The sequence below is a fragment of the Arthrobacter sp. J156 genome, from assembly GCF_056172865.1.
On record NZ_CM149650.1, the window covers coordinates 1,987,410 to 2,042,492 of the forward strand.

Genomic DNA, 55,083 nt, shown 5'->3' on the forward strand with positions numbered 1-55,083 from the left:
GTCCCCGGCGACGTCATCACGGACGGCTTCAACATCCGGCAGAACTGGGAGAAGAAGAACTTCCTGGTCACGATCGACCCCTCGCTGCGCGGCCGCTCGGGCCCGGTGTCCTACCAGATCGTCGCCAAGCCGGACGTGTTCGTCCGCGACCTGGTGCGCATGGACCTGCCGGTGAAGGACTCGTGGCGCGAGTGGACGGCGCGCATGCGCGGCGAGCAGGAGGCGTTCGCGGCGCTGCCCCCGGCGGCCCCGCAGGGCGGGCAGGCGAAGATGGCGACGCTCATGGCCAACCTCGTACCGACCCTGCCGCGGGACGCAATGGTGACCTTCGGGGCCGGAGAGCACACGAACTGGGCGCACCGCTACTTCCCCACCAACGGCTACGCGACGATGATCAGCGCGCGCAACGGCTCCATGGGCTACTCGATCCCCTCGGCGATCGCGGCCTCGCTGGCCTCCCCGGGCCGCCGCGTGGTCACGATCGCCGGCGACGGCGAGTTCCTCATGAACGGCCAGGAGCTGGCGACGGCCGCGCAGTACGGGGCGACGCCGCTCGTGGTGGTCATGGACAACCAGGAGTACGGGACCATCCGCACGCACCAGGAGCGCGACTACCCCGAGCGCGTGTCCGGCACGCAGCTGAGGAACCCGGACTTCGCGAAGATGGCGGAGGCGTTCGGTGGCTTCGGCATCCGCGTGGAGGCGGACGACGACGTCCCGGCGGCCGTCGAGGCGGCGCTGAAGGCGATCGACGAGGACGGCGTGTTCGCGCTCGTCCACCTCATCGTGGAGCAGCGGGTCAAGGCCTACTAGCGCGCCGCCCTCCGGGGAGGAGGACGGACGACGGCGGGGCGGCACCTGGGGTGCCGCCCCGCCGTCGTTCCCGGGCCCTTCCGGGCCGGCCTTCCGGGCTACTTCGCCCAGTCCGCGTAGGTCGTGTCTTCCTTCTCGACGAGCGTGAGCACGTCGTAGGTGGCCACGATCTCGCCGTCCTGGTTGTTGATGACGGCGTCCCAGCGGACCTCGCCGTACTCGTCGGTGACGCGCGGGGTGATCTGCTTGGCCGTCAGGGTGACGCGGATGGAGTCCCCGGCCGGGACCGGGGTGATGAAGCGCAGGTTCTCGAGCCCGTAGTTCGCCAGCACGGGTCCCGGCGCCGGCTCGACGAAGAGCCCCGCGGCCCAGGAGACGAGCAGGTAGCCGTGGGCGACGATGCCCGGGAAGAACGGGTTCGCCTCGGCCGCGGCATCGTCTGTGTGCGCGTAGAAAGTGTCGCCGGTCTCCTGTGCGAAAGCCGTGATGTCCTCGAGCGTCACCTCGCGCAGGCCCGACGCGAAGGCGTCGCCGATCCGCAGCTCGGCGAGGGACTTGCGGAACGGGTGGGTGTTCGAGGCCTCGGCGCCGAACTCCTCCGCCCCGGCCACGATGCGGTCGGCGCCGGCGTGCCACACGCCCGTGAGCGCGGTGAGCATGTTGGGCGAACCCTGCACGGCGGTGCGCTGCATGTGGTGCTTGACGGAGCGGATGCCGCCGAGCTCCTCGCCACCGCCGGCGCGTCCCGGGCCGCCGTGGACCAGGTGCGGCACCGGGGAGCCGTGGCCCGTGGAGGAGCGGGCGGTCTCGCGGTTGAGCACGTGGACGCGGCCGTGGTGGCCGGCGATCCCGACCGTCAGGGCGCGCGCGGCCTCCGGGTCGTTCGTGCAGACGGTCGCCACGAGGGAACCCGCGCCCTTGGCCGCGAGCCGGACGGCGTCGTCCAGGTCGGCGTAGCCGATCACGGAGGTCACCGGGCCGAAGGCCTCGCGGCTGTGCACGGACTCGTTCTCGACGTCGTCCCAGGTCAGGACCAGCGGAGACATAAACGCGCCAGCGTCGACGACCTCTTCCGCTCCGGCGGCCGTGCGGACCACGGGGGCGTCGAGCGTGCCGTAGGCGAGCTCGCCGCCGGCCGCGAGCATCGCCTCGACGGCGCCGCGCACGTCGCGCAACTGCTCGAGCGAGGCCAGCGCGCCCATCGTGACGCCCTCGGCCCGCGGATCGCCGACGACGACGCGCTGACTGATGCGCGCGCCGATCGCGTCGACGACGGCCTGCTCGAGTCCCGCGGGGACGATCGTGCGGCGGATGGCGGTGCACTTCTGGCCGGCCTTGACCGTCATCTCGGTGACGACCGACTTGATGAAGGCGTCGAACTCCGGCGTGCCCTCGACGGCGTCCGGGCCGAGGATCGCCGCGTTGAGCGAGTCCGTCTCGGCGGTGAAGCGGACGCCGCCGTCGATGACGTTGGGGTGGGACTTGAGCGAATTCGCCGTCGAGGCCGAACCGGTGAAGGAGAGCAGGTCGCGGTAGTCGAGCACGTCCAGCAGCGTGCGGGCGGAGCCGGAGATGAGCTGCAGCGATCCGGCCGGCAGCAGGCCGGATTCGACCATGAGCCGCACGACGGCCTCGGTCAGGTAGCCCGTCGGGGTCGCGGGCTTGACGATCGTCGGCACGCCCGCGACGAAGGCCGGGGCGAACTTCTCCAGCATGCCCCAGACGGGGAAGTTGAAGGCGTTGATCTGCGCCGCGACGCCGGGGATGCGGGTGTAGATGTGCCCGCCGAGGAACGACCCGTCGCGGGAGAGCGGCTCCGCGGCGCCGTCGACGATGACGTTCGAGTTGGGCAGCTCGCGGCGGCCCTTGGAGGAGAAGGTGAACAGCACGCCGATGCCGCCGTCGACGTCGATCATCGAGTCGATCTTGGTGGCGCCGGTCTTGTAGGAGATCTCGTAGAGCTCCTCGCGGCGGCCGTTGAGGTACTGGGCGAGCTCCTTGAGGCGCAGGGCGCGCTCGTGCAGGGTGAGGGCCCCGAGCTCGCGCTGGCCGACCGTGCGCGCGTGGTGGACCATGGCGCCGAGGTCGAGTCCGTCGGCGCTCACGGCGGCGAGCCGTTCGCCGGTGTTGGCGTCCAGCACCAGCGCGGCGCCGTCGCCGCTGGCGGGGGTCCACCACGCGTCCTGGACGTAGCTGGGGACAAGTGCTGCGGGCTGCTCGGTCTGGGTGGTCATCGTCGACGCGTCCTCCTGAACGATCGGTCAGTAATCCCGCACAACACTAGCAGGCGCACGCCCGGGCGGACAGCCCCCCCGGGCACTCATTGACCAATCCCAATCGCTCGTGGTTCACTGGGACGACACCCGTTGGACCCGAACAGAGGAGGACACGATGAGCGTCTTTGCCGTGCACCACGCCCGCACCGTCCTTCCCCTCACCCGGAGTTCAACCACCCATGAAGATCCCCGCTGACTTCCAGCACCCCGATTCCTTCGAATCCACCCTCCGCACCACCGACAGGACCGCGGACGACGACGGGGCCGCGCCCCGGCATCGTACCCGCCCGCCCCGGCCCGACCGGAGCGCCGAATGGAACGTCCTCGACGACGCCCTGGGCCCCGACCAGCGCTGGTCCACCTGGCCCGGACTCGAGAAGCTCATGCGCGGCCCCGCGCCCTACCCGGAGTTCGTCCTCGAGGACGCCGCCGCGATCGACACCGAGCTCGGCGTCCTGAAGACCGGCAAGGAGGCGGACGTGTTCCTGATCGAGCGCGCCACCGCCGAACGCCGCGCCATCCTGGCCGCCAAGCGCTACCGGACCCCGGAACAGCGGCTCTTCCACCGCTCCTCCGCCTACAACGAGGGCCGCTCGGTCAGGCGCTCCCGCGACGCGCGCGCCCTGAAGACCGGCAGCAGCTACGGCCGCCTCGTGGAGGCCGGGCGCTGGGCCTCCTCCGAGTGGAACTACCTGCGGATGGCGTTCGAGGCCGGCGCGCCCGTGCCCTATCCCGTGCAGATCTGCGGCACCGAGATCCTCATGGAGTTCATCGAGGATCCGGAGGTCCCGGGGGCAGCGGCCCCGCGCCTGCAGCAGACCACCCCGGACGCCGCCCGTCTGGCCGGGTACTGGGAGCAGCTGCTCGAGGCCATGCGCGCGTTCGCGCGGCTCGGGTTCGCCCACGGCGACCTCTCCCCCTACAACGTCCTGGCCGCCGGCGACCGGCTCGTGGTGATCGACCTGCCGCAGTTCGTGGACCTGGCCGGGAACACGCAGGGCATGGAGCTGCTCGCCCGGGACTGCCGCACGATGTGCGGCTGGTTCGCCGCGCGCGGACTGGAGCACGATCCCGAGGAGCTGTTCGGCGAGCTCGTCGCCTCCGCCTGGTAGCCGGCTGCGGGCGCGGCACTCCTCGCCGGCACGGCCTGCCCGGCGCTCCCGCCTACAGGGTGCGCCGGGCGGCCTCGGCCAAGCGGTTCATGAGCCGATGCAACGAGGCCAGCTCCTCGACGGACATGCCGAGGCGGCGCATCATCTCCACCGGAACGCGCTCGGCGTCGCGGCGCAGCGCGATTCCCGCAGCCGTGGGGACCACCGCGAGGGCGCGCCCGTCCTCGGGGCGGCGCTTGCGCTCCACGTATCCGGAGGCCTCCAACCGCTTGAGCAGCGGGGACAACGTTCCCGGATCAAGCTGGAGGCGCTCGCCCAGCTCCCTCAACGTGAGCGGGGACTCCCCCCACAGCGCGAGCATCACCAGGTATTGCGGATGCGTCAGTCCCAGCGGATCCAAAACCGGCCGATAGGCGGCCACGACGTTCCTCGACGCCACGGACAGCGCGAAACACAACTGGCGTTCCAGCGCCAGGTCGTCCACGCGTTCCTCTTCCACCGTCATTCCGCCTCCCGTCGAGCGCACGTTCCCATCGTCCCATCGATTGGCCCTCCGGATGTCGTCGAGCTATTTACTTTGCGCACAAATGATTTGTGTACAATCTATTGTTGGAGGAGCGCCTGATGCGCCCCTCGAGCCGACTCTCCAGCGAGGAACCGATGACCCCCAACCCGGACACCCCCCTGCCCATCGTCACGGACACGACGGGGCTCACCCGCGGCTACCGGGTCCGCTGGCGGCTGCAGTACCTGGGCTTCTCGATCTTCGGACCGGCAGACCAGCGCATCGAGAACAGCCCCAAGGAGCGCCTGAAGCTGGAGCGGGCGCGCAAGGTCCTCCGCGCCTACGAAGAGCTCGGGCAGCCAGCGCCGGACGAGGTGGTGGAGACGGCCCGGAGGTTCTAGCCTCCGCGCGGTCGGGACGTCGCCGCCGGGTCACCCCTCCTCCGCGGCGTGCGGCGCGAGCTCCCAGCGCCGCAGCGGCCCGAGCCGTTCCAGGAACGCGTCGTCGTGGCTCACCACCACAAGCGCCCCGGCGTAGGCGCCCAGCGCGGAGACGAGCTGGTCCACGGAGACCGGGTCCAGGTTGTTGCAGGGCTCGTCGAGCAGGAGCAGTTGCGGCGACGGGTCCGCGAGAAGGATCCGGGCCAGGGCCACCCTGAACCGCTCCCCTCCGGAGAGCTGTCCGGACGGCTGCTCCACACGGGCGCCGCGGAAGTGGAAGCGGGCGAGCTGCTCGCGCACGGCCCCGGGCGGCGCACCGGGTGCCGCCGCGCGGACGGTGTCCAGCACGCTCGCCTCGTCGTCGAGCCCCGCCCACTCCGCGCCTGCACCGCGCACGGCCCCGCCAGCGTCTGGGACGACGGCGTCGATCCGCTGCCGCAGGTACCCGAACGGGACGGCGGCCGCGCCGGCGAGCGCGGCCAGCAGCGTCGTCTTCCCGCTCCCGTTCCGGCCGGTCAGGGCCACCCGCTCCGGTCCGCGCAGCACCAGGCGGGCGCCGGGCGGAAGGGGAGCCCCGTCGTCGTACACCACCGCCGACGGCAGTGGCGTCACGGCGGCGTCGAGGACGGTCCGCCCGACCGGCACCCGGGTTCCCGGCAGCTCGATCCGGATCGCGGCGTCCTCCGGCACCGCGTCGCGAGCCTCCTGCAGCCCGCGCGCGGCGTCCGCCTCGCGGGAGCCCTGGAGGCCGCGCATCTTCCCGGCGCTCTCCTCGGCCCGCTTGCGCAGCTCGTTCGCCAGGATCTTCGGCAGCGACTCGCCGGCCTGGCGGCCCTGCCGGGCCCGCCGGGCGATCTTGGTCTCCGCCTCGATCCGCTGCCGCTTCTCGGCGGCCAGGGCCGCGGCGGCGTCGCGGACGCGGTGTTCCGCGAGGTCCCGCTCGGCCTCCCGGACCGCGAGGTAGTGGTCCCAGTCGCCGCCGTGGTGGACGAGCCGGACGGCGCCGTGCGCGGCCGCCGGGCCGTCCGGACGGAGCTCGGCGATGGCGTCCACCCGGCGCAGGAGCTCGGCGTCGTGGCTCGAGACCAGCACGGTGCCCTTCCAGCGCTCGATCGCGGCGTAGAGGCGGTGCCGGGCCTCGCGGTCGAGGTTGTTGGTGGGCTCGTCGAGCAGGGTGATGGGCCGCCCGGCGAGCTCGAGTCCGGCGAGCGCGGCGATCATCGCCTCGCCCCCGGAGAGCGTGCCGACGGTGCGGTCCAGGAACTCCGGTCCGGTCGCGGGCAGCCCGTAGGAGGCGAGGGCGGCAACGGCCCGTTCCTCGATGTCCCAGTCGTCGCCGACGGCCTCGAGGTTCGCCTCGAAGCCCTCCTCGCGCCCGGCGAGCACGGCGTGGAGGGCGCGGCGGACGCCCTCGATGTCGGCCAGCGAGGCCACGGTGCGCTCCGTGTCGAGGGTCAGTCGCTGGGGCAGGTACGACGCCGGCGCCTGGGTCCGCGCGCGGCCGGCCGTGGGTGCCAGCTCGCCGGCGACGAGCCGCAGCAGGGTGGTCTTGCCCGTGCCGTTGGGCCCGACGATTCCGGTGCGGCCGCCGGAGAACACGGCATCGAGGTCGGTGAAGACGGGGCGGCCGTCGGGCCAGGCGAATCCGAGGCCGCTCAGGACGACCGGGGCGCCGGCGGTACGCGGCGGCGGGGCCGGGCGGTCCACCGTCCGTGCGGCGCCGTCAGCGAGCGGGTGGGGCGCGTGGGTGGCTGCATGGGGCGCGCGGGAAGGGTGGTGGTTGTGCTGCACGGGGTCTCCTCGGTACGGATGCACCGGAGGGCCGCCGGGCGGTGGTACCGCGGGCGGGGGCGACCGGTGCCGGTCAGTGACGGGCGTGCAACGTCTTCAACGGTTTTCCCAACCTCGGGGACAGGACACCTCCAGCGTCGCGCATCCGATTGGCCTTTGTCAATCGGATGCGGCCATAGCGCGCCCGTACAGGGCGCCGCAACCCCGGAACGTAAAGCGTGAAGAAGATTACATTATTTGTATTAGGGATGCCGCGCGTGCCTTTAATGTCGGCGTATTAGGCAAGGCTTACTTGATGCGTCAAGAACCTCGCCGTTGCTCCCCATCCCCCAGGAGAGACGCATGTCCACCCACACTCGCACGCCCGACTCCCCGTTGGCGCCCACGCCCGGTGCCCCGCTGGCGCCCACGTCCGGGTCCCTCGCCGACGCCCTGCTCTGCGCCGAGACCGCCCACCGCTTCGTCGCCGAGTCCGGCGCCGCCACCCTCGCGGCGGCCGCGGCGATCGCGATCGCCGCCGGGCCCACGACCGGCCCGCGGCCCGAGACGCTCACGGCGCGCATCGACGCCGTCGACCTGTCCGCCCCGCTCGGCAGCACCGCCGCCGCGCTCGCCGAGTCGGCGGACCTGTACCTGCGCGACGCCGTCTACTTCCACCATCCGCGCTACGCGGCGCACTTGAACTGCCCCGTGGCGATCCCCGCCGTGGCCGCGGAGGCCGTGGTCACGTCCCTGAACAGCTCCATGGACACGTGGGACCAGAGCGCCGGCGCCACGCTCATCGAACGCCGGCTCGTGGACTGGGCCGCCGGGCTCGCCGGGCTCGGCGCCGACGCGGACGGGATCTTCACGAGCGGCGGCACGCAGTCCAACGTCCAGGCGCTGCTGATGGCCCGCAACCGGGCCGTCGCGGGCCTGTCCGGACGCCTGCCCGAGCGCCTCGCGGACCTGCGGATCTACGCGTCCGCGGACAGCCACTTCAGCATCCGCCGCGCCGCCTCGATGCTCGGCCTCGGGGACGACGCCGTGACGGCCGTCCCCGTCGACGCGCAGCACCGCATGGACGCCGAGGCCCTCGGCGCCGCCCTCGCCCGCGGCGAGCAGGAGGGGACGCGCGCCCTCGCCGTCGTCGCGACCGCCGGCACCACCGACTTCGGTGCGGTGGACCCGCTGCGCGAGTCCGCGGCCCTGGCCCGGGCCTACGGCGCGTGGTTCCACGTCGACGCCGCCTACGGTTGCGGGCTTCTGGCCTCCGAGCGGCACCGGGGCATGCTCACGGGCATCGAGGCCGCCGACTCCGTGACCCTGGACTTCCACAAGTCCTTCTTCCAGCCGATCGGATCCAGCGCCCTGCTGGTGCGCGACCGGGCCGACTTCGCCCACATCACCCACTACGCCGAGTACCTCAACCCGGCAGCGGAGGCCGGGGCGGCGCCGAACCAGGTCGACAAGTCGCTGCAGACCACCCGCCGCTTCGACGCGTTCAAGCTCTGGGTGACGTTGCGGTCCCTGGGCACGCAGGCCATCGGCACGCTCTTCGATGTCCTGCTCGAGACCGCCTCCGCGGCCGGCGAGCGCGTCCGGTCCGAGGAGCTCCTCGAACTCGCGGCTCCGGTCCAGCTCAGCACGGTCGTCTTCCGCTACGCCCCGCCGGGGCTCGGCGAGGAGGCCACGGACCGGCTCAACGACGCCGTCCGCGCCTCGCTCTACGCCTCCGGCGAGGCGATGGTCGCCGCGACCACGGTCGACGGCCGCCGCCACCTCAAGCTCACGCTGCTCAATCCGCGCACCACGGCCGACGACGTCGACGCGATCCTCGACGCCGTGCTCGCCCACGGCGCCCTCCTGGCGCGGGGCGCCGATCCTGCCGCCGCACCCGCTGCCCCTGCCACGGACGGGGGCCGGGCATGAGCGCCGCACGCATCCTCGACGCGGCCGGCATCGGCGCCGGACCGTTCAACCTGGGCTTCGCGGCCCTGGCCGGCTCCGTTCCGGGGCTCGACGTGCAGGTCTTCGAGGCCGCCGAGGGGATCGACTGGCACCCGGGCATGATGCTCGAGGGCACGCACCTGCAGGTCCCCTTCATGGCGGACCTCGTGACGATGGCCGATCCCACCCACCCGCTGTCCTTCCTCGCCTTCCTGAAGGACACGGGCCGCCTCTACCCGTTCTACATCCGCGAGGACTTCTACCCGCTGCGCGCCGAGTACAACCGCTACCTGCGCTGGGCGGCCTCCCGCCTGCCGGCGGTGCGCTTCGGCCACCGGGTCGCCGGCTGCTCCCACGACGGCGCCTCCTACGTCCTCGAGCTCGCCACGGCCGACGGCCCGCGGAGCATCCGGGCCCGGAGCCTGGTCCTCGGCACGGGCACGCAGCCGCACGTCCCGTCCGTGGTCTCCCCCGCGGCGCTCGCCTCCGGCGCCGCGTTCCACACCTCCGAATACCGCGCACGACGCCGGGGCCTGGCGTCCGCGCGCCGGATCGCCGTCGTCGGCTCCGGGCAGAGCGCCGCGGAGGTCTTCGCGGAACTGCTGGCCGGGCTCGGCCCGGGGCAGGAGCTCGCGTGGGTGACGCGCTCGGAGCGCTTCTTCCCGCTCGAGTACACCAAGCTCACCCTCGAGATGACCTCGCCCGAGTACATCGACCACTTCCACGGGCTCCCGCAGGGCACCCGCGACCGCCTCGCCGCCGGCCAGAAGGGCCTCTTCAAGGGGATCAACGCGGAGCTGGTCAACCACATCCACGAGCTGCTCTACCAGCGCAGCGTCGACGGGGCCGCCGGCGTGCGGCTCATGGCCTCCACGGCCCTCGAATCGCTCGAGCCGGGCCCGGGCGGGCTGCGCCTGGCGCTGCGGAACCAGGACGACGGCGGGGCGCACGCCCTGGGCGCGGACGCCGCGGTGCTCGCGACGGGCTACTCCTACCGCGAGCCGGAGTTCCTGGCCGGGATCGGGGAGCGGATCCGGCGGCTGCCGGACGGGCGGCTCGACGTGGACCGCGGCTACTCGGCCGGCGTCCACGGGGACGTCCTGGTGCAGAACGCCGAGCTGCACACGCACGGCTTCACCGCCCCGGACCTCGGCATGGGCGCCTACCGCAACTCCGTGATCCTCAACCGCCTCGCCGGGCGGGAGCACTTCGCGGTGGAGCGCCGGATCGCCTTCCAGGAGTTCGGCACGCCGGTCGACGCCGCGCCCGACCCCCTTGAATCCCTCGACTTCGACCTCCAGGAGGCCACCCGATGACCAGCAGCACGCTCGAGCACGCCGCGCCGGACACCCCGGGCCCCGCCGTCGATCCGGTGACGGCGGCCGGATCCGCACCGTCCCCCCACGCCACGCCGCCCGCGGCCGGCGCCTTCCGAGCCGTCGACCCCGACGCCGACGCGGCCCTGCTGCACGCGTGGATCGCCACGGAGCACGCCCGCTTCTGGGGCATGCCCCAGGCGTCCGTGGACGAGGTCCGCGCGGAGTACCGGCGGATCGACGCCGACCCCCACCACCACGCCCTGATCGGGCGCCTGGACGGGGCCGACGCCTTCCTCCTGGAGCGCTACCGCCCGGAACGCTCTCCCCTCGCCGGCCGCTACGCATGGCGCGACGGCGACGCGGGACTGCATCTCCTGCTCCCCGCCCCCGGCGACGCGCCGGTCGCCGGCTTCAGCGAACGGGCCATGAGGGCCTCCCTCGAGCACGTGTTCGCGGACCCGGGCGTGCTGCGCGTCGTCGTCGAGCCCGACGCCCGGAACACCGCCGTGCAGGCGCTCAACGCCCGCCTCGGCTTCCGGCCCCTCGAGCGGATCGAGCTCCCGGCCGCCGACGGGCAGCCGGCCAAGCGCGCCCTGCTCTCGCTGTGCACGCGGGACGGCTTCGCCGCCGCGACGCGCGGACCGTCCACCCTCGCCGCCCACCTCGACCCGCAGCGCTGGGCCGCCGCCAACCGCCACGTCGTCGCCAAGGCCATCGCCGAGTTCAGCCACGAACGCCTCCTTGAACCGGTCCCCGCGGACGCCTCCCCCGCGACCGCCGCGCCCACGGCTCCCGGCACCCCGGGCCCCGGCGGCACCCGGAGGGCTGCCCCGGCGTCGGAATGGGTCCTGGAGTCCGGCCCGCACCGCTACCGCTTCGCCGCCACGCGGCACGCCCTGGACCATTGGCGCGTCGACCCCGCGAGCCTGGTGCACGAGGACGGCGCCGGGCCGGCGGACGTCGACGCGCAGGAGTTCGTGGTGCGGTTCCAGTCGGCGCTCGGGATCGCGGACGAGCAGCTGCCCACCTACCTCGAAGAGATCGGCAGCACGTTGTCCAGCCACTGCTACAAGCAGCTGCACTCCACGGCCACGGCCGCGGAGCTCGCGGCCGGGTCCGGGGATCCCGTCGCCGACTTCCAGCGGATCGAGGCCGCGATGACGGAGGGGCACCCCTGCTTCGTGGCCAACAACGGCCGGATCGGGCTCGGCGCCGACGACTACCTGGACTACGCGCCCGAGGCCGGCGCCGCCGTCGTGCTGGACTGGCTCGCGATCCACCCCTCCCGCGGCCGCTACACCGCCGTGGCCGGGCTGGACCACCGGGCCCTGCTCGCCGAGGAGCTCGGGCGGGACACGCTCGCGGCGTTCGACGCCGTCCTGCGCCGCGCGCTCGCCGGGACGGGGCACGACGCGTCCAATTATCTCTACCTCCCCGTGCACCCGTGGCAGTGGCGGAACAAGCTCGCGGTGGCGTTCGCGAACGACGTCGCCCGCCGCCACCTCGTGCATCTGGGATCCGGGAGGGACCTTCACCAGCCGCAGCAGTCCATCCGCACGTTCTTCAACCGCTCCGCGCCCGGGAAGCGCTACGTCAAGACGGCCCTGTCCGTGCTGAACATGGGCTTTATGCGCGGCCTCTCCGCGCAGTACATGGAGGCCACCCCGGCCATCAACGCATGGCTGCAGGGGATCGTGGACGCGGATACCGAGCTGGCGGAGCGCGGCGTGGAACTGCTCCAGGAGGTCGCGGCGGTCGGCTACGAGAACCCGCTGTTCCAGGCGGCGACGACGAGCGGCTCGCCCTACCGCAAGATGCTCGCGGCCCTGTGGCGCGAGTCCCCTGCCGACCGGTTGGGCCCGGACGAGTCGCCGGCCACGATGGCCTCGCTCCTCCACGTGGACCACGAGGGCCGGTCCCTCGCCGCGGCGCTCGTCCGGCGCTCGGGGCTCGAGCCGGCCGAGTGGATCGCCCGCTACCTCGACGCCTACCTCGTCCCGCTCGTGCACTGCCTCATCGCGTACGACCTGGCGTTCATGCCGCACGGCGAGAACGTCATCCTGGTGCTGCGGGACGGGGTCCCCGTGCGCGTGCTGCACAAGGACCTCGCCGAGGAAGTCGCCGTGCTCGGGGACCGGATGCCCCTTCCGGAGGCGGTTGAGCGGATCCGCGTCGACGCGCCCGACGAGGAACGCCCCATGACGATCTTCACCGATGTCCTCGACTGCTTCCTGCGCTTCCTCGCCCCACTGCTCGCGGCCGAGGGGCTCCTGGACGAGGAGGAGTTCTGGGGCGTCGCGCGGGGGCGCCTGCTGGCCTACCGCGACCGGCACCCGGAGCTGGCCGCGGAGTTCGACGCGCTCGGGCTGTTCGCCCCGGAGTTCCGCTTGTCCTGCCTGAACCGCCTGCAGCTGCGCAACAACCAGCAGATGCTCGACCTGGCGGACACGGTCGGCGGCCTCGTCTACGCGGGGACGCTGCGCAACCCGCTGGCCCCGCCCGTGCAGTAGCGGAGCGGGCCTCAGCCGGCCGGTTCCCCGGCAGCCCGGCCGGAGGCCCCGCCGGCGAGCGCGGCCAGGAGCGTGGCCTCGTCCTGCGGGGCGAGTCCCGCTCCGGCCGCCGCGGGCACCACGGCCCCGGCCGCGGCGTCGTCCTCCAGGATGTCCGCGAACGTCTCGGCGAGCGGGCGCCGAACCAGGCCCCAGCGCAGGGCGCGGGCGTCGTCGCGGCGCGCGAAGCCCGCGTACTCCGGGGTGGGCAGCAGCACGAGCGGGAGGGAGCGCGGGCCCGCCCACGCGTCGACGCCGTCCCGCTCCATCCGCTCCACCGGGTAGCCCGCGGTGGGGCCCGCGTAGCCGGCGGCGCTCGCGGCACTGGCGAGGACGTCGCCGAGCGGCATGGCCGCGCCGACCGCGTTCACCGGGCCTCCGCGCCCCGCCAGGCCGGCCTCGAGGATGAAGGCCGCGAGGTCTCGCACGTCGACGATCTGCACGGAGCCGGGGGCGGCGGAATCGTCCGGCACCAAGACCGGACCCGCCGTGCCGTCCTTCTCGGCGGCGGCATCGCGGGCCGCGGCGAAGCGGCGGGGCCAGTACGTGCTCCGTCCGGACGGGTCCCCCGGGCCGCCGATGAGGCCCGCGCGGACCAGCAGGGCGGCGTTGCCGCGGCTCGCCACGGTCAGCCACTCGCATCCCGCCTTCGCCTCTCCGTAGAGCGCGTCCGCGTACTCCTCGGTCGAGGCGAGGGCCGGCAGCAGCGGCGCGTTCTCGTCGGCGCCCGGAACGGACTGCTGCGCGTAGACGGAGCAGGAGGAGACGAAGGCCCAGTGCGCGGCGTCGGGCGAGAGCGCCTCGACCGCGGAGCGCGCGTAGGCGGGGAAGCGCGTCAACTCGACCACCAGGTCCCACGGCCGGCCGGCCACCGCGGCGTAGGCGCCGGAGGTGTCGCGGTCGGCGCGCACCGCCTCGGTCCCGGGCTCGAAGGCGTCGGAACCGCGGGCCAGGCAGGCCACGGCGTGGCCCTGCCGGAGGGCGGTGCGTACGAGGGTGCGTCCGAGCCAGCGCGTGCCGCCGAGGATGAGGATCTGGGCCATGCCGTCCAGCCAACTCCCCCGGGCGGCCATCTGGCAAGTGCGCCCCTCCGTCAGCGGCGCTCGAGGCGGTGGAGCAGCCCGGACCGGACCTGCTCCCACTCACCCGCGGTGACCGAGTAAACGCACGTGTCCCGCAGGGAGCCGTCCGCCATGCGCGTGTGCGCCCGGAGGACGCCGTCGAGCTTGGCGCCGAGCCGTTCGATCGCGGCGCGGGACTGGTGGTTCATCCAGTGCGTCCGGAATTCGACGGCGGGGCAGCCGAGGACCTCGAAGGCGTACGTGAGCAGCAGCAGCTTCGATTCGGCGTTGGTGCCCGTGCCGTGGGCGGAGGCGCGGTTCCAGGTGGAGCCGATCTCCACGCGCGGGAGTCCGCGGTCGATGTTCATGAACGTCGTCATGCCGAGCACCCCGCCGTCGGGCCGGCGGGCGGTGAAGGGCAGCATCGTGCCTTCCCGGTACAGGCCCAGGCGCCGCTCGATCTCGGCGGCCATGCCCTCCGGCGTCGGAACGGAGGTGTACCACAGGCGCCAGAGACCGCCGTCGCGCGCCGCGTCCACGAGGCCGTCGTGGTGGGCGTGGGAGAGCGGCTCGAGGACCACGAGCTCGCCGGACAGGGTGGGGATGGTCCAGTCGGTCATGCCCTCAGGCTACGACGCGGGCGGTCCGATGCCGGCCTTGGCGCGCACGGAGGCCAACTCGCGCTCCGTGAGTCCGTGCTGCCGGAGGTAGTCCTCGACGGCGAGCGCGTCGGCGAACTCCTCCAACACCTCCAGGCGCGGGACGAGCGCCTCGCGGAACTCGTCGTCGTCGAGGTGGCGCTCGTAGGGGTGCTTGACCGGGCTGATCCTGTGCCATTCGTTGATCCCGCGGGCGCCCGCCCGGTACTGCGGGACCACGAGGTCGCGGCGGCCGGCGAGGATCAAGAGCAGGGTCACGATCAGGCCCGTGCGGTCGCGCCCGGCCGAGCAGTGCAGCACGACGCCGCCCTCGGCCGCACCGAGGGCGCGGAAGACCTCCGCGATCTTGTCCGGGAAGTACTCGAGGTTCGCCGGGTAGTAGCGCGGGTGGCTCAGGTAGGGCCCGACGGCTTCCATAAAGCCCTCATGCGACTGGTCCTCCGTGGGCCGGTTGAGCACCTCGATGCCTTCCCAGGCCTCCGGGCCCACGACCGGATCACTGGGACGGCGCGTGCGCTCGGCCGGATGACGCAGGTCGATCACCGTGCGGATGCCGTCCCGGTGGGCCTGGCGCCAGCCCCGCCCGGTCAGCCACTCGCTGCGGCCCATGCGGTAGACGTCGCCGATCACGTGGCGTGCGTTGACGGCGCCCTCCCAGCGCATCTCCCGCCCCTCTCCGCGCGACTCCTCCATGGGAAACACCCTGCCACACCCCGACACCGCGCGGGCGGGTCGCGGGCCGGATCAGCTCCAGTCGAAGAAGCCCCGGCCGCTCTTGCGGCCGAGCTCGCCGCGGGCGACCTTGTCCTTGAGGATCTGCGGCGGCGCGAAGCGCTCCCCCAGCGTCGAGTGAAGGTACTCGGCGATGCCCAGGCGCACGTCCAGCCCCACGATGTCCGTGGTCCGCAGCGGCCCGGTGGGGTGCTTGTAGCCGAGGACCATCGCGTTGTCGATGTCCTCCGCGGACGCCACGCCCTCCTCGACCATCCGCATCGCCTCCAGGGCGATCGCGACGCCGAGCCGCGAAGACGCGAAGCCGGGGGCGTCATTGACCACCACGGCCGTCTTGCCCAACGCCCGCACCCAGCCCCTGGCCGCGTCCACGAGCTCCGGGCGGGTCCGCTTCCCGATGACGACCTCGATCAGCGTCGAGGCCGGGACCGGGTTGAAGAAATGCAGGCCCAGGAAGCCCCCGGGCCTCTCGAGCTCCTGGGCGAGCCCGGACACCGAAAGCGAGGACGTGTTCGAGGCCAGGACCGCGTCCGCATCCAGGTGCTCCTCGACCGCACGCAGCGAGGACACCTTCAGCTCCCACAGCTCCGGCACGGCCTCCACGACCAGGCCCCGGCCCGCGAAGTCCGCGTAGTCGACGGAGACCGTCAGCCGCGAGGCCATCTCGTCCAGGTTCCCGTCGACCGCGCCGCGCTCGATCGACGTCGCCGCCGAGGACTCCACGCGCTCGCGGGCCGCCTGCGCCGAGGCCTCGTCCCGCTCCACGACGACGACGTCGGCCCCGTTGACGAGGAACGCGTGCGCGATCCCGGCCCCCATGCGTCCGCCGCCGAGCACCCCGACCCTCGCCGGAAGCGCGTCCGGACGTTCGATGTTGCCCATGCCTAGTTCTCCTTCTTCGTCTGGCCGCTGCTCTTCTTGTCCAGGAACGCCTGCATGCGCTCGAACTTCGCCTCCGACTCGAACAGCATCCCCTGCGCGAGCGTGTCGATCACCGGGTGCGCCTCCCGCGGCGCGTGGAACACCGTCTTGGTGATCCGCACCGCGAGCGGGTCCTGGCGTCCGATCCGGTCCGCGAGCGCGTGCGCGGCCCCCAGCAGCTCGGGCCCCTCCACGAGCTCGGTCACGAGCCCCGCGGCCAGGCACTCCGCCCCGTCGAGGATCCTCCCGGCCAACAGGATCTCCTTCGCCAGCGGCTCGCCCACGAGCTCCTTGAGCCGCCACACCGCCCCGGCCGCGGCCATGATGCCCAGGCCCGTCTCCGGCTGGCCCATCCGCAGCGCGGGCGTACCGATCCGGAAGTCGGCCGCGAGCGCGAGCTCCGCGCCTCCGCCTAGGGCATAGCCGTCCAGCGCCGCGATCACGGGCATCGGCAGCCGCGCGATCCGGTTGAACACGGTCGAGTTGATCCCGGCCAGCGCGTCGTCGCGGCGCCGCTCACGCAACTGCGCGATGTCGGCGCCCGAGGCGAAGATCCCCTTCGCCCCGGTCTCCGGATCCGACGCCGTCCCGGCCAGGATCAGCACCTTCGGCACCGACTCGAGGTACGCGCACACCGCGTGCAGCTCATCGACCATCGCCCGGTCGATCGCGTTGCGGACCTCGGGCCGGTGCAGCCTCACGAGCAGGCGGTCCCCCACCTCCTCGACCCGCAGCGTCCCGAAGCCCGAGGCGTCCAGCCCGGCCCCGGCGTCGTACGCCGCGTCCTCCGGCGCCCCCACCTAGACCGACTCCACGAGCAGGGCCGAGCCCTGTCCCACGCCGACGCACATCGTCGCCAGTCCGAGGGAGCCGGCGGACGCCTCGCGCTCCAGGCGGCCGAGCAGCGTGATGACGATCCGCGAGCCGGAGGACCCGAGGGGGTGCCCGAGGGAGATCGCCCCGCCGTCGTTGTTCACGGTCCCCGCGTCCAGGCCGAGCTCGCGCATCGAGGCGAGGGACTGGGAGGCGAAGGCCTCGTTGAGCTCGACGGCGGCGAGCTCGCCGACCGTGCGGCCGGCGCGTTCGAGCGCCTTCCGCGACGCGGGCACGGGGCCGATGCCCATGATCTCCTGCGCGACGCCGGCGGAGGCCCCGTCGATGATCCGCGCCCGGGCGCGCAGCCCGTACTTGGCCACCGCGGCCTCGGAGGCCACGATGATGGCCGAGGCGCCGTCGTTCAGGGTCGAGGCGTTGCCCGCGGTGACCACGGAGCCGCCCTTCACGACGGGACGGAGCCCGGCCAGGACCTCGGCCGTGGTCCCGGGGCGCGGCCCCTCGTCGGTGTCGACGACGGTCTCGGCGCCCTTGCGGCCCTTGACCGTCACGGGCACGATCTCCTCGCGGAAGCGCCCCGCCTCGATCGCGGCCAGCGCCCTTTCATGGGAGCGGACCGCGAACGCGTCGCAGTCCTCGCGCGAGGTCCCGAACACGCGGGCGACCTCCTCGGCCGTCTCCGGCATCGAGAACACGGCCTTGCCGTCGCGGGAGAGCTCGCCGGAGAGGAACGCGGGGTTGGGGAAGCGCCAGCCGATCGAGGTGTCGTAGGAGGCCCCGGGCTTGGCGAACGCCGTGGCCGGCTTCTCCATGACCCACGGGGCGCGGGACATCGACTCGACGCCGCCGGCGACCACGATGTCCGCCGCGCCGGCCTTGACCATGTGGGAGGCCATCGTGATGGCGGACATCCCCGAGGCGCAGAGGCGGTTGACGGTGATGCCGGGGACGGTGTCGGGGAATCCGGCGAGCAGCCACGCCATGCGGGCCACGTTGCGGTTCTCCTCGCCGGCGCCGTTGGCGTTGCCGAGGATGACCTCGTCGACGAGGGCCGGGTCGATGCCGGCGCGTTCGACGGCGGCGCGCACGGTGAGGGCGGCGAGGTCGTCCGGGCGCACGCTGCTCAGCGAGCCCCCGTACCGTCCCACCGGGGTGCGGACCCCTCCGACCAGGAAGGCTTCGGCCATGTCACAACTCCTTTGTCCGGACGCCGCGCACGACCCGTCCAGCGGGGTGTGAAGGCACGGCGGCACGATTTACCGACCAATCGTTCACAAATAGATTCCCACCCCGCCGCCACCCCGGTCAACCCGCGGATCCGCTCCCCTCGAAAGCCCCACAGAAAAGGCGATGGTTTTGACGAAACAGTAAAGCCCTCGCTAACCTTGACGGCTGACCGATTCCGGGGCGACGCCCCGGATCGTGGACCGTCACTGCTGCGGGGCCCCACCGGGCCCGGCCAGGCATCCGGTCGACGCACGCTGAACGACCTTGGGAAGGCAGCCATGCCACCGGAAAACAGCAAGCACACCACTCCCGCCGCCCCCGAAGCGCAGGCGGCGGCCGCCATCGACTACAGCGAGGACATCGGGCCGGACACCGGCACCGTCGAGGGCCGCCGCGAGATCCGCAAGGCCACCGCCGCCTCCGCCATGGGCAACGCCACCGAGTGGTTCGACTACGGCGTCTACGCCGTCGCGGTCACGTACATCACCGCGCACTTCTTCCCCGCCGAGGGCGGCACCGCGATGGCGCTCGCGACGTTCGCCATCTCCTTCCTGGTCCGCCCCCTCGGTGGCCTGGTCTGGGGCCCGCTCGGCGACAAGCTCGGCCGCAAGACCATCCTCGCCGCCACCATCCTGCTGATGTCCGGCGCGACGTTCCTGATCGGCGTGCTGCCGACCTTCGAGGCGATCGGCATCTGGGCGCCGATCCTGCTGGTGCTGCTGCGCATGCTGCAGGGCTTCTCCACAGGCGGCGAATACGGCGGGGCGGCGACGTTCATGGCCGAGTACTCCCCCGACCGCAAGCGCGGCTTCTTCGGTTCGTTCCTCGAGTTCGGCACGCTCGGCGGCTTCGCCCTGGGCACGGCCGTGATGCTCGTGCTGCAGGTGGCGCTGAGCGACGAGGCCATGATGGAGTACGGCTGGCGCATCCCGTTCCTGCTGGCCCTGCCGATGGGCCTGATCGGCCTGTACCTGCGCTCCAAGCTCGAGGACACCCCCGTGTTCCAGGAGCTCGAAGAGCGCGGCGAGGTGGAGCAGGGCGGCAGCCTCAAGGCCCTCGTGGCCGAGTACTGGCGTCCCATGCTCGTGATGGCGGGCCTCGTGATCGCCCTGAACGTCGTGAACTACACCCTCATCAGCTACATGCCGACGTACCTCGAGCAGCAGCTCGGGCTCGAGGCGCAGTCCACGCTCGCGGTCATCCTCGTCGGCGAGGTCGCCATGATGGCGGTCATCCCGTTCGCCGGCGGGCTCTCGGACAAGATCGGGCGCAAGCCCATGTGGTACATCTCCCTGATCGGCCTGCTCGTGATGTCGCTGCCGATGTTCTGGCTCATGGGGCAGAGCTTCCTACTCGCCATGCTCGGCTTCGCCGTCCTGGGCCTGCTCTACATCCCGCAGCTCGCCACGATCACGGCGACGTTCCCGGCGATGTTCCCCTCCCACGTGCGCTTCGCCGGCTTCGCGATCACCTACAACCTCGCCACCGCGGTGTTCGGCGGCACTGCGGCGTACGTCAACGAGGCCGCCATCGGCGCAACGGGCAACCTCCTGTTCCCCGCGATGTACATGATGGGCGCCTGCGTGATCGGCCTCGTGGCCGTGAAGTTCATGCCGGAGACGGCCGGCGCCTCGCTCCGCGGCACCGAGATCCCGGACGCCGCCGAGACGGGCATCCTGGCGGACGACGCCGGGGCCGCACCCGTGCGCTAGCGCGGCGGCCCGGGGGCCCGTCCCCCGAAGCAGGACGACGGCGGGCGCCGGGTTCGGTGAACCCGGCGCCCGCCGTCGTCCTGTCCTCAGGCGAAGAAGTCGTTCGCGGGCTTGTTGCCGCGGACCTTCCGCCAGCCGAGCCACAGGGCCGCGGCGATCACGGGGATGCAGGCCACCGTGTACAGGCCCAGGCGGAACACCTCGCCCGTCACCGGATCGGTCATGGAGTCGAAGGCGATGAGCACGGTGATGACGAGGAGGCTGACGAGCCCCGCCCAACCGGTCCACGGCGAGCCCGGCATCGGCAGCGGCGAGACCCTGCCCCGGCGGCGGCGGAGCATGAGTTGGCACGCGAAGATCGAGCCCCACGTGAACAGGACGCCGATCGAGGCCGTGTTCAGGGCCAGGTCGAACGCGTAGGTGCCGCCGAGCCAGATGTTCAGCAGGATCCCGGCCAGGTAGACGCCGCCGACGGCGAGGATCGCCGCGTAGGGCACGTGGCGCTTGTTCATCCGGGCCAGCCACTGCGGGGCGTGGCCGTTGTTGGCCATGGCGCGGAAGATCCGGCCGATCGAGTAGAGGCCGGAGTTGCAGGAGCTCAGCGCGGCCGTGATGACCACGAAGTTCATGATGTCGCCGATCCAGCCCCAGCCGAGCTGCGCGAACACGGTGACGAACGGGCTCTCGCCGGCCTTGTACTGGTCCCACGGCAACAGCATGGCCAACAGCGTCACGGAGCCGACGTAGAACACGACGATCCGGAACACGACGGCGCGGATGGCGCGCGGCACCTCGCGGGCCGGGTCCTCCATCTCGCCCGCCGTGATGCCGACGAGCTCGATCGCGTTGTAGGCGAAGATCACGGCGTTGAGCACCAGGATGCAGACCAGGAAGCCGCGCGGGAACATCCCGCCGTCGGAGGCGAAGAGGTTGGAGACGGAGGCGGTGTGCTCGCCGATCCGCGTGTTCATGGCCACCATGACGGCGCCCGTGCCGAGGAAGAGCACGATCGCGGCGACCTTGAGGAAGGAGGCCCAGAACTCGAACTCGCCGAACGCCTTGGCGCTGAACAGGTTCACGGCCACGAGCAGGGCCAGTGCGCAGACGGCGGAGACCTCGATCGGCACCCCGGGGAAGAAGAAGCGGAAGTAGAGGCCGATCGCGATGAGTTCGGCGATGCCCGTCATGACCCAGTTCAGCACGTACATCCAGCCGGACAGGAAGGCGCCCTTGGGGCCGAAGAGCTCGCCCGCGTAACTGACGAACGAGCCCGAGGACTGCCGGTACATGATCAACTCGCCGAGGGCGCGCATCAGGAAGTAGGCGATGACGCCGGCGATCGCGTAGGAGAAGATCAGCGCCGGACCCGTGGAGGCGAGGCGGCCGCCCGCGCCCATGAACAGGCCGACGCCGATCGCGCCGCCCATCGCGATCATCTGGACGTGGCGGCGCGTCAGGGTCTTCTTGTAGCCCTCCGCGCTGACCGCAGCCTCGGCCGTGGAGGCGTGGTGCGGCCTGGGGTGTGGCGGGGGCGCAGCCTGGGTCGTGTGGTCGGGGTGGGACACACGGACTCCTTCCGGGATCCGGGCACATCGATGTGGCCGGGCGTTTCGAGGGGACGTAACAGTGTAGGACCCCGGTCCGGGGCACTGGTTAATCGGCCTTGTCAGCACACCTTCGCGGCCCTTTACGGGTGGCCCACCGCACCGTAGGGTGGCCAGCGACGATTCCCCGAGCAAGGAGCAGGCCATGGGCTTCCATCTCCAGACCACCGTCGATTCCGCCGATCCACACGCGCAGGCCGAATGGTGGGCCGAGACGCTCGGGTGGAGCGTCGAGCCGACCGAGGAGGCCTTCATCCGGCGGATGATCGAGGAGGGCCACGCGGGCGAGGACGACACCCGGGTCTTCAAGGGGCAGCTCGTCTGGAAGGACGGCGCCGCGATCTGCCCCACGGAACAGCTCGGACAGAAGCCGCGCCAGCGCATCCTGTTCCAGCTGGTCCCGGAGCCGAAGACCGTGAAGAACCGCGTGCACTGGGACATCAACCTCACCGAGGCGGACACGGACAAGGAATCGCTGCGCACGGGCCTCGAGGCGCGCGGGGCCCGCTTCCTCTACGAGGCCCATCAGGGGCCGTTCACCTGGTTCACCATGGCCGACCCGGAGGGCAACGAGTTCTGCTTCGGCTGAATCCTGGCGGCACGCCTCATCCTGCCGGTCCGGAGGTGGCGCGGAGCAGCCGCGCGGCGATCTCGGCCAGCTCGGCGCGGGCCGGCGCGGGGAGCCGGACCTCGTAGTCCACGCCGGCGGGGATCCAGGACAAGCCGAACAGCACGTCCTGGATCGAGGCGCCGCCCATCGGCCAGGACGTCCGCCCGTCCGGCATCTCCTCGGCCCCCTCGGCCCAGGGCCCGAACGCCGCACGCACCTGGTCGAGGCCGAGGTCGATCACGGCACGGCCTTCGAGCGGCTGGGGTCCCGAGAGCGCCGCGGCGGCCACGAACTGGGCGGCGCCGCCGGGCGGCAGGGGCCGGGGATCGAAGCGCGCCCGGGTGTGGAAGAGCCCGTCGAGCCGGTCGACGCGGAAGGTCCTCCAGTCGTCGCGTTCGAGGTCCCAGGCCAGGAGGTACCAGCGGCCTTCGGCGGGGACCAGGGTGTAGGGCTCGGCGTGCCGCTTCGATGCCTCGCCGCCGGCGGCGGTGTAGCCGAAGCGGATGCGTTCGTGGTCGCGGCAGGCCAGGGCCAGCTCCCCGACGACGTCGGGCGAGACGGGCGGCGCGTCGGGGCCGGCGGGCTGGACGAACTCGGCGAGCGCGCTGACGCGGCGCCGCAAGTGCGCGGGCAGGACCTGTTCCAGCTTGCCGAGGGCCGCGAGGGTCGTGTGGGGGCCGTCGACGAGTCGCTGGGTGGCGGCGACGCGCAGGCCGATCGCCATCGTCACGGCCTCCTCGTCGGTCAGCAGCAGCGGCGGCACGGCCGAACCGGCCTCCAGCCGGTAGCCGCCGTCGGCGCCCGGGACGGATTCGACCCGGTACCCGAGCTCGCGGAGGCGTTCGACGTCGCGGCGCAGCGTCCTCTCCGAGACGCCGAGCCGCACGGCCAGCTCCGGGCCGCCCCAGTGCCGGTGTGTCTGGAGCAGGTTGAGCAGGTTCAGCGTCCGCGCTGTCGTATCGGCCATGGCTACATTCTGCCGGTCATTGCGGACTAAAACTGTCCGCAATGCTCCGTAGCGTGGGTTCCATGAACTCCGACACGATCATCCACAGCCGCGGCCTCGCCAAGCGCTTCACGTCCAAGGGCCAGGACGTGCAGGCGGTGGCGGGACTCGACCTCGACGTCGCCCGCGGCGAGCTGCTGGCCTTCCTGGGCCCGAACGGCGCGGGCAAGTCCACGAGCCTGCGCCTCCTGACCACCCTGCTGCGCCCCTCGGCCGGAACCGCGGCCGTCGCCGGGTGCGACATCCTGGCCGATCCGGCCGGCGTCCGGTCCCGGATCGGCTACGTCGGCCAGGGCACGAGCGGGAGCTTCTCCCAACGCGTCCGGGACGAACTGCTGAGCCAGGGCGCCTTCTACGGCCTGGGACGGCGCGAGGCCGCACGGCGCACCGACGAGCTCATCGAGTCGCTCGAGCTGGGGCCGATCGCCACGCGCACGGTCCAGCAGCTCAGCGGCGGGCAGAAGCGCCGCCTCGACATCGCGCTGGGACTGGTCCACGCTCCCGAGCTGCTGTTCCTCGACGAACCGTCCACCGGGCTGGATCCGCAGAGCCGCGCGAACCTCTGGGAGCACATCCTGCAGCTGCGCCGCAGCCACGGGACCACGGTGTTCCTCACAACGCACTACCTCGAGGAGGCCGACCGCTACGCCGAACGCGTCATGGTGATGGACCGCGGCCAGGTCATAGCTGACGACACCGCGGACGCCCTCAAGGCCGGCCTCGCCGGGGATGCCGTGACGATCGGATTCGCCGATCCGGCGCGGGCGCAGGACGCCCGCGCGGCCCTCTCCTCCGCCGTCGGCGCCGAGGCACGGCAGGAGGAGGACGACGCCGGACGCCCCGTCCTCGCGGTCACCGTCCCCGATGGCGCGGGCCGGCTGCCGGACATCGTCCGGGCGCTCGACGCGGCGGGGCTGCCGCCCCGCTCCGCGGCGGCGGTACCGCCGACCCTCGACGACGTCTTCCTGGCCCTCACGGGGCGTTCGCTGCGCGAGGCCGACCTGGCCTCCGAGGACGCCGGGGACGCCGACACCCCCACCACCCACGACACCTCCACCACGCACAGCACTCCGAACGAGAAGGCGGGCCGGCCATGAGCAGCATCGTCAACGACAGCTTCAACGTCCTGGTCCGCGAGCTGCGGCCCGTCCGGCGGGATCCGTTCTCGCTGATCTTCAGCCTCCTGCAGCCGCTGGTCTTCCTGGGCCTGTTCACGCCGCTGCTGATCGGCCAATCCGGGGCCCCGGCGGCGGAGACGCTGCAGTGGTTCGTCCCGGGGATCCTCGTGATGATCGTGCTGTTCGGCACGGGGGCGGTGGGCTCGAACCTGCAGTACGAGATGATGACGGGCGCCCACGAGCGCACGCTCGTCGCCCCGATCGCCCGCTCCTCACTCCTCGTCGGCCGCGCCCTGAAGGAAGTGGTGCCGATCGCCGTGCAGGCCCTCGTGATCGTGGCGATCGCCTTCCCGTTCGGCTTCCGGGCCCATCCGTTGGGCCTCGCGGCCGGGCTCGTGCTGCTCGCGGTCTTCGGGATCGGCCTGGGATCGCTCAGCTACTCCCTGGCGCTCGCGACCCGCGAGCACGAGTGGCTGTTCTGGGGCGTACAGCAGATGCTGATCTTCCCGCTGCTGATCCTCTCCGGGATGCTGCTCCCGCTCGAGGACGGCCCCGGCTGGATGCGGGCCGTGGCCGCCGTGAACCCGCTCAGCCACCTCGTCACGGCCGAGCGCGCCCTGCTCGGTGGCGAGCTCGGCGCGCCCGTCGTGTGGTGGGGACTGCTCGCGGCCGTCGCCGTCGCCGCCGTCGGACTCGTCGTCGGGATCCGTTCCATGCGCCGCAGCTGACGTGCCGCACCCGCGCCGTCCGGACCGCGGCCGCGGTCTAGACTGGGGCGGGTGAGCACCGCAGCCCTTCCCCCCCAGGTTTCCGACGTCTTCGACCCCGTCCGCTGGCGCGAGGTCGAGGGCTTCGACTTCGAGGACATGACGTACCACCGCCAGGTCGAGCGCGCCGCCGACGGCACGATCGTCCGCGATCTGCCCACGGTCCGCATCGCGTTCAACCGCCCCGAGGTCCGCAACGCGTTCCGCCCGGGCACCGTGGACGAGCTGTACCGGGCCATGGACCACGCCCGCATGACGCCCGACGTCGCGACCGTCCTGCTCACGGGCAACGGCCCCTCCCCCAAGGACGGCGGCCACGCCTTCTGCTCCGGCGGCGACCAGCGCATCCGCGGACGCGACGGGTACCGCTACGCCGAGGGCGACACGGCCGAGACGATCGACCCGGCCCGGGCCGGCCGCCTCCACATCCTGGAGGTCCAGCGGCTCATGCGCACCATGCCCAAGGTCGTGATCTCCGTGGTCAACGGCTGGGCGGCCGGCGGCGGGCACTCCCTGCACGTCGTCTCCGACCTGACGATCGCCTCCCGCGAGCACGGCCGCTTCAAGCAGACCGATGCGACCGTGGGCTCGTTCGACGCCGGATACGGCTCCGCGCTCCTCGCCCGGCAGGTCGGCCAGAAGACCGCGCGGGAGATCTTCTTCCTCGCACGGGAGTACTCGGCCCAGGACATGGTGGCCAAGGGAGCCGTCAACGAGGCCGTCGAGCACGCGCGGCTCGAGGACGTCGCCCTCGAATACGCCGCCGACATCGCCCGGCAGTCCCCGCAGGCCCTCCGGATGCTCAAGTTCGCGTTCAACCTGGCCGACGACGGGCTCGCCGGCCAGCAGGTCTTCGCCGGCGAGGCGACCCGCATGGCCTACATGACCGACGAGGCCGTCGAGGGCCGCGATGCCTTCCTCGCCAAGCGCGATCCGGACTGGTCCAACCACCCCTACTACTTCTAGACCATGGCGCCCCCGACCCCCGAGCACCCCTCCACCGATGCCCAGCCGGCCCTCGCGGCGCTGACGGCCGCCCTCGGAGGCGAGGGCCCCGCCGTCGAACTCCTCCCCGGCGGCACCCCGGGCGCCTACCGGATCGCGGCCGCGGCGGACGCGCCCGAGGGGACGGCCGCCGTCGTCCGCACCTCCGGAAGCACGGGAACGCCCAAGCGCACGGCGCTGACCGTGGAGTCGCTCGCGGCGTCGTCGATGGCCACGGCCCTCCGGCTGGGCTTCGAGGGCCAGTGGCTCCTCGCCCTGCCCGTGCACTACGTGGCGGGGCTCTCGGTGCTGACGCGGAGCCTCTTCGCCGGGACCCGCCCCTGGGCCCTCGACCTCTCGCGCGGTTTCACGGCCGAGGCGTTCACAGAGGCGGCCGGCCAGCTGACGGACCGCACGCGCATCACCTCGCTCGTCCCCACCCAGCTGCAACGGCTCCTCGCCGACGGTTCGGCCACCACGCTCGCGGCCCTGCGGCGCTTCGACGCGATCCTGCTCGGCGGCGGCCGGGCCCCGGACGCGCTCCGCGAGGAGGCCCGGCGCCAGGGGCTGCGCATCCACCTGAGCTACGGGATGAGCGAGACGTGCGGCGGGTGCGTCTACGACGCCGAGCCGCTGCCCGGCGTGCGGATCGCCGCGCGGGAGGGCCGGATCTGGATCGGCGGGGAGGTCGTGGCCGGCGGGTACCTGGGCGACCCGGAGCTGGACCGGCGACACTTCAGCGTCGACGCGGACGGCACGCGCTGGTTCATGACCGACGACCTGGGCACCGTGGGCGGCTCCGCGGACGCCGAGGCCGAGGGCCCGGAGGACGACGCCGGTTCCGCCCGCCCGGGCGCGGGAGGAACGCTCGTCATCGAGGGCCGCGTCGACGACGTCGTGAACACGGGGGGCGTCAAGGTCTCCGCCGGCCAGGTGCAGCGGGTGGCCGAGGCCGTGCCCGGCGTGTCCGCGGCGCTCGTCGTGGGGGTCCCGGACGAGGAGTGGGGCACCGCCGTCGGAATCCTGCTGGTTCCGCACACGGGCGGGGCCACCCCGGGCCAGGCGCCCGCCGCGGCCGCCGGTCTGCGGGAGGAGATCGCGCAGGCGGTGCGCACGGAGCTCGGCGCGGCGGCGGTCCCCCGCCGTTGGGCCGTCCTCGACGCGCTGCCGCTGCTGCCCCACGGCAAGCCCGACCGGCAGGCGGCGATTTCGCTGCTGGAGCGGGCGGGGAGAGAATAGGGGGCTGGAACCCCGCCGTCTGCCCGGAAGGATCACCGTGGCCACTGCCGCCCAATGGATCGAAGGCGCCCGCCTGCGCACCCTGCCCATGGCCGTGGCACCCGTCGTCGTGGGTACGGCCGCGGCGTACGAGGTCGACGGGAACCTGCACTGGGTCCGCGCCCTCCTCGCGGCCGCCGTCGCCCTGCTGCTGCAGATCGGCGTGAACTACGCCAACGACTACTCGGACGGGATCCGGGGCACCGACGACGTCAGGGTCGGCCCGTTGAGGCTGACCGGTTCCGGCGCCGCGTCCCCGCGCCAGGTCAAGGCCGCCGCGTTCGCCTGCTTCGGGGCCGCGATGCTGGCCGGCGCCGTGCTGATCCTCGTGTCGACGGCGTGGCCGCTGGTCCTCGTGGGTCTGGCCGCCGTCTTCGCGGCGTGGGGCTATACGGGCGGCAGGAACCCCTACGGCTATCTCGGCCTCGGCGAGGTCTTCGTCTTCCTGTTCTTCGGCCTCGTCGCCACGCTCGGCACGACGTTCACCCAGGTGTTGCGCCTCACCGCGCCGGCCTGGGTCGGCGCGATCGGCATCGGGCTCATCGCGACGGCGCTCCTGATGGCCAACAACGTCCGGGACATCCCCACGGACCGCGAGGTCGGCAAGCGCACCCTCGCCGTCCGGATGGGCGACGACGCCGCCCGGATCAGCTACGTCATGATGCTGGCGCTCGCGCTGCTGCTGCCGCTCGTCCTGCTCGGCGACCACCCGTGGCTGCTGCTGGTCCTGCTGATCGCGCCGCTGTGCCTGGTGCCCTCGTGGACGATGCTCAAGGCGCAGGACCGGGCCGCCATGATTCCCGTGCTCAAGCAGACGGGCATGATCAGCCTCGGCTATGCGGCCTTGTTCGCCGCCGGCCTCGTGATCACCGTGGCCCTGCGGACGGCCTAACCGCGGGGTCCGGTTCCGGGCCGGGGATCGGCTCCGGGGTCGATCCCGTCCTCGGCGGCCTCGTCGTCGAGCTCGACCGATCCCTTGTGGCGGCTGCGGCGCCCGGCCAGCCCGTCACGCAGTTCCTCGGTGGCTGCGATGCGCAGGCGGTTGAAGAACAGATAGCTCACGCAGAAGGCGAAGACGAGGGCCACGGCTCCGGCGGCGTAGAGGTTCCAGCGCAACCCCCAGGCCAGTCCGATGAAGACCGTGAAGAAGAGGGCGAGCCGCAGGGCGGTGTACTTGAGGAACTGCACCGGTCCATTCTACCGGCGGTAAAACTGGGCCGTGATCTTGACTAGACTGTAGGGATGGTGAGGAACATCATCCTGGCGTCCCTGGTGGCGCTGGCGATCACGATCTACGCGCTCATTGAGTGCATCAGGACCCGCCCGCAGGACGTGCGCAGCATCTCCAAGCCGGCGTGGATCCTGGCCATTGTGCTGCTTCCGCTGATTGGCGCGGGCTTGTGGTTCTGGCTGGGGCGGCCCCGCTTCGGAAACGGCGGTGGAGCGCCCGGCAACCGGGGCGGCAGCGCGCCGCGCCCCTCTGCACCCGACGACGACACCGAATTCCTCCGGAACCTGGAGCGCCAGCGCCGGCAGCAGGCGCGCGAGGAAGGGCTGCGCCGCAAGGAAGCCGAGCTCAAGGCCAAGGAAGAGCAGCTGAAGAAGGACAAGCCGCAGGACCCCAACCAGAACTGACGCAGCCGGATGCCCGTCCGGCACGTTGGGGTCGCAGATCCTGTGTCTTTCGGGCCGGCGGAGGAGTGCAGGCCTTTGAGGCAGGGGAATGCGGCGGTGCCGTTGAGGATGATGCCGAGGCGGCCGACCAGCTGCGCGGCCACGCCTTGCCTCCCGTCTCACGGAACATCACGCTGGACGTCGCGGAGCCCGGGCGCACCCACGCCGCCAGCGCACGGGCCGGCATCGAGTCCTTGCGGGCGATCGAGGACGTCGTCACGGCCGCGCCAAGGCCGTCACAGGAAGGTTCGAGCGTGAACGAGGCCGGTAGGGACCCGAACCTGGAGCAGGAGTCCGCGTTGGACAGCGGGCCCGGTGGAGCCGCGGCGTCCGCGTCGGGGACCCCGGCGTGCCCGTGAAGCCCGCCCTCCCGCACGCCTCCCGGCATGCCGGACCAGGGCCTGCGGCCCGTCTTCGGATCGTCGAGGGGTTCTGAACCAGCCGCCGGGGCGAGGCGGGCGACGCACGACATCGAGCAGTGCCTCATTCCATCGGGAACGTTCACGATGGGCGATTCCTCGGGGGACCGCAATCCCGCCGACGGCGAGGTGCCACGGCATTCGGTCTCGCTCGCGGCATTCTTCATCGACGCGACGCCGGTCACGAACGACGCGTTCGCACGCTTCGTCGGGGACACCCGGTATGCAACGGAAGCGGAGTCGTTCGGATTCTCGGCGGTCTTCCATCTCGCGCTCGCCGCCCCGGAGGAGGACGTCATGGGCATCACCGCCGGGGCCCCTTGGCGGCTCGGCGTGCGGGGAGCCGACTGGCGGCGTCCGGGCGGCCGTCGCTCTTCGATCGAAGGCCTGGGGCATGACCCGGTCGTCCACGTCAGCTGGAACGACGCGACGGCGTCCTGCGAGTGGGCCGGCCGGCGCCTCCCGACCGAGGTGGAGTAGCACGCCGCACGCGGCGGCATCGACGCGGCCACGTACCCGTGGGGAGACGATGAGGTCGATGCCGGGGGTGGCGCGCCAACATCTGACAAGGCGAGTTCCCGGGCCTGAACACGCAGGATGACGGGTTCCTCACCACGGCCCCGGTCCGGACGTTCGAGCCGAACGGATTCGGCCTGTGGCAATCGGTCGGGAACGTGTGGGAATGGTGCCCGGACTGGTTCGATCCGGACTACCACCGCCACTCACCCGGTGCCGCGCCGGCCGGTCCGGACCAAGGGCAGGCCCGTTTGGGTTGCAGATCCTGCGCCTTCCAGGCTGCCGAAGCCACCTGATCTGCAAGGCAGACCCGTGGGATCCCCTAGACGCCTGCGTAGGAATGCAGGCCGTTGAAGTAGAGGTTCACCACGGTGAAGTTGAAGATGATGCAGAGGTAGCCGATGATGCTGAGCCAGGCCGAGCGCGCGCCGGTCCAGCCCCGCGTGGCCCGCGCGTGCAGGTAGCCCGCGTAGACGACCCAGATGACGAAGCTCCAGACCTCCTTGGTGTCCCAGCCCCAGTATCGGCCCCAGGCGGCTTCGGCCCAGATGGCCCCGGCCATGACCGTGAACGTCCACATGACGAACGAGATCGCGTTGACGCGGTAGGCGAAGTTCTCCAGCGACGCGGCAGAGGGTACCAGGCGCAGGAACGGCAGCTTGTCCGGCTTCCCGGCGGCCAGGGCGTCCTGGCGGCGGTGCTGGATCAGCTGCAGTACGGCCATGGCAAACGTGATGGTGAAGAGGGCCGAGGCGAGGACCGCGATGGAGACGTGGATGATGAGCCACGGGCTCTGCAGCGCCGGAACCAGGTGGGCCACGGGCGTCGGGAAGCCCATCGTCGCCCCGCACAGCATGAGCGTGACCAGGCCGATCACGAACGTCCCCATGAACCTCAGGTCCTTGCGCAGCAGCACGCCGAGGAACACGAGCGCCACGACGAGGGCGCCGGTCGAGAGGAACTCGTACATGTTCCCCCACGGCATGCGTGCGGCCGCGATGCCGCGGGAGACCACGGCGGCCAGGTGCACGACGGCGGCGATCCAGGTCAGCGAGACGGCCACCTTCGCGGCGAGCCGCCTCGCGGCACCGTCGGTGTAGTCCATCGACTCGTGCACGAGCGCTCCGTCGGCCCCGATCAGGCCGTCCTCGGTCCCCTCGCCGGCGGACGCGGCGCCGGAAGGCGGGCCGTCCGGCGTCGTCTCCGGGCTGGCGCCCACGGTACCGGAACCCGCCGCTCCGGCGCCCGCGGCCTGCACGTGGCCGGCGTGGGCGAGCTGGCGCGCCTCCTCGGCGAGCGAGCGGGACTCGAGCTCTCGGATCGTGCGGCTGGACTTCGCCAGGTCCCAGGCGAACGCGATGAACGCCACGGCGTACGCCAGCGCGGCGAGCAGCATGAACAGGTCGCTGTAGGCGCCGAGGTCCTCGTTGATGGTGGGCATCGTCGTTGCTTCTCCTAGACTGGCACGCGCTCGGCGCCGGTGAATTCACGCTCGAAGAGCGACTGCAGTTCGCGGGCCTCGGTGGCGAGTCGCGGATCCTCGCCGCGGGCCAGCAGTCCGTATTCAAGGATACGCCCGTGCTCACCCGAGCCGCCGTCGCCTCCGTCACCCTCGCCGCCGTCCTCCAGGATCTTGACCCAGGCGCGGCGGCGCGGCGTGAAGAGCGACACGGCCAGGCCCAGGAGCGCGAGCGCCGCGAAGACGGCCACGGGGACCTTGGCGGGGTCGTGGTGGATGTCGAGGGCGACGTAGCGCTTGAGCCCGTCGAAGCTGATGGAGCCGTGGCCGTCCGGCAGCTCGATCGTCTCCCCGGGATTGAGGACCAGGCCGCCCGCGTCGAGGGTCCGGCTATTGAGCTCCGTCAGCTCGTCGGTGTCCAGGACGTAGACGTTCTGCGGCGCCCCGTCGTCGAGCCCGAGGTCCCCGAAGTAGGAGTTCAGCTGCAGCTGCGGCAGCGCGGGGCTGGGGTCGAGGGAGATGCCGACGCCGTCCAGCACGCCCGCCGTGGGCAGGAACAGGCCGACGAAGCCGAGCTGCTCGGGCCGCGCGTCGGGCACCTTGGCCACCATCAGCGAGGTGTAGACGCCGTCCTGCGGGACCGCGATGACGGGTTCCTGCAGGGCGATGTCGCCGTTGCCGTCGCGGACCGTGATGACGGGGGCGTAGCCGTTGCCGACGAGGTAGACGTCCGAGCCGCCGATGCGCAGCGGGTGGTTGACGCGGATCTGGCGCGGGGTCTCCTCGCCGCCGGGCGTGTCCGTGGTGCGCACGCTCGCGTTGAAGTCGATCGGCTGGCCGAAGTGCGTGCTGGACTCGCGGTCGAACGTGACCTCGAACTTGTCCAGCGCCACCGTGAACGGGCTGAGCCGGTCGACGTCGACGGCGGTTCCGGGCGAGAGCGCGTCGTAGGCGACGGCCGTGTTGACGAAGGTGTCCCCCTCGACGAGGATCCGCTGGCCGTTGTAGCCGAACGCGCCGCCGACGGCCACGCCCGCGAGGATCCCGATGAGGGAGGTGTGGAAGACGAGGTTGCCGATCTCCCGCACGTAGCCGCGCTCGGCACCGACGGAGGCACCCTGGGCGCCGTCGCGGACCTCGGTGCGGTAGCCGCGCTTCTTCAGCAGTGCGGCGGCGCGGGCCGCGGTCTCGGAGGACGACGCCGGGGCCGCGCCGGGTGCCAGGGCGATCCTTCCGTGCTCCGGCAGCCGGGACAGGCGCGCCGGGGTGCGCGGCGGCGGGGTGCGGAGCGCCTGCCAGTGCTTCTTGGCCCGGGGGATGATGCAGCCGATCAGGGAGATGAACAGCAACAGGTAGATCGAGGAGAACCAGACGGACGAGTAGACGTCGAACAGCTGGAAGCGGTCGAGCCACTCCCCCAGCACGGGCTCGTTCTGCAGGTACTGGGTGACCTGTTCGGGGTTGACGCCGCGTTGCGGGAAGAGCGAGCCGGGCACGGCGGCGACGGCGAGCAGGAGCAGCAGGAACAGGGCCGTGCGCATGCTCGTGAGCTGCGTCCAGGCCCAGCGGATCATGCCGAGCGGGCCGAGGGCGGGCAGCGCGGCGTCGGCCTTGGCCTGCGCCGTGGCGGAACGGGGCTTCGTGTCTTCTGCCATCAGATGGGCAACCTCACCTCGTTGGCGAACCAGTTCTGTAGTTGCATCACCCAGGTGTCCCACAGCCCGCTGACCATGACGAGTCCCAGGAGGATGAGCATGCCGCCGCCGGCCAGCATCACGGCGCGCTGGTGGCTGCGGAAGAAGCGCAGGGCGCCCATGCCCCGGCGCAGGCCGAGGGCGATCAGGATGAACGGCACGCCGAGGCCCATGCAGTAGGCGAACGTCAGCAGCCCGGCGCGGCCGAGGTCCGGGTCGGCGCCGCTGCTCATGAGGATGACGGCGGAGAGCGTGGGGCCGATGCAGGGGGCCCAGCCGAGGCCGAAGACCATGCCGAGGACGGGGGCCCCCCAGAGTCCGGCGGGTGGGCGGGCGTGGATCTTGCGGTCGCGCTGGAACCAGCTGAAGCCGCCCATGAAGACGACGCCCATGAGGATCACGACGACGCCGAGGATCCGGGAGACCCAGTCGCTGTTGAGCGTGAACCAGCTGAGGATCTGGGTGAAGAGGACGCCGACGGTCACGAACACGGCGGTGAAGCCGAGGACGAACAGGCCGATCCCGGCGACCATCCGCCCGCGCTTCTGCTCGGCGAGGTCGACCCCGGTCAGCCCGGTGACGTAGCCGAGGTAGCCGGGAACGAGCGGCAGGACGCACGGCGAGAGGAAGGACACGAGCCCCGCGAGGACGGCGATGGGCGCGGCGACCAGGAGGGAGCCGTCGAGGGCGATCTCCGCGAACGGGTTCGCCTGCGCGGCCAGCCCCGGGCCGGTCGTGACGAGGGCGGGGATCACGCGGGCTCGGCGACGCGGTCGGCGATGAGCGTCTTCAGCGTGGACTTCTCGATGGCGCCGAGCACGCGCGCGGCGACCCGGCCCTGCTTGTCGAGGACGAGCGTGGTGGGCACGGCGCGCGGGTTCACGTACTGGGTCAGGCCCATGAGGATCGACCCGGTGGTGTCCGGCGCGGACGGGTAGGGGATCTTGAAGTTGCGTTCGAAGGCCTCGGCCGTGGCCTTCTGGTCCCGGACGTTGACGCCCAGGAAGTCGACGCCCTGGTCCTGGAACTCCTCGTAGAGCTCGACGAGGTGCGGCGCCTCGACGCGGCAGGGGGCGCACGCGGCGTACCAGAAGTTCAGGACCGTGACGCGCCCGACCCAGGCGGAGGAGTCGATGTCCGTGCCGTCGTAGAGCGTTCCCGTGAGGCGCACCGGTTCACCGCGCGACTCCGCCGCGTATTCCTGGACGGAGCCGTCGCCGGCGATGTAGTTCTTGTTGTCGCCTTCGCGGGCCTGCTTCGCGAGCGGGTCCTCGACCGCGCTGCACGCGGCCAGGGGGACGACGGCGGCGAGCAGCGCGGCGGCGCGCAGGACGGTGCGGCGGCCCGGCTCGGGGGAATCGGATGGGTGGGCAGGGGTCATCGGGTCAGGCTCCAGGGAGGTTCGCGGCGTTGACCAGGAGGTCGGCGCAGGGTTCGGCGTAGCGGACCGACGAGAGGGCCTCCCCCTCGAAGTCCAGGCTGGTCACGGAGGCGAGAGTGCATTCGCGGCGACGCGGATCGTGCCAGAGCCGCCGGCCTTCGGCCGCCAACCGGGTCACCCAGATCGGCAGCTGGTGGGCGACGAGGATGACCTCGGCGCCCGGCCCCCCCTGTGCCACGGCGGCGTCGCGGTGTTCCCGCACGGCGGCCATGACCCGCTCGACCTGGTCCCGATAGGGCTCCCCCCAGGACGGACGGAAGGGATTGACGAGGTAGGGCCACAAGCGGGGGTCGCGGAGGCGCCCGGCCATGTGGGACATGCCCTCGAAGTGGTTGCCCGCCTCGACGACGCGCTGCTCCGTGCCGAGTTCGAGCCCCAGGGCGCGGGCCGTCGGGGCGGCCGTCTCCTGGGCCCGCAGCAGGGGCGAGGCCGCGATCGCGACGATGTTGGCTCCGGCGTCGCGCCGCTGCGCGAAGTATTCGGCGGCGCGGTCGGCCATTTCGCGGCCGAGCCCGGAGAGCCGGTAGCCCGGCAGCCGCCCGTACAGCACCTTGTCCGGATTGTGGACTTCTCCATGGCGGAGCAGGTGGACGGTGGCGGTGGGCATGCCTCCAGTGTCTCAAACCTTTGCGGGCTGGCCTAAATGCGGGCCGTGATTCCGGTCGCGCTCCGCTCTGGAAGACGGGGTGGGCCTTCCCTAGAGTGGAGGGACGAACGACGCACGACAGGTGAGGCACCACGGCGGCACGGGTCCACGGCCCGGGGCAAGGAGCACCGCGATGAGGATCCCCGAGGGCATCACGTCTGGACGGTGGACGCTGGATCCGACCCACTCGGAGGTCGGCTTCACGATCCGGTACGCCGGGATCAGCAAGGTGCGGGGCCGCTTCACGGACGTCGAGTCCGTGATCTCCGTCGGTCCGACCGTGGACGACTCCGCCCTCTACGCGGTGATCCAGGCGGTGTCCTTCGACTCCCGCGACCCGGCGAGGGACACCCACGTGCGCAGCCCGGACTTCTTCGACGTGGAGCGCTTCCCGACCCTGGGCTTCACGGCGACGTCGATCACGGGCGACGGCCACGAGTTCCTGCTGACCGGCGACCTGACCATCCGCGACGTCACGCGCGCGGTGGAGCTCTCGGTCGAGTACGCCGGCACTGCCGTGGATCCGGCCGGCGTGGTGCGGGCCGGTTTCTCCGCCGAGACCGTCATCTCCCGGAAGGACTTCGGCCTGACGTGGAACGCGGCCCTCGAGGCCGGCGGGGTCCTCGTCGGGGACAAGGTGACGATCGTCCTCGACGTCGCCTTCATCCGCTCCGGATAGCGGCACCACTGGCGCAATCATCCTCCACATCATCCTTGGTGATGATGCCCCCCGGCCGGGCCCGGCGGCTACTGTGGGATTCAGAACCACCAACGCCCAGGAGGAATCATGAGCACTCCCGAGAACAACCCCGAGGTCCCCGAGCCCCCGCGCTACGGGCAGCGCCTTCCGCAGCCCGGCCAGGACGGATCCGGCCAGGGGGCCGGACAACAGGGGCAGCAGCCCGCGCAGCAGCCGGGCCAGCCGCAGCAGGGCGGCGCCGCCGGCTCGTACCCCCCGGCTCCCCCGCAGTCCTACGGCCAGCCGGGGCAGCCCCCGGCCGCACAGCCCGGCCAGTACGGCCAGCCCGGCGCCTACGGACAGGCCGGACAGCAGGGACAGTCGGGGCCCTACGGACAGCCTGGCCAGGGCGCACCGTACGGGCAGCCGGGCCAGCAGTCCTACGGCTACCAGCAGCCGATGCCCGGGAGCGCCGGTTTCGGCGCGCCCGCCGGCCCGCTCGAGCGGCCGAAGGAACTGAACATCTCCTTCTGGCTCGTCCTCGCCGCCGGCGCGCTGACCCTCGTGTCCGGACTCGTCCTGCTGCTGATGCCCTCCTCCGCCCTCGAGACCGCCATCCAGGACGCCTTGACGATGCAGGGCTCCGCGACCCAGGACGAGCTCGCGGCGGCCGGCGTCGACGCGGCCGCCCTGGCCTCCATGACCCGGACGGTCGGCTTCGTGGTCATGCTCATCGGTTCGGGCATCTACGCCCTGCTGGCGTTCTTCATCCGCAAGGGCAGCAACGGCGCCCGCATCACGGCCACGATCCTCGCCGGACTGTCCGTGATCGGCCTCTTCGGCGCCGACGTGCTGACGCTCGTGGTCATCCTGGTCGGCATCGCGGGCGTCGTGTTCGCGTGGCTCAAGCCCTCGAGCAACTACATCGCGGCCAAGAAGGCCGCGAAGCACCAGGGCTTCGGCGCCTGACGCCGGGGCACCGACCCCGCCGGCCGAAGCGCCGGCCAATCACCGACAAGGCGGCCGGACGGAGTAATCCGTCCGGCCGCCTTGGCGTTCGGGATCCACAGGCTAGAGGTGGCTGCCCGGCGTCGTCGCGTAGTAGGCCAGGAGCTGCAGCTCGCGGGCCATGTCCACCTTGCGCAGGACGACGTCCGGCGGAACCTGGAGGACGACGGGGGCGAAGTTGAGGATGTTGCGCACGCCGGCGGCGACGAGCCGGTCGCACAGCTCCTGCGCGGCCGCCGCGGGCACGGCCAGGACCGCCATGTTGATGCCCTCGGCCAGCACGGCGTCCTCGAGGCCCGCCGCGTCGGCGACCACGAGGTCGGCGTAACGCCGCCCCACGAGGGAGGCATCGGCGTCGTACAGCCCCACCAGACGGAAGCCGTTCTCGCGGAACCCCGCGTACCCGGCCAGCGCGCGGCCCAGGTTGCCGGCGCCGACGATCCCCACGCGCCAGTCGTTGTTGAGCCCGAGGGTCGTCGCGATGGAACCGGCCAGCTGCATCACGCCATAGCCCACGCCCCGCCGGCCGAAGCTGCCGAGCATCGACAGGTCCTTGCGCAGGATCGCCGGGTTGACGCCCGCGGCATCGGCCAGGACCTCCGAGGACACCGTCTCGAGCCCGGCGGCGCCGAGGCGCTCGAGCACGCGCCGGTAGAGCGTCAGGCGTTCCAGCGTCGCCTCGGGAAGCGTCTTCTCCGCCGGCCTCATGCGCCCAGGAGCCCCGCGAGCCGCGCGGGGTCGATGACCCAGAAGTCGCGCTGCACGCCGTCGATCATCAGCACCGGGACCTCCTCGCCGAAGCGGTGCCGCAGCTCCGGGTCGTCGTCGATCCCCCGTTCCGTCCAGGGCACGCCCAGGCGGCCGCACACCTCGTCGAGGGTGGCACGGGCCGCGGCGCACAAGTGGCAGCCCTCGCGGGTCAGCAATTCGACGACGGGCGCCTCGGCACGTGCTTCCATGCCGACTAATCTACCGGCGGACCGGCCGCGCACGGGCACGGACGGCGCCCGGCCCGCTGTGGCGCGTGCCATAGACTGGGGCCATGCCACAGCCGCCCGCCGGCCGCACCGTGCCCTCGCCCGTGCGCCCGATGACAGGAGCAGAGGCCGCCTTCTTCGACGTCGACAACACGATGATGCGCGGCGCGAGCCTGTTCGCCGTCGCCCGGAAGATGTATGCGCGCAAGGCCTTCAGCCTCCGCCACGCGGCCTCCTTCGGCCTCAAGGCCCTCTGGTACGCGGTGCGCGGGGAGCACGTCGGCGACATCCACGCCGTGCGGGACCAGGCGCTCGCCCTCGCCGCGGGGGTCCTCGTCGACGACTTGTCGAGCCTGGGCGACGAGGTCTACGACGAGTTCATCGCCTCCAAGATCTGGCCCGGAACGCGGGCCCTCGCGGACCAGCACCTGCGCGCCGGGCGTCGCGTCTGGCTCGTGACGGCCACGCCGCTCGAGGTCGCCACCGTGATCGCGGACCGGCTCGGGCTCTCCGGGGCGCTCGGCACGCAGGTGGAGCACACCGACGGCGTCTACACCGGCCGGCTCGTGGGAGAGATCCTGCACGGCCCCGCGAAGGCCGTCGCCGTCGCCCGGCTCGCCGAGGAAGAGGGGCTCGACCTGGCGCAGTGCTGGGCCTACAGCGACTCGTCCAACGACCTTCCGCTCCTGGAGGCCGTGGGGCATCCCGTGGCGATCAACCCGGACGCCAAGCTGCGCCGCCACGCCGTGCGCAACAACTGGCCCGTCTACGACTTCAGGACCGGCCGCCGCGCCGCGACGTGGACGCTCAAGGCGGCGACCGTGTCCGGGGCCGTCTACGGACTCTGGCGCGGTCTGGGGCGGGTCCGCGGCCGCTGATCCGAGACCCCGCCGGGCGCTGGCCCGGGGGCGTCCCCGGGGCGGTCCGGCACCTGCCGTGATCGCACGTCGGGGAGAACGACGGCGGGGCCGCACCCTCGAGAGATGCGGCCCCGCCGTCGTCATCACCTGCCGCGTCGGCGGCCGGCGCCTACTTCTTGTTGCGGCGCTGGTGGCGGGTCTTGCGAAGCAGCTTGCGGTGCTTCTTCTTGGCCATACGCTTGCGGCGCTTCTTGATCACAGAGCCCATTGGTTCCTCACAAACTTCAGATTCGGTGGTTGCGTTCCCGCCGCAGACGGTCGGACTGCAACCAACACGGACGTTAAACGTTCCTTAACAGGTTACCTGCTCCGCGCGGCGGCCCTGACCACTTCCGGTCAGGCGGTCTCGGAGGCCCCGTCGATCCGGGCCTTGCGCAGGTAGTCCTCGACGGCGGTCTCCGGGACGCGGTAGGAGCGGCCGAAGCGCACCGCGGGCAGTTCCGCCGAGTGCACCAGGCGGTACACGGTCATCTTGGAGACGCGCATGACCTCGGCGACCTCGGCCACCGTCATAAAGCGCGCGTTCGCAAAGTTCTTCGCGTCAGCCATCCCCGGTTCTTCTCCTGCCCTTGGACAATTCCCCCACCGCACAACGGCGTTCGCATGTCCCCGATGGGATGCCGTCTAAGGGGCAACTCTAGTGGCAGATGGGGCGATTGTGAAACCTCGGCTCCACCGTGTGGACACGATCGGGCGGCTCCGGGCGCCCTCGCGGCCCGGACGGCGGAGCGATGCCCCTTGATGTGAGCCGCACCACGGGTCTAGAGTGTGGTCTAACCACACGCTGTGGTCTTACCACAAGCGATCCGCGTGCCACGCCTCCAAGGAGAGTCCATGACCACCCAGTCCGTGACCCAGCAGCCGGCAACCACCGAGGACACGGCCCGGCAGTCCGCCGCCGCGGCGTCGGAGCCGGCCCCCCTCCAGTCCCCGGCCCCGGCGCGTCCGGGTGCCGGGGACGCCGTTCCGGCCGACCGCCCCGTGCCGCCGGCGCTGCGCCGCCGCGTTCCGAAGTACTCGGACCTGGCCCCGCTCATGCAGTTCAAGAAGCCCTCCTTCGGCAACGCCTCCCGCCTCGCGGCGGCGCAGACCATCGGCGATCTGCGGGCCCTGGCCAAGCGCCGGACGCCCCAGGCTCCCTTCGACTACACCGACGGCGCGGCGGAGGCCGAGGTCACGCTCAACCGGGCCCGTTCCGCGTTCTCCGAGCTCGAGTTCCGCCCCGGCATCCTGCGCGACGTCTCCCACGTGGACCTGAGCACGGACATCCTCGGCGGCACCTCCCGCCTTCCCGTCGGGATCGCACCGACCGGCTTCACCCGCATGATGCAGTCGGAAGGAGAATACGCGGGATCCCGCGCGGCCGAGGCCGCGGGCATCCCCTACACGCTGTCCACGATGGGCACGGCGTCGATCGAGGACGTCGCCGCCGCCGCGCCCGCGGGCCGCAACTGGTTCCAGCTCTACCTGTGGACGGACCGCGAGAAGTCGCGCGAGCTGATCGACCGGGCCGCGCGCGCCGGCTACGACACCCTCATGGTCACCGTGGACACGGCCGTCGCCGGGGCCCGGCTCCGCGACGTGCGCAACGGCATGACGATCCCGCCGTCGCTGACGCTCAAGACGGTCCTGGACGCGTCCTACCGGCCGGCCTGGTGGTTCAACTTCCTGACCCACGAGCCCCTGACGTTCGCCTCGCTGTCCCGCTACACCGGCACCGTCGCCGAGCTGATCGACTCCATGTTCGACCCCTCGCTGACCTACGACGACCTGGACTGGCTGCGCGGGACCTGGAAGGGCAAGCTCGTCGTCAAGGGAATCCAGACGGTCGAGGACGCCCGCAAGGTGATCGAGCACGGGGCGGACGGCGTCGTGGTCTCCAACCACGGCGGCCGGCAGTTGGACCGCGCACCCGTGACCCTGCACCTGCTCCCCGAGGTCTCGGCCGCCGTGAAGTCCGTCAACCCGGACGCCGCCGTCATCCTCGACACCGGCATCATGAGCGGGGCCGATATCGTCGCCGCGCTCGCCCTCGGCGCCGACTTCACGCTCATCGGCCGCGCCTACCTCTACGGGCTCATGGCCGGCGGGCGCGCCGGCGTGGACCGCGCGCTGGCGATCCTGGAGAAGGACATGAAGCGGACCCTGGCGCTCCTCGGCGTCTCCCGGCTCTCCGAGCTCACGCCGGAACACGTCCGCATTCCGCGGCCGTAGCGCGCGGCGGTCGCGCCGGCCGCACGACGCCGATCGGGCCCGAGAGCTAGATGACGCCGAGGGCCAGCATCGCGTCCGCGACCTTGACGAAGCCGGCGATGTTGGCGCCCGCGACGTAGTTCCCCGGCTGCCCGTAGGCCTCGGCGGTGCGGGCGCAGTCATCATGGATGGAGACCATGATCTGGCCGAGGCGCCGCTCGGTGTGCTCGAACGACCAGGCGTCGCGGCTCGCGTTCTGCTGCATCTCCAGGGCGGACGTCGCGACGCCGCCGGCATTGGCGGCCTTGCCCGGGCCGAAGAGCACGCCGGCCTCCTGGAAGATCTGGGTGGCCTCGGCCGTGCAGGGCATGTTGGCGCCCTCGGCCACGGCGAGGACGCCGCGCTCCACGAGCCGCTTGGCCGCCGTGGCGCCGAGCTCGTTCTGCGTGGCCGACGGGATCGCGACGGTGGCATCGACGTCCCACACGTTGCCGTCGGCCACGTAGGCCGTGCCGTTGCCGCGCCGCTGGGCGTACTCGCTGATGCGGCCGCGCTCGTTCTCCTTGATCTGGCGCAGCAGGTCCACGTCGATCCCGTGCTCGTCCACGATGTACCCGGAGGAATCGGAGGCGGCGACGACGAGGGCACCGAGGCTCTGGGCCTTCGCGACGGCGTTGATCGCGACGTTGCCGGAGCCGGAGACGACGACGCGTTGCCCGTCCAGGCTCTGCCCGCGGGTCTTGAGCATCTCGGCGGCGAAGAGGACGGCCCCGTAGCCGGTGGCCTCCGGGCGCACGAGCGAACCGCCCCAGCCGATCCCCTTGCCCGTCAGGACGCCTGACTCATAGCGGTTGGTGATGCGCTTGTACTGGCCGAACAGGTAGCCGATCTCCCGGCCGCCCACGCCGATGTCGCCCGCGGGGACGTCGGTGTACTCGCCGATGTGGCGGTAGAGCTCCGTCATGAACGACTGGCAGAACCGCATCACCTCGGCGTCGGACTTGCCGCGCGGATCGAAGTCCGAGCCGCCCTTGCCGCCGCCGATCGGCATGCCGGTCAGGGCGTTCTTGAAGACCTGCTCGAAGCCGAGGAACTTGACGATGCCCAGGTAGACCGAGGGGTGGAAGCGCAGGCCGCCCTTGTAGGGGCCGAGGGCCGAGTTGAACTCGACGCGGAAGCCGCGGTTGATCCGCACCTGGCCCGAGTCGTCGGTCCACGGCACGCGGAAGATGATCTGCCGCTCGGGCTCGCACATGCGCTGCAGGATCGCGGCGTCCATGTACTCGGGGTGGCGGCGTGCCACGGGCTCGAGGGTCTCGAAGACCTCGTTGACGGCCTGGTGGAACTCGGCCTCGCCGGGGTTCCGGCGGAACACCTCGTCCCGGATGCTTGCCAGATGCTGGTCCACTCGTGCTCCTCCTTGCGGCGCGGTGCGGCTCCCCGGTGCGGGCACCGGGGGACGGTCTCGGTCATCGAGCTTGCCACGCGGCGCCCGGACGGGGCGCGCCGGGCTGCAACAATGCCCGCGCGGCACGTAACACCCCCTGGCTCAGCGGCGGCGTCCGAAGCGGGGCTTCGGGAGCTTGTCGAGCAGGTCCTGCGCGCGGCCGGTGACCTGCTCCACGGTGCGCCCGACCGTCCGCCCGATCTGCTGGGCGCCGGCGGCAGCCTCGCGGGAAGGCACGACGCCGGAGCCCGGCACCGCGGCCGGCCCGCCGGAGGCGGGACGTGCGTCGGGGTCGTCCGCGGCACCGCCGGGGGCCGAGGCGGCAGGGGCGGCAGAGGCGGTGGCGCCCGTCGTCCCGACCGGGCCGGCCGCCTCCACGCCGGCGGGGTCGTCGGCGGCCCGGGGGCTGAACCGGGCGATCCACTCCGCGGCGGGTTCGAGCGGGGCCAGGTCGATCCCGTAGAAGCGCCGCTGGCCGACGGCGCGCGTCGTGACGAGCCCGGCCTCGCGCAGGACCTTGAGGTGCTTGGAGACCGTGGGCTGGCTGACGCCGAGGACCTCGACGAGCTCGCCGACCGAGCGCTCCGCGCCGTGCAGCTCGTCGAGGATGCGTCGTCGGGTCGGTTCAGCGATCACGGGGAAGACATCGGCGGCCATCCCATCACCCTAACCGCATATACGCCGCGGGGCATTCTTCGCTACGCCGTCGTGACGCGGAAGCGCCCCTCGACAGGGGAGCTAGTCGAACCAGGGGTCGAGGCCGAAGAGGGGGAAGACCTCCTTGCGGGTGGCCATGACCGTGCGGTCGACGGGGTCGGCGGGGTCGTAGCCGACCTCCCACGAGCGCCACCACAGCTCGGCGTCGTCGTTCATCCACTGCGGGGCTTCGCCGTAGCGCTCCTCGACGTAGCTGCGCCACGGGGCCGGGACCTCGGTGCGCAGCGGGACGGGGCGCCCGGAGGCGATCGCGACGAGGTGCGCCCAGGCCCGGGGCACGACGTGTGTGATGTTGTACCCGCCGCCGCCCGTGGCGATCCACCTCCCGGCGCACAGCCGTTCGGCGAGGTCGGCGATGTCCAGCATGTTCTGCCGCTGGGCGTCGACGCTGAGGCGGAGGTTGGTCAGCGGGTCCTTGGCGTGGCCGTCGCAGCCGTGCTGGCTCACGATCACCTCGGGTGCGAAGGCGGCCGTGATCTGCGGGACGACGGCGTGGAACGCGCGCAGCCAGCCGGCGTCGCCCGTCCCCGCGGGGACGGCGACGTTCACGGCCGTGCCCGGCGCCCCGGGGCCCCCGGACTCGTTCGCGAAGCCCGTGCCCGGGAAGAGGGACATCCCGGACTCGTGGAGGGAAATCGTCATGACGCGGGGATCGTCCCAGAAGATCGACTGCGTCCCGTCGCCGTGGTGGGCGTCGACGTCGATGTAGGCCACGCGCTGCACGCCGCCGTCGAGCAGGCGCTGGACCGCCAGCGCGGCGTCGTTGTAGATGCAGAAGCCGCTCGCGGCGGATCGGGAGGCGTGGTGCATGCCGCCGCCGAAGTTCACGGCGTGCACGGCACGGGAGTCCAGGATCGCGTCGGCCGCGAGCAGGGAGCCTCCGGCGAGGCGGGCGCTGGCCTCGTGCAGTCCCGGGAAGAGCGGGTTGTCCTCGGTGCCGAGCCCGCGGGCCGCGTCGGGGACGTCGGGGTGCTCGCTCGCGCGGCGGACGGCGGCGATGTAGTCGGCGTCGTGCACGAGCCCCAGTTCGGCATCGTCCGCGACGGACGGCTCCGCGAGCGAGACGGTCGGCGCCTCGAGGACCCCGAGTTCGTCGATGAGCCGCTTGGTGAGGTCGAGGCGGGCCGGGTGCATGGGATGGCTGTCGCTGAAGCGGTAGGCCATCATGCCGGGGCTCCACACGAGCTGCGTGGGGGGCAACGGCGCCGTGCTCTTGATCATCACCGTTTCAGGCTAACGGACGCGCGTGTGTCCCAGCGCACGGCGGCCCCGCCGGCCTGCCACTCCACGGGGTCCGCGGGTGGTTTACTATGGTTGTCGCCAGGATCGTCCTGGCCTCCCTCCGACCGGAGCCGTCGAGCCGCCATGCCGCACCAGCCGTCACCGCACGTACCGCGCCAGCCCGGCGCGCTGGTCCGCGTCGTCGCCGCGGGCCGGGACCTCGTCGACTCCTTCGCCGCGAGCTCCCCCGCGCGACTGGCCCTCGCCGTGTTCGCCCTCGTCATCGCCGTGTTCACGGGCCTGCTGGCGCTGCCGGCCGCTTCCTCCACCGGGACATTCACCCCGCTCCACGACGCCCTGTTCACGGCCGTGTCCGCCGTGTGCGTCACAGGGCTCACCGTGGTCTCGACGGCCGCGCACTGGTCCTTCTTCGGGCAGGTCGTCATCCTCGTCGGCGTCTTCGTGGGCGGCCTCGGGATCCTGACCGTGGCGTCGATCCTCTCGATGGCGGTGAGCAGGCGGCTGGGCGTGCGCGGCAAGCTGCTGGCCCAGGAGGCCATGAACACGCAGGCCGCCGGCCGGCTCGGCGAGGTCGGCACGCTGCTGCGGATCGTCATCACGACCTCGGTGGCCATCGAAGTGCTCCTGGCGGTGATGCTCGTCCCCCGTTTCCTGGTCCTCGGCGAACCCCTGGGACAGGCCGTGTGGCACGGCGTCTTCTACTCGATCTCCGCCTTCAACAACGCCGGATTCACGCCGCACTCCGACGGACTGGTCCCCTACGAGACCGACCTGTGGATCCAGGTTCCCCTCATGCTCGGCGTCGTCATCGGCAGCCTCGGCTTCCCCGTGCTCATGGTGATGATCATCCTGCGCTCCAGGATCCGCCGGTGGACCCTGCACGCGAAGCTCACCCTCGTCGTGACGGGGATCCTGCTCGTGCTCGGCACCGTCGGCTGGGGCGCCCTCGAGTGGTCCAACCCGGACACGATCGGCGACTTGTCGCCCGTTGACAAGGTCATGCACGCCCTCTTCGCCTCCGTCATGACCCGGTCCGGCGGCTTCAATCTCGTGGACCAGAACCAGCTCGAGCCGGCCACCATGCTCGTCACCGACATGCTGATGTTCGCCGGCGGCGGCTCGGCCTCGACGGCGGGTGGCATCAAGGTCACCACGATCGCCGTGCTCTTCCTCGCCATCATCGCCGAGGCCCGCGGCGACTCCGACGTCAAGGCCTTCGGCCGCCGGATCCCGGAGGGCACGCTGCGCGTGGCGATCTCCGTCGTCGTCCTCGGCGCCACGCTCGTCAGCGTCGCCACGGGGCTCCTGCTGGGCATCAGCGGGCAGTCCCTGGACCGCGTGCTGTTCGAGTCGATCTCGGCGTTCGCCACCGTGGGCCTGAGCACGGGGCTGTCCGGGGAGCTGCCCCCGGCGGGCAAGTACGTCCTCTCGGCGCTCATGTTCGCGGGGCGGGTGGGCACCATTACACTGGCTGCGGCACTGACTCTGCGCCAGCGCGACCAGCTGTACCACTTCCCGGAAGAGAGGCCGATCATTGGCTGAGAAGACCGTAGACCACAACGCACCGGTCCTGGTCATCGGCCTCGGGCGCTTCGGTGCCGCCGTCGCCGAGCAGCTCGTGAAGCAGGGCCGGGAGGTCCTCGCGATCGAGCGCAATCCCGCGCTGGTCCGCACGTGGGCCGGCGTCCTGACCCACGTCGTCGAGGCGGACGCCACCAACATCGACGCGCTGCGCCAGCTCGGCGCGCAGGACTTCAGCTCCGCCGTCGTCGGCGTCGGCACGTCGATCGAGCCCTCCGTCTTGATCGCGGTCAACCTCGTCGACCTCGGGATCGAGCACCTCTGGGTCAAGGCCATCACGCCCTCCCACGGCAAGATCCTCACCCGGATCGGCGCCAACCACGTGATCTACCCGGAGGCCGACGCCGGCGTGCGGGCCGCGCACCTCGTCGGCGGGCGCATGCTGGACTTCATCGAATTCGACGACGGCTTCGCGATCGTGAAGATGTACCCGCCGAAGGAGACGCAGGGCTTCACGCTCGCCGAATCCCAGGTCCGTTCCAAGTACGGCGTGACGATCGTCGGCGTGAAGTCGCCCGGCGAGGACTTCACCTACGCCCAGCCCCACACCAAGGTCACCCGCCGCGACGTGCTGATCGTCTCCGGCCACGTCGACCTGCTGGAGCGCTTCGCCGCCAGGCCGTAACCCGGGGACCCCGGAACGCAGGCGGGGGACCCTCGTCGGCTACTCCTTCACGTCGGTCAAGGGACGTCAGCGTCGACGCGTCGGTGATCGGTGTCCCGCCACTCGGTCGGAGCCGCCCCTCCGAGGAGGAGAACCGTCCCGACGGCCCACCGACGACGACGAAGACACCGTGATCGGGGACGTAGCGGAGAAACACGAGGACTTCTTCACCTGGACGAAGCAGCGGGTCGTCACCGATTTCATACGATGTTCCGTCGACGTATCCACCTATCTGCCGCAGGATGAGATGATCTTCAGTGGCTGCCGCAGGGCGTATGAACCATTCGAGCACGTCCAATCCGACGTCGGACAGCGGTCCCGTCTCGATCACTTCAGCAACGCCCACGGTCCTCACCCGGCCGAGGACCACACCGGCGGCAACGAAGACACTTATCACCCGTGACGATGTGAGCATATCGACCCCGATTCTCGTCGAGCGCGTTGACGCCATTGATGTCGTCCGGTCGCGGCTGATGGTCGGTCCGCGTCGAGGTGAATCCGTGCATCACTGCAGCGGAGCTCGAAACGCGGCCCACCTTGAAACAACCGCCACTAGATGTCCACTGAGCCAAGCCATCCCAGGCAACATCCGAACGATTGGACGTTGCCAGAGCAATGCCAGCCAACGGTGACGTGGTGCGCCCTATCCGGCGAGCTCGCGGCTGATCTCGGCGGCGCGGTCGGAGGCGGCGCGGGCGCCGCGGGCGATGATCGACGGGATGCCCGCGTCGTCGAACGCGGCGATCGCGCGCTCGGTGGTGCCGTGGGGGCTCGTCACGTTGCGGCGCAGCTCGGCGGGGTCCACCGCGGCGTCGTCGAGCATGCGACCCGCCCCGGCGACGGTCGCGCGCGCGAGGTCGCGGGCGAGGTCCGCGTCGAGGCCGAGCTCCTCGCCGGCCTTGGCCATCGCCTCGGCCAGGTAGAAGGCGTAGGCGGGACCGGAGCCGCTCACCGCGGAGACGGCGTCGAGCTGCTCCTCCGGGACCACGCGGACGAGGCCGGAGCCCTCGAAGAGTCCGACGACGGCGGCGACGTCCGCCTCCGTCGCCGCGCTCCCTCCGCTGAGTCCGACCGCGCCGCGGCCCACCATGAGCGGGGTGTTGGGCATGGTGCGCACGACGGGCTGACCGGGAGCGAGCGCGTCCTCGATCATCGCGATGGTGACGGCCGCGGCGACGCTGACGACGACGGCCCCGGGGCGCAGCGCCCCGGCGATCTCGCGGCAGAGCTCCTGGATGCCGACCGGCTTGACGCCGAGGAAGACGACGTCGGCCCCCGTGACGGCGTCGATGTTGGCGTCCGGGGACTGCTCCGTGGCGAGGGCCTTGACGCCGGTGTCGGCGGCGAGGGCCTCGGCCTTGCCTGCGCCGCGCACGGTCGCGGTGATGGAGGAGGGATCGTGCCCGGCGGCCAGGATGCCGCGCAGGATCGCCCCGTTCATCGAACCGGTGCCGAGGAAGGCCAGCCGGTGGGTCGTGGTGTCAACGGGATAGTCGGTGCTGTTGCTCGCCATGCGGCAATTCTTCCACGGCCGCGGCCTCGAGGTGCCGGCGCGCGAACTCGAGCGTCTCCCCGAGCCACTCCTCGCGTTCCCCGGCGCCCTTGGCCTTGCGCGTGGAGACCTCGACGGCGACGACGCCGTTCCACCCGCTCGAGCGCAGGTGTCCCATGGCCTCGGAGACGGGCTGGGTGCCGCGGCCGGGGACGAGGTGCTCGTCCTTGCCGTTGTCCCGCCCATCGCACAAGTGCACGTGCGTCAGCCGCTCCCCGAGGGCTTGGAAGGCCTCGTGGGAGTCCATGTCGGCGATCGCCGCGTGGGAGAAGTCCCACGTCACGTAGTCGTACGGCTGCGGGACGGGGTTCCAGTGCGGCAGGTACATCTTGGCCTCGCGCCCGCGGGCCCTCCAGGGGTACATGTTCTCGACGGCGATCTTCACGCCGTACTCCTCCATGATCCGCCGGACGCCCTCGGCGAAGCCGGTCGCATAGGTCCCCTGCCAGCGGAAGGGGGGGTGGACGACGACGACGTCGCAGCCCACGTCCGCGGCCATCTTCGCGGAGCGCTCGATCTTGTTCCAGGCGCTGCCCCAGACCTGCTGGGTGAGCAGGAGCGTCGGCGCGTGGATGGCCATGATCGGCTGCCCGTAGCGGGAGCTGAGGTCCATCAGCTTGCCGGGGTCCTGGGAGATGTGGTTGCCGGTCACGAGGACCTCGACGCCGTCGTAGCCAAGGTCGTGGGCGACGGAGAACGCGTCGTGGACGTTGAGCGGGTAGACCGAGGCGCTCGAGAGGGCGACCGGTACGTGCTGCTGGGTCATGCTCTGTTCCCCGCTTCCTCGTCGACGACTCCAAGCTGCGGCACGGCGGGCTGCTGGCCCAGTTCCACGTGCCCCACCCCCACGCTACTCCCCAAAGGCAACGGCCCGTCGAACACGAGGTGGTCGAAGCGGCGCAGGATGAGGCCCTCGCGCAGCGCCCAGGGGCAGATCCGCAGCGACTTCACGCCGAAGGCGCTCATCGCGGCCCCCGCGACGACGGAGCCGGCGAGCAGCTGCGGGGCCCGGACCGCGGAGACGCCGGGCAGCTCGCTGCGCTCCGCCGCGGTCATCGCGGCGAGCCGGTTGGTCCAGAGCTTGAGGTCCTCGAGCCGCAGCACGCGCTTGACGTAGGGCCCCTCGGCGCTCGGCGCGGCGCCGGTGACGCGGGCGAGCGAGCGGAAGGTCTTGGACGTCCCGGCGACGAGCGCGGGCTTGCCGAGCGCGCGGATCTCGGCCACGGGGCCCTCCAGCACGTCAGCGACGTAGTGCTTGAGCGCCTTGAGGTCGCGGATGGACGGCGGGTCCCCGGGCAGCCGGTCCCGCGTCAGGCGCCCGGCGCCGAGCGGCACGGAGCGGGCGATCGCCGGGAACTCGTCGGTCCCCATCGCCATCTCGAACGATCCGCCGCCGATGTCGAGGTCGAGGATCGTCTCCGCGCCCCAGCCGAACCAGCGCCTCACGGCGTAGTAGGTCATGCCGGCCTCCTGCTCGCCGCTGAGCTCGGCCAGGTGGATGCCCGTCTCGGAGACCACGCGTTCCAGCACGGCCTCGCCGTTCGCCGATTCGCGGATCGCCGAGGTGCAGAAGGCCAGCAGGTCCTCGGCCCGGTGCCGCACGGCGAAGCGCGAGGCCTCGTGGATGAAGTCCAGGAGCTCCCGCTGGCCCTCCTCCGTGATCGCGCCGTCGCCGTCGAGGTAGCTGACGAGCGACAGCGGCCGCTTGTGGGACGCGAACGCCACCGGACGCGCCCCGGGGTAGGCGTCCACCAGCAGGAGGTGGACGGTGTTGGATCCGATATCCAGGACTCCGAGGCGCATGCCGGTGGACGCTTTCCGTGGGCCGTTACGTGGACTTGCCCGTGGTCCGCCGTGCCGGGGCCTTGCGGGCCGGCCGCTTGGCGGGGCCCTTGGCCCGCTTCTCTGCGAGCAGCTTCACGGCGCGTTCCCGCGTGAGCTCTTCGATGGCGGTGTCGCGGGGGACGGTGATGTTGGTGATGCCGTCGGTGATGTAGGGGCCGAAGCGGCCCTCCTTCACGACGATCGGCTTCTCGGAGACCGGATCCGCTCCGAACTCCGCGAGCGGCGCGGCGGCGGTCCGGCCGCCCCGCTGCTTGGGCTGGGAGTAGATCTCGAGCGCCTGCTCGAGGGTGATCGTGAAGATCTCCTCCTCCGAGCCGATCGACCGCGAGTCGGTGCCCTTCTTCAGGTACGGGCCGAAGCGGCCGTTCTGCACCGTGATCTCGACGCCCTCGGCGTCCTGGCCGAGCACGCGCGGCAGGGAGATGAGCTTGAGCGCGTCCTCGAGCGTCACGGTCTCGACCGTCATGGACTTGAAGAGCGAGCCCGTGCGCGGGCGGACCTTCGCGGGCTTCTTCGGGGGCTTGGGCTTGCCGTTCTTGTAGTACTCGACCGGCTGGGCCGCGAGCTCCTCCGCCGTCGGCTCCGGGATGACCTCGGTGACGTAGGCGCCGTAGCGCCCGTCCTTGGCCACGATCAGCCGGCCCGTCTCCGGGTCCGTGCCCAGCTCGCGCTGCTCGGGGCCCGTGGACTCCATGAGCTCGCGGGCCTTCTCGGCCGTGAGCTCGTCGGGCGCCAGGTCCTCCGGGACGTTGGCGCGCTGCGGCTCGGTGCCCTCGGGCGATCCCTCCGGCACCGGCGTCTCGAGGTAAGGGCCGAACTTGCCCACGCGCAGCACGATCCCGGGGGCGATCTCGACGGAGTTGATGGCCCGGGCGTCGATGTCGCCGAGGTTCTCCACGACCTCCTGCAGTCCGGCGTCCTCGCGGTCCTCGCCGAAGTAGAAGGAACGCAGCCACGCGCTGCGGGCCAGGTGGCCCTTGGCGATCTCGTCGAGGTCGTCCTCGAGGCGCGCCGTGAAACCGTAGTCGACGTACTTGCCGAAGTGCTCCTCGAGCAGGCGCACCACGGAGAAGGCGATCCAGCTCGGCACCAGGGCTCCGCCCCGCTTGGTCACGTAGCCGCGGTCCATGATCGTGGAGATCGTCGGCGCGTAGGTGGACGGGCGGCCGATCTCACGGGCCTCCAGCTCGGCCACGATCGAGGCCTCGGTGTAGCGCGCGGGAGGCGAGGTCTCGTGCCCGAGCGCCTCCACCCCCGCCCCGGTGAGTCCCTGGCCGGAGGTCAGCTGCGGAAGCCGGCGTTCGGCGTCGTTCTCCTGCTCCTCCTGCTCCGTCGTGTCCTTGCCCTCCTCGTAGGCGGCGAGGAAGCCGCGGAAGGTGATGACGGTGCCGGAGGCCGTGAACTCGGCCGTGCGGCCGTCGGCCGCGGTCCCAGCCAGCCGGACGGAGGCCGTTGAGCCCTTGGCGTCGGCCATCTGCGAGGCGACCGTGCGCTTCCAGATCAGCTCGTACAGCTTGAACTCGTCGGCGCCGAGCTGGCTGCGCACGTCCTGCGGGCGGCGGAAGGAGTCGCCGGCCGGGCGGATGGCCTCGTGGGCCTCCTGCGCCGCATCCGACTTGGCCTTGTACACGCGGGGGGACGCGGGCACCGAGTCGGGCCCGTACAGCTCCGAGGCCTGGCGGCGGGCCGCCGAGACGGCCTCGTTGGAGAGGAAGACCGAGTCGGTACGCATATAGGTGATGTAGCCGTTCTCGTACAGCCGCTGCGCCACCTGCATCGTGGACTTCGAGGACCAGCGCAGCTTCCGCGAGGCCTCCTGCTGCAGCGTGGACGTCGTGAACGGCGCGGCCGGGCGGCGCGTGTAGGGCTTGGTGTCCAGGGACTGGACCGAGAAGTCCGCCCCCTGCAGCCCCTCGGCCAGCGACGTGGCCCCGTCCCGGTCCAACACGACGACGGCGGCGCCGGACTTCGGCGTCTTCAGCTGCCCGCGGTCGTCGAAGTCGCGGCCCGAGGCGACGCGGGCTCCGTCGACGGCGGCCAGCTTGGCGCGGAACGACTCCCCCGCCGCGGTCGCGAACTCGCCGACGAGGTCCCAGTAGGACGCGGCGCGGAACGCCATGCGCTCGCGCTCGCGCTCCACGACGAGGCGCGTCGCGACGGACTGCACGCGGCCGGCCGACAGGCCCGGGCCGATCTTGCGCCACAGCACGGGCGAGATCTCGTAGCCGTAGAGGCGGTCGAGGACGCGCCGCGTCTCCTGCGCGTCCACGAGGTCGGTGTCCAGCTCGCGGATGTTGTCCAGGGCGCGGGCGATGCCCTCCTTGGTGATCTCCGTGAACGCCATGCGGTAGACGGGCACCTTGGGCTTGAGCACCTCGAGCAGGTGCCACGCGATGGCCTCGCCCTCGCGGTCCGCATCGGTTGCGAGGTAGAGGGCGTCCGCGTCCTTGAGCTGCGCCTTGAGCTCGGAGACCTTCTTCTTCTTGTCCGGGTAGACGACGTAGTAGGGCTCGAAGTCGTTGTCCAGGTCGACGGCGAACTTCCCGACCGAGGTCTTCTTCAGCTCGGCGGGCAGCTCCTTGGGCTGCGGCAGGTCGCGGATGTGGCCCACGGAGGCATCGACGACGAAGCCCTCGCCGAGGTACTTGGCGATCGACTTGCTCTTGGCCGGGGACTCGACGATGACGAGCTTCTTGCCGGACTTTTCCTTGGCCTTGGCGGGCACAACACTCCTCTAGCAGCCGGTGGCCCGCATGAGACGCGGACCTGCACATACCTGCTCTAGGGTAGCGGCATCACGGCCGCGGGCCGCAAGCGGCTCCCGCGCCCCGCCCCGCTCAGGCCCCGGGTTCCGGGTGCTCCGGCAGGAACGAGAGCATGTAGTAGACGCGTTCGCCGTCGATCCCGCGTTCCGAGGGATCGGCCATGGCCTCGAACTCGTCGACGAGCGCGTAGACGCGGCGGACGAACTCGGCGCGCTGCTCGCCCTTGAGGAACACCATCCCGGTCGTCAGCACGGGCGCCCGGCCCGCGGGCGGTTCGATCCCCGCGCGGCGCTCGGCGTCGCGGCGGGCGATCTCCGCCGAGAGGCGTTCGCGGAAGGCGTTGAGCTGCACGTTCAGGAACGCGTTCTTCGCGGCTGTGGAATCGCTCAGCGAGCCGACGACGAGCTGGTCGCCGGCGGCCTTCCAGCGCCGCTCGCGGCCGTCGCCCTCGCTCGCGGCGCGCTCGACGTAGCCGTACTTCTCCAGCGCCCGCAAGTGGTAGCTCATGGCGCTCGGCGTGAGGTTGCAGCGCGAGGCCAGCTCCGTGGCCGTCCGGGTGGACTGCGACGCGAACAGCTCCTCCAGGACCTCGAGGCGGGCCTCGTGCGCGAGGGCGCGGATCGCCTGCGGGTCGCTGATGACCACGGGGTTCTCCGTCTGGCGACGGACTTCGGGAGTCCCGGCGTACTTCGCCTCGGATGTGTTCTGCGTCATGTGGAAAAACTTTAGCCTTTGTTTCGTATCTCCGACAGAAAGCCGGTGGTAACAAGTCGATCAACACTGTCGAGTAGTCGTGGGACGAGTTCCGCGGCGTCCTCGCCCAGGAGCGCCGCGAGCGCGTGGGCGATCTGCCCGGCGGTGAGCTCCCCGTCGCAGGCGGAGACGAGCCCCGCCTCCTCGGAGGACAAGAGCGTCGTCCGCCGCAGGCCGGCCCCCTGGCGCAGCAGGATGACGCCCGGGTGCTCGGCGCCGGGCCGCTGGTGCCGCTCCTCGGTCACGTCCTCGGCGACCTCGAAGCGGAGCGGAGCGAGGTCCCTCCCGGCGAGGGAATCCGCGGCGTCCACCTCGAGGGCCAGATGCGGGCCGATCGGCTGCTCGATCGGGTAGCCGATCGCCTCGAACCGCGCACCCACGGGGGCCACGGCCGGGTCGGCGGGGCGGCGCAGCCAGACCATGCCGAAGCCGATCCCGCCCACGCCGCGGGACGCGAAGTCGGCCAGGTACTGCGCGTAGCGCTCGGCGTAGCGGGCCGGATCCCGGGCCTCCGCGGCGTCGCGCAGCCAGGTCTCGGCGTACTCCGCGGGCGACTGGACCTCCCGCTGGATGAACCACGCCTCCGTCCCCGGCCGGATCCAGGTCCGCGGCCGGGCCGACCAGTCCCCGGCCCCGCCCGCGCCGTCGCCCTCGCCGCCCTCAGGGCCGTCCTGGATCTCCCAGTTGGCGAGCAGCTGGGCGGTGCCGCCCGGCGTGAGGACCCCCGGCAGCGCCTCGATCAGCCCCGAGACGAGCGCGTCGCCCGCGAGCCCGCCGTCGCGGTAGGTGAAGCGCTCCTCCTCGGAACCACCGGGGGCGCGGGGCGTGATGACGAACGGCGGATTGGAGACGACGAGGTCGAATTCCTCCCCCGCGACCGGCTCGAGCAGGCTGCCCTGGCGCAGCTCGACGCGGTCCTCGAGGCGCCGCGGATCCAGTCCCAGCGCTTCGTGGTTGAGCAGGAGGTTGAAGCGCGTGAAGGCCAGGGCCCGCCACGAGAGGTCGGTGGCGACGACGTGGCGTGCGTGGGCGAGGAGGTGGAAGGTCTGGATCCCGCATCCCGTGCCGAGGTCCAGGGCGCGCTCCACCGGGCGGCGGACGGTCGCCTGGGCCAGGGTCAGCGACGCCCCGCCGATGCCCAGGACGTGGTCGCCGCGCAGGACGCCGGGCCGGTGCAGGGCCCCGAGGTCGCTCGCCACCCAGAGCTCGGCGTCGGCGTCGGAGGCGTGGGGCCGCAGGTCGACGGCGGCCCGCACGGATCCGCGGGCGGGGGCGTCCTCCACGAGTCCGAGGGCGAGCAGTCCGGCGACGCCCGTGCGCGGCAGCGCGGCGTCAACGTGACCGGCGGCGACGTCGTCGCCGAGGAGCCACAGCGCGGTCGCGACGGCGACCGCCGGCACGGGATCCGCGGCCAGGGCGCGGGCGATGACGAGCCGCGCGGGGACGGACTGGTCGCGGTGCAGGGCCGCGTTCGCCTCGTCGCCGAGGAGCCCCGCGACGCCGTCGTGCGTGTATCCGGCGGCGGCGAGATCGGCGGACAGGGCCTCGAGGAGGGGCAGCTCGTCGCTGCGCGGGGCGTCGGGGACGCCGGGCAGCCGGGACGGGAGGGAGGCGGGGGACTCGGGCACAGGGCGAGTCTAGCGA

Annotated in this window: 52 protein-coding genes and 1 pseudogene (1 of these 53 cut by a window edge); 23 read left to right on the plus strand and 30 right to left on the minus strand. The window is 71.9% G+C overall.

Features of this window, described 5'->3' with window-relative positions; all coding sequences use genetic code 11:
* Positions 1-813, plus strand: partial view of a thiamine pyrophosphate-dependent enzyme gene (locus tag AC0QR5_RS09025; RefSeq protein WP_329861592.1) — the 3' end only. It extends 864 nt beyond the left edge of the window; the window shows 813 of its 1,677 coding nt (coding positions 865-1,677); the start codon falls outside the window, past its left edge; the stop codon is at positions 811-813.
* Positions 814-911: 98 nt separating this feature from the next.
* Here the strand turns inward: AC0QR5_RS09025 and paaZ are convergent, their stop codons facing one another.
* On the minus strand, positions 912-3,047 hold the full coding sequence (paaZ, locus tag AC0QR5_RS09030; protein WP_329861597.1) for a phenylacetic acid degradation bifunctional protein PaaZ: 2,136 nt from the start codon (positions 3,045-3,047) through the stop codon (positions 912-914).
* 221 nt (positions 3,048-3,268) lie between these two features.
* On the opposite strand from paaZ, the gene AC0QR5_RS09035 reads away from it, so the two are divergent.
* Positions 3,269-4,201: a serine protein kinase RIO gene (locus AC0QR5_RS09035; RefSeq protein ID WP_329861598.1), complete on the plus strand. Its 933-nt coding sequence runs from the start codon at positions 3,269-3,271 to the stop codon at positions 4,199-4,201.
* A 52-nt stretch (positions 4,202-4,253) separates the two neighbouring features.
* Here the strand turns inward: AC0QR5_RS09035 and AC0QR5_RS09040 are convergent, their stop codons facing one another.
* Entirely contained in the window at positions 4,254-4,706 is a 453-nt protein-coding gene (locus tag AC0QR5_RS09040) for a MarR family winged helix-turn-helix transcriptional regulator (RefSeq protein WP_329861599.1), read from the minus strand.
* A 104-nt stretch (positions 4,707-4,810) separates the two neighbouring features.
* On the opposite strand from AC0QR5_RS09040, the gene AC0QR5_RS09045 reads away from it, so the two are divergent.
* Complete coding sequence (locus AC0QR5_RS09045; protein ID WP_329861600.1) at positions 4,811-5,107, plus strand: hypothetical protein; 297 nt, start codon at positions 4,811-4,813, stop codon at positions 5,105-5,107.
* A gap of 30 nt (positions 5,108-5,137) precedes the next feature.
* On the opposite strand, the gene AC0QR5_RS09050 is transcribed toward AC0QR5_RS09045, so the two are convergent.
* On the minus strand, positions 5,138-6,937 hold the full coding sequence (locus AC0QR5_RS09050; protein WP_329861602.1) for an ATP-binding cassette domain-containing protein: 1,800 nt from the start codon (positions 6,935-6,937) through the stop codon (positions 5,138-5,140).
* A 342-nt stretch (positions 6,938-7,279) separates the two neighbouring features.
* On the opposite strand from AC0QR5_RS09050, the gene AC0QR5_RS09055 reads away from it, so the two are divergent.
* Genes AC0QR5_RS09055 through AC0QR5_RS09065 form a run of 3 tightly spaced genes read left to right on the plus strand, consistent with a single transcriptional unit; the run spans position 7,280 to position 12,695 of the window.
* A complete protein-coding gene (locus tag AC0QR5_RS09055) occupies positions 7,280-8,848 on the plus strand; it encodes a pyridoxal phosphate-dependent decarboxylase family protein (protein WP_430970719.1) in 1,569 nt (522 codons plus the stop codon).
* Complete coding sequence (locus AC0QR5_RS09060) at positions 8,845-10,182, plus strand: lysine N(6)-hydroxylase/L-ornithine N(5)-oxygenase family protein (RefSeq protein WP_329861604.1); 1,338 nt, start codon at positions 8,845-8,847, stop codon at positions 10,180-10,182. Before AC0QR5_RS09055 ends, AC0QR5_RS09060 begins: the two co-directional genes overlap by 4 nt.
* On the plus strand, positions 10,179-12,695 hold the full coding sequence (locus AC0QR5_RS09065) for a GNAT family N-acetyltransferase (protein WP_329861606.1): 2,517 nt from the start codon (positions 10,179-10,181) through the stop codon (positions 12,693-12,695). Before AC0QR5_RS09060 ends, AC0QR5_RS09065 begins: the two co-directional genes overlap by 4 nt.
* Before the next feature lie 11 nt (positions 12,696-12,706).
* On the opposite strand, the gene AC0QR5_RS09070 is transcribed toward AC0QR5_RS09065, so the two are convergent.
* Genes AC0QR5_RS09070 through AC0QR5_RS09095 form a run of 6 tightly spaced genes read right to left on the minus strand, consistent with a single transcriptional unit; the run spans position 12,707 to position 18,128 of the window.
* The gene (locus AC0QR5_RS09070) at positions 12,707-13,777 is read right to left on the minus strand and encodes a Rossmann-fold NAD(P)-binding domain-containing protein (protein WP_329861608.1); all 1,071 of its coding nucleotides are present in this window, start codon (positions 13,775-13,777) and stop codon (positions 12,707-12,709) included.
* Between the two features lie 50 nt (positions 13,778-13,827).
* A complete protein-coding gene (locus AC0QR5_RS09075) occupies positions 13,828-14,415 on the minus strand; it encodes a GNAT family N-acetyltransferase (protein WP_329861609.1) in 588 nt (195 codons plus the stop codon).
* A gap of 9 nt (positions 14,416-14,424) precedes the next feature.
* Positions 14,425-15,147 (minus strand): tyrosine-protein phosphatase, encoded by a 723-nt coding sequence (locus tag AC0QR5_RS09080; RefSeq protein ID WP_329861610.1) that lies wholly within the window; start codon positions 15,145-15,147, stop codon positions 14,425-14,427.
* 51 nt (positions 15,148-15,198) lie between these two features.
* A complete protein-coding gene (locus AC0QR5_RS09085; protein WP_329861611.1) occupies positions 15,199-16,068 on the minus strand; it encodes a 3-hydroxyacyl-CoA dehydrogenase family protein in 870 nt (289 codons plus the stop codon).
* A gap of 2 nt (positions 16,069-16,070) precedes the next feature.
* Positions 16,071-16,907, minus strand: coding sequence for an enoyl-CoA hydratase/isomerase family protein (locus AC0QR5_RS09090; protein ID WP_329861612.1), 837 nt, complete (start codon positions 16,905-16,907; stop codon positions 16,071-16,073).
* Positions 16,908-18,128 carry an acetyl-CoA C-acyltransferase gene (locus tag AC0QR5_RS09095; protein ID WP_329861613.1) on the minus strand — a complete coding sequence of 407 codons (1,221 nt, stop codon included), beginning with the start codon at positions 18,126-18,128 and terminating at the stop codon, positions 16,908-16,910. It lies immediately after the preceding gene.
* A 318-nt stretch (positions 18,129-18,446) separates the two neighbouring features.
* Between AC0QR5_RS09095 and AC0QR5_RS09100 the strand changes: the two genes are divergently transcribed.
* The gene (locus tag AC0QR5_RS09100) at positions 18,447-19,880 is read left to right on the plus strand and encodes an MFS transporter (protein WP_329861614.1); all 1,434 of its coding nucleotides are present in this window, start codon (positions 18,447-18,449) and stop codon (positions 19,878-19,880) included.
* Positions 19,881-19,966: 86 nt separating this feature from the next.
* Here AC0QR5_RS09100 and AC0QR5_RS09105 read toward each other — a convergent pair whose 3' ends face one another.
* Positions 19,967-21,445 carry an amino acid permease gene (locus AC0QR5_RS09105; RefSeq protein WP_329861615.1) on the minus strand — a complete coding sequence of 493 codons (1,479 nt, stop codon included), beginning with the start codon at positions 21,443-21,445 and terminating at the stop codon, positions 19,967-19,969.
* A gap of 184 nt (positions 21,446-21,629) precedes the next feature.
* Between AC0QR5_RS09105 and AC0QR5_RS09110 the strand changes: the two genes are divergently transcribed.
* Positions 21,630-22,073 (plus strand): VOC family protein, encoded by a 444-nt coding sequence (locus tag AC0QR5_RS09110; RefSeq protein ID WP_329861616.1) that lies wholly within the window; start codon positions 21,630-21,632, stop codon positions 22,071-22,073.
* Positions 22,074-22,089: 16 nt separating this feature from the next.
* Here AC0QR5_RS09110 and AC0QR5_RS09115 read toward each other — a convergent pair whose 3' ends face one another.
* Positions 22,090-23,061 carry a helix-turn-helix transcriptional regulator gene (locus tag AC0QR5_RS09115; RefSeq protein ID WP_329861617.1) on the minus strand — a complete coding sequence of 324 codons (972 nt, stop codon included), beginning with the start codon at positions 23,059-23,061 and terminating at the stop codon, positions 22,090-22,092.
* Positions 23,062-23,123: 62 nt separating this feature from the next.
* On the opposite strand from AC0QR5_RS09115, the gene AC0QR5_RS09120 reads away from it, so the two are divergent.
* The 5 genes from AC0QR5_RS09120 to AC0QR5_RS09140 are packed head-to-tail and all read left to right on the plus strand — an operon-like array spanning position 23,124 to position 28,139.
* On the plus strand, positions 23,124-24,197 hold the full coding sequence (locus AC0QR5_RS09120; RefSeq protein WP_329861619.1) for an ATP-binding cassette domain-containing protein: 1,074 nt from the start codon (positions 23,124-23,126) through the stop codon (positions 24,195-24,197).
* Entirely contained in the window at positions 24,194-24,946 is a 753-nt protein-coding gene (locus AC0QR5_RS09125) for an ABC transporter permease (RefSeq protein ID WP_329861621.1), read from the plus strand. The genes AC0QR5_RS09120 and AC0QR5_RS09125 overlap by 4 nt, the downstream gene beginning before the upstream one ends.
* Positions 24,947-24,997: 51 nt before the next feature.
* Entirely contained in the window at positions 24,998-25,951 is a 954-nt protein-coding gene (locus AC0QR5_RS09130) for a 1,4-dihydroxy-2-naphthoyl-CoA synthase (protein WP_430633018.1), read from the plus strand.
* A gap of 3 nt (positions 25,952-25,954) precedes the next feature.
* Positions 25,955-27,208, plus strand: a complete 1,254-nt coding sequence (locus AC0QR5_RS09135; protein ID WP_329861622.1) for an AMP-binding protein — start codon at positions 25,955-25,957, stop codon at positions 27,206-27,208.
* A gap of 37 nt (positions 27,209-27,245) precedes the next feature.
* A complete protein-coding gene (locus AC0QR5_RS09140) occupies positions 27,246-28,139 on the plus strand; it encodes a 1,4-dihydroxy-2-naphthoate polyprenyltransferase (protein WP_329861623.1) in 894 nt (297 codons plus the stop codon).
* Here AC0QR5_RS09140 and AC0QR5_RS09145 read toward each other — a convergent pair.
* Positions 28,136-28,435 carry a DUF4229 domain-containing protein gene (locus AC0QR5_RS09145; RefSeq protein ID WP_329861624.1) on the minus strand — a complete coding sequence of 100 codons (300 nt, stop codon included), beginning with the start codon at positions 28,433-28,435 and terminating at the stop codon, positions 28,136-28,138. The two genes, AC0QR5_RS09140 and AC0QR5_RS09145, sit on opposite strands and share 4 nt — an antisense overlap.
* 54 nt (positions 28,436-28,489) lie before the next feature.
* Here AC0QR5_RS09145 and AC0QR5_RS09150 point away from each other — a divergent pair, with 54 nt between their 5' ends.
* The 3 genes and pseudogenes from AC0QR5_RS09150 to AC0QR5_RS09160 all read left to right on the plus strand — a co-directional run.
* The gene (locus tag AC0QR5_RS09150; protein ID WP_329861626.1) at positions 28,490-28,882 is read left to right on the plus strand and encodes a PLD nuclease N-terminal domain-containing protein; all 393 of its coding nucleotides are present in this window, start codon (positions 28,490-28,492) and stop codon (positions 28,880-28,882) included.
* 65 nt (positions 28,883-28,947) lie between these two features.
* Complete coding sequence (locus AC0QR5_RS09155; RefSeq protein ID WP_329861628.1) at positions 28,948-29,280, plus strand: hypothetical protein; 333 nt, start codon at positions 28,948-28,950, stop codon at positions 29,278-29,280.
* Between the two features lie 27 nt (positions 29,281-29,307).
* Positions 29,308-30,110, plus strand: a pseudogene (locus tag AC0QR5_RS09160) (SUMF1/EgtB/PvdO family nonheme iron enzyme); the annotation flags it as partial.
* 68 nt (positions 30,111-30,178) lie between these two features.
* On the opposite strand, the gene ccsB reads toward AC0QR5_RS09160, so the two are convergent.
* From ccsB to AC0QR5_RS09185, 5 genes are read right to left on the minus strand one after another with little or no spacing between them, the layout of a single operon-like run.
* Positions 30,179-31,297 (minus strand): c-type cytochrome biogenesis protein CcsB, encoded by a 1,119-nt coding sequence (ccsB, locus tag AC0QR5_RS09165; protein ID WP_329861631.1) that lies wholly within the window; start codon positions 31,295-31,297, stop codon positions 30,179-30,181.
* 14 nt (positions 31,298-31,311) lie between these two features.
* The gene (gene resB / locus AC0QR5_RS09170; RefSeq protein ID WP_329861632.1) at positions 31,312-32,970 is read right to left on the minus strand and encodes a cytochrome c biogenesis protein ResB; all 1,659 of its coding nucleotides are present in this window, start codon (positions 32,968-32,970) and stop codon (positions 31,312-31,314) included.
* Positions 32,970-33,761: a cytochrome c biogenesis CcdA family protein gene (locus AC0QR5_RS09175; RefSeq protein WP_430633065.1), complete on the minus strand. Its 792-nt coding sequence runs from the start codon at positions 33,759-33,761 to the stop codon at positions 32,970-32,972. The genes resB and AC0QR5_RS09175 overlap by 1 nt, the downstream gene beginning before the upstream one ends.
* Positions 33,761-34,390: a TlpA family protein disulfide reductase gene (locus AC0QR5_RS09180; RefSeq protein ID WP_329861634.1), complete on the minus strand. Its 630-nt coding sequence runs from the start codon at positions 34,388-34,390 to the stop codon at positions 33,761-33,763. Before AC0QR5_RS09180 ends, AC0QR5_RS09175 begins: the two co-directional genes overlap by 1 nt.
* Positions 34,391-34,394: 4 nt before the next feature.
* Positions 34,395-35,057 (minus strand): histidine phosphatase family protein, encoded by a 663-nt coding sequence (locus tag AC0QR5_RS09185; protein WP_329861635.1) that lies wholly within the window; start codon positions 35,055-35,057, stop codon positions 34,395-34,397.
* Positions 35,058-35,229: 172 nt separating this feature from the next.
* On the opposite strand from AC0QR5_RS09185, the gene AC0QR5_RS09190 reads away from it, so the two are divergent.
* Positions 35,230-35,775, plus strand: a complete 546-nt coding sequence (locus AC0QR5_RS09190; protein WP_329861636.1) for a YceI family protein — start codon at positions 35,230-35,232, stop codon at positions 35,773-35,775.
* 108 nt (positions 35,776-35,883) lie between these two features.
* Complete coding sequence (locus AC0QR5_RS09195; protein WP_329861638.1) at positions 35,884-36,744, plus strand: hypothetical protein; 861 nt, start codon at positions 35,884-35,886, stop codon at positions 36,742-36,744.
* A gap of 102 nt (positions 36,745-36,846) precedes the next feature.
* On the opposite strand, the gene AC0QR5_RS09200 is transcribed toward AC0QR5_RS09195, so the two are convergent.
* Together AC0QR5_RS09200 and AC0QR5_RS09205 are read right to left on the minus strand one after the other, a co-directional pair.
* Entirely contained in the window at positions 36,847-37,491 is a 645-nt protein-coding gene (locus AC0QR5_RS09200) for a redox-sensing transcriptional repressor Rex (RefSeq protein ID WP_329861640.1), read from the minus strand.
* Entirely contained in the window at positions 37,488-37,742 is a 255-nt protein-coding gene (locus AC0QR5_RS09205; protein WP_329861641.1) for a glutaredoxin family protein, read from the minus strand. Before AC0QR5_RS09205 ends, AC0QR5_RS09200 begins: the two co-directional genes overlap by 4 nt.
* Positions 37,743-37,825: 83 nt before the next feature.
* Here AC0QR5_RS09205 and AC0QR5_RS09210 point away from each other — a divergent pair, with 83 nt between their 5' ends.
* The gene (locus tag AC0QR5_RS09210; RefSeq protein WP_329861642.1) at positions 37,826-38,638 is read left to right on the plus strand and encodes an HAD family hydrolase; all 813 of its coding nucleotides are present in this window, start codon (positions 37,826-37,828) and stop codon (positions 38,636-38,638) included.
* A 151-nt stretch (positions 38,639-38,789) separates the two neighbouring features.
* On the opposite strand, the gene AC0QR5_RS09215 is transcribed toward AC0QR5_RS09210, so the two are convergent.
* Positions 38,790-38,888, minus strand: coding sequence for a 30S ribosomal protein bS22 (locus AC0QR5_RS09215; protein ID WP_003792170.1), 99 nt, complete (start codon positions 38,886-38,888; stop codon positions 38,790-38,792).
* A gap of 128 nt (positions 38,889-39,016) precedes the next feature.
* The gene (locus AC0QR5_RS09220) at positions 39,017-39,229 is read right to left on the minus strand and encodes a helix-turn-helix domain-containing protein (RefSeq protein WP_329861825.1); all 213 of its coding nucleotides are present in this window, start codon (positions 39,227-39,229) and stop codon (positions 39,017-39,019) included.
* Positions 39,230-39,514: 285 nt separating this feature from the next.
* On the opposite strand from AC0QR5_RS09220, the gene AC0QR5_RS09225 reads away from it, so the two are divergent.
* Complete coding sequence (locus tag AC0QR5_RS09225; protein ID WP_329861826.1) at positions 39,515-40,894, plus strand: alpha-hydroxy acid oxidase; 1,380 nt, start codon at positions 39,515-39,517, stop codon at positions 40,892-40,894.
* A gap of 46 nt (positions 40,895-40,940) precedes the next feature.
* Here AC0QR5_RS09225 and gdhA read toward each other — a convergent pair whose 3' ends face one another.
* The 3 genes from gdhA to AC0QR5_RS09240 all read right to left on the minus strand — a co-directional run bounded on the left by gdhA (position 40,941) and on the right by AC0QR5_RS09240 (position 44,258).
* Positions 40,941-42,281 (minus strand): NADP-specific glutamate dehydrogenase, encoded by a 1,341-nt coding sequence (gene gdhA / locus AC0QR5_RS09230; RefSeq protein ID WP_329861827.1) that lies wholly within the window; start codon positions 42,279-42,281, stop codon positions 40,941-40,943.
* Between the two features lie 141 nt (positions 42,282-42,422).
* Positions 42,423-42,977: an ArsR/SmtB family transcription factor gene (locus AC0QR5_RS09235; protein WP_329861828.1), complete on the minus strand. Its 555-nt coding sequence runs from the start codon at positions 42,975-42,977 to the stop codon at positions 42,423-42,425.
* An 81-nt stretch (positions 42,978-43,058) separates the two neighbouring features.
* Positions 43,059-44,258, minus strand: coding sequence for an acetoin utilization protein AcuC (locus AC0QR5_RS09240; RefSeq protein ID WP_430633064.1), 1,200 nt, complete (start codon positions 44,256-44,258; stop codon positions 43,059-43,061).
* Between the two features lie 144 nt (positions 44,259-44,402).
* Here AC0QR5_RS09240 and AC0QR5_RS09245 point away from each other — a divergent pair, with 144 nt between their 5' ends.
* From AC0QR5_RS09245 to AC0QR5_RS09255, 3 genes are all read left to right on the plus strand, one after another.
* Complete coding sequence (locus AC0QR5_RS09245) at positions 44,403-45,821, plus strand: TrkH family potassium uptake protein (RefSeq protein ID WP_329861829.1); 1,419 nt, start codon at positions 44,403-44,405, stop codon at positions 45,819-45,821.
* Complete coding sequence (locus AC0QR5_RS09250; RefSeq protein WP_329861830.1) at positions 45,814-46,485, plus strand: potassium channel family protein; 672 nt, start codon at positions 45,814-45,816, stop codon at positions 46,483-46,485. The genes AC0QR5_RS09245 and AC0QR5_RS09250 overlap by 8 nt, the downstream gene beginning before the upstream one ends.
* Before the next feature lie 169 nt (positions 46,486-46,654).
* Positions 46,655-46,927 carry a hypothetical protein gene (locus tag AC0QR5_RS09255; RefSeq protein ID WP_329861831.1) on the plus strand — a complete coding sequence of 91 codons (273 nt, stop codon included), beginning with the start codon at positions 46,655-46,657 and terminating at the stop codon, positions 46,925-46,927.
* A 240-nt stretch (positions 46,928-47,167) separates the two neighbouring features.
* Here the strand turns inward: AC0QR5_RS09255 and proC are convergent, their stop codons facing one another.
* The 6 genes from proC to AC0QR5_RS09285 form a co-directional block, all read right to left on the minus strand.
* Complete coding sequence (gene proC / locus AC0QR5_RS09260; protein WP_329861832.1) at positions 47,168-48,037, minus strand: pyrroline-5-carboxylate reductase; 870 nt, start codon at positions 48,035-48,037, stop codon at positions 47,168-47,170.
* Entirely contained in the window at positions 48,006-48,842 is an 837-nt protein-coding gene (locus AC0QR5_RS09265) for a sugar phosphate isomerase/epimerase family protein (protein ID WP_329861833.1), read from the minus strand. The genes proC and AC0QR5_RS09265 overlap by 32 nt, the downstream gene beginning before the upstream one ends.
* Complete coding sequence (locus AC0QR5_RS09270) at positions 48,839-49,879, minus strand: Ppx/GppA family phosphatase (RefSeq protein WP_329861834.1); 1,041 nt, start codon at positions 49,877-49,879, stop codon at positions 48,839-48,841. The genes AC0QR5_RS09265 and AC0QR5_RS09270 overlap by 4 nt, the downstream gene beginning before the upstream one ends.
* Positions 49,880-49,904: 25 nt before the next feature.
* On the minus strand, positions 49,905-52,646 hold the full coding sequence (gene topA, locus AC0QR5_RS09275; RefSeq protein WP_329861835.1) for a type I DNA topoisomerase: 2,742 nt from the start codon (positions 52,644-52,646) through the stop codon (positions 49,905-49,907).
* 112 nt (positions 52,647-52,758) lie between these two features.
* Positions 52,759-53,400, minus strand: coding sequence for an ArsR/SmtB family transcription factor (locus tag AC0QR5_RS09280; protein WP_329861836.1), 642 nt, complete (start codon positions 53,398-53,400; stop codon positions 52,759-52,761).
* A gap of 11 nt (positions 53,401-53,411) precedes the next feature.
* Positions 53,412-55,067, minus strand: a complete 1,656-nt coding sequence (locus AC0QR5_RS09285) for a DUF7059 domain-containing protein (RefSeq protein WP_329861837.1) — start codon at positions 55,065-55,067, stop codon at positions 53,412-53,414.
* Positions 55,068-55,083: the final 16 nt, after the last annotated feature.

Coding starts and splice junctions, on each gene's coding strand:
- AC0QR5_RS09125 (WP_329861621.1), top strand. CDS start 24,194: ATGAGCAGCATCGTCAACGACAGCTTCAACGTCCTGGTCCGCGAGCTG.
- AC0QR5_RS09135 (WP_329861622.1), top strand. CDS start 25,955: ATGGCGCCCCCGACCCCCGAGCACCCCTCCACCGATGCCCAGCCGGCC.
- AC0QR5_RS09075 (WP_329861609.1), bottom strand. CDS start 14,415: ATGACCGACTGGACCATCCCCACCCTGTCCGGCGAGCTCGTGGTCCTC.
- AC0QR5_RS09280 (WP_329861836.1), bottom strand. CDS start 53,400: ATGACGCAGAACACATCCGAGGCGAAGTACGCCGGGACTCCCGAAGTC.
- AC0QR5_RS09200 (WP_329861640.1), bottom strand. CDS start 37,491: ATGAGGCCGGCGGAGAAGACGCTTCCCGAGGCGACGCTGGAACGCCTG.
- AC0QR5_RS09110 (WP_329861616.1), top strand. CDS start 21,630: ATGGGCTTCCATCTCCAGACCACCGTCGATTCCGCCGATCCACACGCG.
- AC0QR5_RS09150 (WP_329861626.1), top strand. CDS start 28,490: ATGGTGAGGAACATCATCCTGGCGTCCCTGGTGGCGCTGGCGATCACG.
- AC0QR5_RS09210 (WP_329861642.1), top strand. CDS start 37,826: ATGCCACAGCCGCCCGCCGGCCGCACCGTGCCCTCGCCCGTGCGCCCG.
- AC0QR5_RS09070 (WP_329861608.1), bottom strand. CDS start 13,777: ATGGCCCAGATCCTCATCCTCGGCGGCACGCGCTGGCTCGGACGCACC.
- AC0QR5_RS09225 (WP_329861826.1), top strand. CDS start 39,515: ATGACCACCCAGTCCGTGACCCAGCAGCCGGCAACCACCGAGGACACG.
- AC0QR5_RS09180 (WP_329861634.1), bottom strand. CDS start 34,390: ATGACCCCTGCCCACCCATCCGATTCCCCCGAGCCGGGCCGCCGCACC.
- AC0QR5_RS09115 (WP_329861617.1), bottom strand. CDS start 23,061: ATGGCCGATACGACAGCGCGGACGCTGAACCTGCTCAACCTGCTCCAG.
- AC0QR5_RS09190 (WP_329861636.1), top strand. CDS start 35,230: ATGAGGATCCCCGAGGGCATCACGTCTGGACGGTGGACGCTGGATCCG.
- proC (WP_329861832.1), bottom strand. CDS start 48,037: ATGGCGAGCAACAGCACCGACTATCCCGTTGACACCACGACCCACCGG.
- AC0QR5_RS09065 (WP_329861606.1), top strand. CDS start 10,179: ATGACCAGCAGCACGCTCGAGCACGCCGCGCCGGACACCCCGGGCCCC.
- AC0QR5_RS09040 (WP_329861599.1), bottom strand. CDS start 4,706: ATGACGGTGGAAGAGGAACGCGTGGACGACCTGGCGCTGGAACGCCAG.
- AC0QR5_RS09185 (WP_329861635.1), bottom strand. CDS start 35,057: ATGCCCACCGCCACCGTCCACCTGCTCCGCCATGGAGAAGTCCACAAT.
- AC0QR5_RS09240 (WP_430633064.1), bottom strand. CDS start 44,258: ATGATCAAGAGCACGGCGCCGTTGCCCCCCACGCAGCTCGTGTGGAGC.
- AC0QR5_RS09100 (WP_329861614.1), top strand. CDS start 18,447: ATGCCACCGGAAAACAGCAAGCACACCACTCCCGCCGCCCCCGAAGCG.
- resB (WP_329861632.1), bottom strand. CDS start 32,970: ATGGCAGAAGACACGAAGCCCCGTTCCGCCACGGCGCAGGCCAAGGCC.
- AC0QR5_RS09270 (WP_329861834.1), bottom strand. CDS start 49,879: ATGCGCCTCGGAGTCCTGGATATCGGATCCAACACCGTCCACCTCCTG.
- AC0QR5_RS09080 (WP_329861610.1), bottom strand. CDS start 15,147: ATGGAGGAGTCGCGCGGAGAGGGGCGGGAGATGCGCTGGGAGGGCGCC.
- AC0QR5_RS09035 (WP_329861598.1), top strand. CDS start 3,269: ATGAAGATCCCCGCTGACTTCCAGCACCCCGATTCCTTCGAATCCACC.
- AC0QR5_RS09095 (WP_329861613.1), bottom strand. CDS start 18,128: ATGGCCGAAGCCTTCCTGGTCGGAGGGGTCCGCACCCCGGTGGGACGG.
- AC0QR5_RS09265 (WP_329861833.1), bottom strand. CDS start 48,842: ATGACCCAGCAGCACGTACCGGTCGCCCTCTCGAGCGCCTCGGTCTAC.
- AC0QR5_RS09220 (WP_329861825.1), bottom strand. CDS start 39,229: ATGGCTGACGCGAAGAACTTTGCGAACGCGCGCTTTATGACGGTGGCC.
- ccsB (WP_329861631.1), bottom strand. CDS start 31,297: ATGCCCACCATCAACGAGGACCTCGGCGCCTACAGCGACCTGTTCATG.
- AC0QR5_RS09205 (WP_329861641.1), bottom strand. CDS start 37,742: ATGGAAGCACGTGCCGAGGCGCCCGTCGTCGAATTGCTGACCCGCGAG.
- AC0QR5_RS09055 (WP_430970719.1), top strand. CDS start 7,280: ATGTCCACCCACACTCGCACGCCCGACTCCCCGTTGGCGCCCACGCCC.
- AC0QR5_RS09060 (WP_329861604.1), top strand. CDS start 8,845: ATGAGCGCCGCACGCATCCTCGACGCGGCCGGCATCGGCGCCGGACCG.
- AC0QR5_RS09215 (WP_003792170.1), bottom strand. CDS start 38,888: ATGGGCTCTGTGATCAAGAAGCGCCGCAAGCGTATGGCCAAGAAGAAG.
- AC0QR5_RS09245 (WP_329861829.1), top strand. CDS start 44,403: ATGCCGCACCAGCCGTCACCGCACGTACCGCGCCAGCCCGGCGCGCTG.
- AC0QR5_RS09235 (WP_329861828.1), bottom strand. CDS start 42,977: ATGGCCGCCGATGTCTTCCCCGTGATCGCTGAACCGACCCGACGACGC.
- AC0QR5_RS09120 (WP_329861619.1), top strand. CDS start 23,124: ATGAACTCCGACACGATCATCCACAGCCGCGGCCTCGCCAAGCGCTTC.
- paaZ (WP_329861597.1), bottom strand. CDS start 3,047: ATGACCACCCAGACCGAGCAGCCCGCAGCACTTGTCCCCAGCTACGTC.
- AC0QR5_RS09085 (WP_329861611.1), bottom strand. CDS start 16,068: ATGGGCAACATCGAACGTCCGGACGCGCTTCCGGCGAGGGTCGGGGTG.
- AC0QR5_RS09195 (WP_329861638.1), top strand. CDS start 35,884: ATGAGCACTCCCGAGAACAACCCCGAGGTCCCCGAGCCCCCGCGCTAC.